The organism is Bacillus sp. 22446, assembly GCF_052044955.1.
Lineage (GTDB): Bacteria > Bacillota > Bacilli > Bacillales > Bacillaceae > Bacillus > Bacillus altitudinis.
On sequence record NZ_JBQEOD010000011.1, the window covers coordinates 1 to 41,481 of the forward strand.

At 41.4% G+C, this 41,481-nt stretch carries 48 protein-coding genes and 1 pseudogene; 17 read left to right on the forward strand and 32 right to left on the reverse strand.

The features are described 5' to 3' along the window. Nucleotides 1-207: 207 nt before the first annotated feature. A complete protein-coding gene (locus tag ACTJJD_RS16805; protein ID WP_017358856.1) occupies nt 208-1,086 on the reverse strand; it encodes a nucleotidyltransferase-like protein in 879 nt (292 codons plus the stop codon). Between the two features lie 189 nt (nt 1,087-1,275). On the opposite strand from ACTJJD_RS16805, the gene ACTJJD_RS16810 reads away from it, so the two are divergent. After that, nucleotides 1,276-1,623, forward strand: a complete 348-nt coding sequence (locus ACTJJD_RS16810; RefSeq protein WP_007496750.1) for a YgzB family protein — start codon at nt 1,276-1,278, stop codon at nt 1,621-1,623. Nucleotides 1,624-1,658: 35 nt separating this feature from the next. Here ACTJJD_RS16810 and perR read toward each other — a convergent pair whose 3' ends face one another. Further along, entirely contained in the window at nt 1,659-2,096 is a 438-nt protein-coding gene (gene perR, locus ACTJJD_RS16815; protein WP_003217782.1) for a peroxide-responsive transcriptional repressor PerR, read from the reverse strand. A 159-nt stretch (nt 2,097-2,255) separates the two neighbouring features. Next, nucleotides 2,256-2,723 (reverse strand): thioredoxin-dependent thiol peroxidase, encoded by a 468-nt coding sequence (bcp, locus tag ACTJJD_RS16820; protein ID WP_007496746.1) that lies wholly within the window; start codon nt 2,721-2,723, stop codon nt 2,256-2,258. 129 nt (nt 2,724-2,852) lie between these two features. On the opposite strand from bcp, the gene ACTJJD_RS16825 reads away from it, so the two are divergent. Together ACTJJD_RS16825 and ACTJJD_RS16830 are read left to right on the forward strand one after the other, a co-directional pair. Then, entirely contained in the window at nt 2,853-4,148 is a 1,296-nt protein-coding gene (locus ACTJJD_RS16825) for a glutamate-1-semialdehyde 2,1-aminomutase (RefSeq protein WP_008341922.1), read from the forward strand. Nucleotides 4,149-4,395: 247 nt separating this feature from the next. After that, complete coding sequence (locus tag ACTJJD_RS16830; RefSeq protein ID WP_025206980.1) at nt 4,396-5,469, forward strand: FUSC family protein; 1,074 nt, start codon at nt 4,396-4,398, stop codon at nt 5,467-5,469. A 227-nt stretch (nt 5,470-5,696) separates the two neighbouring features. Here ACTJJD_RS16830 and ACTJJD_RS16835 read toward each other — a convergent pair whose 3' ends face one another. The 10 genes and pseudogenes from ACTJJD_RS16835 to fabL form a co-directional block, all read right to left on the reverse strand. Then, nucleotides 5,697-6,593 carry an ABC transporter permease gene (locus tag ACTJJD_RS16835; RefSeq protein WP_008341942.1) on the reverse strand — a complete coding sequence of 299 codons (897 nt, stop codon included), beginning with the start codon at nt 6,591-6,593 and terminating at the stop codon, nt 5,697-5,699. An 18-nt stretch (nt 6,594-6,611) separates the two neighbouring features. Further along, nucleotides 6,612-7,613: an ABC transporter permease gene (locus ACTJJD_RS16840; RefSeq protein WP_007496737.1), complete on the reverse strand. Its 1,002-nt coding sequence runs from the start codon at nt 7,611-7,613 to the stop codon at nt 6,612-6,614. Nucleotides 7,614-7,674: 61 nt separating this feature from the next. Continuing rightward, on the reverse strand, nt 7,675-9,261 hold the full coding sequence (locus ACTJJD_RS16845) for an ABC transporter substrate-binding protein (RefSeq protein ID WP_440608673.1): 1,587 nt from the start codon (nt 9,259-9,261) through the stop codon (nt 7,675-7,677). Then, nucleotides 9,236-10,213 carry an ABC transporter ATP-binding protein gene (locus ACTJJD_RS16850; protein ID WP_099496399.1) on the reverse strand — a complete coding sequence of 326 codons (978 nt, stop codon included), beginning with the start codon at nt 10,211-10,213 and terminating at the stop codon, nt 9,236-9,238. Before ACTJJD_RS16850 ends, ACTJJD_RS16845 begins: the two co-directional genes overlap by 26 nt. Next, nucleotides 10,182-11,204, reverse strand: a complete 1,023-nt coding sequence (locus ACTJJD_RS16855; protein ID WP_041090775.1) for an ABC transporter ATP-binding protein — start codon at nt 11,202-11,204, stop codon at nt 10,182-10,184. Before ACTJJD_RS16855 ends, ACTJJD_RS16850 begins: the two co-directional genes overlap by 32 nt. A gap of 112 nt (nt 11,205-11,316) precedes the next feature. Next, nucleotides 11,317-13,059 carry an ABC transporter ATP-binding protein gene (locus tag ACTJJD_RS16860; RefSeq protein ID WP_007496730.1) on the reverse strand — a complete coding sequence of 581 codons (1,743 nt, stop codon included), beginning with the start codon at nt 13,057-13,059 and terminating at the stop codon, nt 11,317-11,319. Between the two features lie 95 nt (nt 13,060-13,154). Then, nucleotides 13,155-13,685 (reverse strand): nucleoside tri-diphosphate phosphatase, encoded by a 531-nt coding sequence (ntdP, locus tag ACTJJD_RS16865; RefSeq protein WP_008341956.1) that lies wholly within the window; start codon nt 13,683-13,685, stop codon nt 13,155-13,157. Nucleotides 13,686-13,832: 147 nt separating this feature from the next. After that, complete coding sequence (locus ACTJJD_RS16870; protein ID WP_096881156.1) at nt 13,833-14,093, reverse strand: YgaB family protein; 261 nt, start codon at nt 14,091-14,093, stop codon at nt 13,833-13,835. Between the two features lie 174 nt (nt 14,094-14,267). After that, nucleotides 14,268-14,417: pseudogene (locus ACTJJD_RS16875) on the reverse strand (gamma-type small acid-soluble spore protein); the annotation flags it as partial. Nucleotides 14,418-14,492: 75 nt separating this feature from the next. Further along, the gene (gene fabL, locus ACTJJD_RS16880) at nt 14,493-15,245 is read right to left on the reverse strand and encodes an enoyl-[acyl-carrier-protein] reductase FabL (RefSeq protein WP_007496726.1); all 753 of its coding nucleotides are present in this window, start codon (nt 15,243-15,245) and stop codon (nt 14,493-14,495) included. A gap of 81 nt (nt 15,246-15,326) precedes the next feature. Between fabL and ACTJJD_RS16885 the strand changes: the two genes are divergently transcribed. Next, complete coding sequence (locus ACTJJD_RS16885; RefSeq protein WP_008341962.1) at nt 15,327-15,551, forward strand: hypothetical protein; 225 nt, start codon at nt 15,327-15,329, stop codon at nt 15,549-15,551. Here ACTJJD_RS16885 and mutY read toward each other — a convergent pair. Next, on the reverse strand, nt 15,538-16,638 hold the full coding sequence (mutY, locus tag ACTJJD_RS16890; RefSeq protein ID WP_045034508.1) for an A/G-specific adenine glycosylase: 1,101 nt from the start codon (nt 16,636-16,638) through the stop codon (nt 15,538-15,540). The two genes, ACTJJD_RS16885 and mutY, sit on opposite strands and share 14 nt — an antisense overlap. A 192-nt stretch (nt 16,639-16,830) precedes the next feature. Between mutY and ACTJJD_RS16895 the strand changes: the two genes are divergently transcribed. Beyond that, entirely contained in the window at nt 16,831-17,811 is a 981-nt protein-coding gene (locus ACTJJD_RS16895) for a metal-dependent hydrolase (RefSeq protein ID WP_440608674.1), read from the forward strand. Nucleotides 17,812-17,829: 18 nt separating this feature from the next. Here the strand turns inward: ACTJJD_RS16895 and rsoA are convergent, their stop codons facing one another. After that, complete coding sequence (gene rsoA, locus ACTJJD_RS16900; protein ID WP_038475040.1) at nt 17,830-18,051, reverse strand: sigma-O factor regulator RsoA; 222 nt, start codon at nt 18,049-18,051, stop codon at nt 17,830-17,832. Beyond that, complete coding sequence (locus ACTJJD_RS16905; RefSeq protein ID WP_440608675.1) at nt 17,999-18,601, reverse strand: sigma-70 family RNA polymerase sigma factor; 603 nt, start codon at nt 18,599-18,601, stop codon at nt 17,999-18,001. The genes rsoA and ACTJJD_RS16905 overlap by 53 nt, the downstream gene beginning before the upstream one ends. A gap of 166 nt (nt 18,602-18,767) precedes the next feature. Between ACTJJD_RS16905 and ACTJJD_RS16910 the strand changes: the two genes are divergently transcribed. From ACTJJD_RS16910 to ACTJJD_RS16920, 3 genes are all read left to right on the forward strand, one after another. Beyond that, nucleotides 18,768-18,932, forward strand: coding sequence for a YvrJ family protein (locus ACTJJD_RS16910; RefSeq protein ID WP_073415715.1), 165 nt, complete (start codon nt 18,768-18,770; stop codon nt 18,930-18,932). A 94-nt stretch (nt 18,933-19,026) separates the two neighbouring features. Then, the gene (locus ACTJJD_RS16915) at nt 19,027-20,190 is read left to right on the forward strand and encodes an oxalate decarboxylase family bicupin (RefSeq protein WP_440608676.1); all 1,164 of its coding nucleotides are present in this window, start codon (nt 19,027-19,029) and stop codon (nt 20,188-20,190) included. Nucleotides 20,191-20,258: 68 nt separating this feature from the next. Further along, nucleotides 20,259-20,681 (forward strand): regulatory YrvL family protein, encoded by a 423-nt coding sequence (locus ACTJJD_RS16920; RefSeq protein WP_440608677.1) that lies wholly within the window; start codon nt 20,259-20,261, stop codon nt 20,679-20,681. 4 nt (nt 20,682-20,685) lie between these two features. On the opposite strand, the gene ACTJJD_RS16925 is transcribed toward ACTJJD_RS16920, so the two are convergent. Next, on the reverse strand, nt 20,686-21,153 hold the full coding sequence (locus ACTJJD_RS16925) for a DinB family protein (RefSeq protein WP_440608678.1): 468 nt from the start codon (nt 21,151-21,153) through the stop codon (nt 20,686-20,688). Between the two features lie 206 nt (nt 21,154-21,359). Here ACTJJD_RS16925 and ACTJJD_RS16930 point away from each other — a divergent pair, with 206 nt between their 5' ends. Continuing rightward, nucleotides 21,360-22,493 carry an FAD-dependent oxidoreductase gene (locus ACTJJD_RS16930; protein WP_046527462.1) on the forward strand — a complete coding sequence of 378 codons (1,134 nt, stop codon included), beginning with the start codon at nt 21,360-21,362 and terminating at the stop codon, nt 22,491-22,493. Nucleotides 22,494-22,516: 23 nt separating this feature from the next. Here the strand turns inward: ACTJJD_RS16930 and ACTJJD_RS16935 are convergent, their stop codons facing one another. The 3 genes from ACTJJD_RS16935 to ACTJJD_RS16945 form a co-directional block, all read right to left on the reverse strand. Next, on the reverse strand, nt 22,517-25,111 hold the full coding sequence (locus ACTJJD_RS16935) for a YfhO family protein (RefSeq protein WP_440608679.1): 2,595 nt from the start codon (nt 25,109-25,111) through the stop codon (nt 22,517-22,519). An 87-nt stretch (nt 25,112-25,198) separates the two neighbouring features. Continuing rightward, nucleotides 25,199-26,182, reverse strand: coding sequence for a glycosyltransferase family 2 protein (locus ACTJJD_RS16940; protein ID WP_008341983.1), 984 nt, complete (start codon nt 26,180-26,182; stop codon nt 25,199-25,201). 301 nt (nt 26,183-26,483) lie between these two features. Beyond that, a complete protein-coding gene (locus tag ACTJJD_RS16945) occupies nt 26,484-26,756 on the reverse strand; it encodes a YfhJ family protein (RefSeq protein ID WP_017366871.1) in 273 nt (90 codons plus the stop codon). A 116-nt stretch (nt 26,757-26,872) separates the two neighbouring features. Between ACTJJD_RS16945 and ACTJJD_RS16950 the strand changes: the two genes are divergently transcribed. Both ACTJJD_RS16950 and ACTJJD_RS16955 read left to right on the forward strand, forming a co-directional pair. Beyond that, nucleotides 26,873-27,022: a small, acid-soluble spore protein K gene (locus tag ACTJJD_RS16950; RefSeq protein WP_003217849.1), complete on the forward strand. Its 150-nt coding sequence runs from the start codon at nt 26,873-26,875 to the stop codon at nt 27,020-27,022. A gap of 25 nt (nt 27,023-27,047) precedes the next feature. After that, entirely contained in the window at nt 27,048-27,221 is a 174-nt protein-coding gene (locus tag ACTJJD_RS16955; RefSeq protein WP_003217811.1) for a YpzG family protein, read from the forward strand. A 226-nt stretch (nt 27,222-27,447) separates the two neighbouring features. On the opposite strand, the gene ACTJJD_RS16960 is transcribed toward ACTJJD_RS16955, so the two are convergent. Beyond that, nucleotides 27,448-27,762, reverse strand: a complete 315-nt coding sequence (locus tag ACTJJD_RS16960) for a YfhH family protein (protein ID WP_440608680.1) — start codon at nt 27,760-27,762, stop codon at nt 27,448-27,450. A 3-nt stretch (nt 27,763-27,765) separates the two neighbouring features. Beyond that, nucleotides 27,766-28,557 carry a recombination regulator RecX gene (recX, locus tag ACTJJD_RS16965; protein WP_017358838.1) on the reverse strand — a complete coding sequence of 264 codons (792 nt, stop codon included), beginning with the start codon at nt 28,555-28,557 and terminating at the stop codon, nt 27,766-27,768. A 95-nt stretch (nt 28,558-28,652) separates the two neighbouring features. On the opposite strand from recX, the gene ACTJJD_RS16970 reads away from it, so the two are divergent. From ACTJJD_RS16970 to ACTJJD_RS16980, 3 genes are all read left to right on the forward strand, one after another. After that, a complete protein-coding gene (locus ACTJJD_RS16970; RefSeq protein ID WP_281201536.1) occupies nt 28,653-29,549 on the forward strand; it encodes a TIGR01777 family oxidoreductase in 897 nt (298 codons plus the stop codon). A gap of 52 nt (nt 29,550-29,601) precedes the next feature. Next, complete coding sequence (locus tag ACTJJD_RS16975) at nt 29,602-29,712, forward strand: YfhE family protein (RefSeq protein WP_017358836.1); 111 nt, start codon at nt 29,602-29,604, stop codon at nt 29,710-29,712. A gap of 61 nt (nt 29,713-29,773) precedes the next feature. Continuing rightward, entirely contained in the window at nt 29,774-29,929 is a 156-nt protein-coding gene (locus ACTJJD_RS16980) for a YfhD family protein (protein ID WP_008341997.1), read from the forward strand. A gap of 34 nt (nt 29,930-29,963) precedes the next feature. Here the strand turns inward: ACTJJD_RS16980 and ACTJJD_RS16985 are convergent, their stop codons facing one another. Next, nucleotides 29,964-30,551: a nitroreductase family protein gene (locus ACTJJD_RS16985; RefSeq protein ID WP_024720283.1), complete on the reverse strand. Its 588-nt coding sequence runs from the start codon at nt 30,549-30,551 to the stop codon at nt 29,964-29,966. Between the two features lie 270 nt (nt 30,552-30,821). Between ACTJJD_RS16985 and ACTJJD_RS16990 the strand changes: the two genes are divergently transcribed. After that, nucleotides 30,822-32,078 carry a transcriptional regulator gene (locus ACTJJD_RS16990; RefSeq protein ID WP_282900892.1) on the forward strand — a complete coding sequence of 419 codons (1,257 nt, stop codon included), beginning with the start codon at nt 30,822-30,824 and terminating at the stop codon, nt 32,076-32,078. 35 nt (nt 32,079-32,113) lie between these two features. Here the strand turns inward: ACTJJD_RS16990 and ACTJJD_RS16995 are convergent, their stop codons facing one another. The 3 genes from ACTJJD_RS16995 to mprF form a co-directional block, all read right to left on the reverse strand. Beyond that, nucleotides 32,114-32,581, reverse strand: coding sequence for a thiol-disulfide oxidoreductase DCC family protein (locus ACTJJD_RS16995; protein WP_007496690.1), 468 nt, complete (start codon nt 32,579-32,581; stop codon nt 32,114-32,116). A 338-nt stretch (nt 32,582-32,919) separates the two neighbouring features. Next, entirely contained in the window at nt 32,920-33,468 is a 549-nt protein-coding gene (locus ACTJJD_RS17000; RefSeq protein ID WP_008341670.1) for a thioredoxin family protein, read from the reverse strand. Between the two features lie 93 nt (nt 33,469-33,561). Then, the gene (gene mprF, locus ACTJJD_RS17005) at nt 33,562-36,132 is read right to left on the reverse strand and encodes a bifunctional lysylphosphatidylglycerol flippase/synthetase MprF (protein ID WP_041090743.1); all 2,571 of its coding nucleotides are present in this window, start codon (nt 36,130-36,132) and stop codon (nt 33,562-33,564) included. Nucleotides 36,133-36,300: 168 nt separating this feature from the next. Between mprF and ACTJJD_RS17010 the strand changes: the two genes are divergently transcribed. Further along, nucleotides 36,301-36,780 (forward strand): MarR family transcriptional regulator, encoded by a 480-nt coding sequence (locus tag ACTJJD_RS17010; RefSeq protein WP_008341672.1) that lies wholly within the window; start codon nt 36,301-36,303, stop codon nt 36,778-36,780. A 17-nt stretch (nt 36,781-36,797) separates the two neighbouring features. On the opposite strand, the gene ACTJJD_RS17015 is transcribed toward ACTJJD_RS17010, so the two are convergent. The 6 genes from ACTJJD_RS17015 to ACTJJD_RS17040 all read right to left on the reverse strand — a co-directional run bounded on the left by ACTJJD_RS17015 (nt 36,798) and on the right by ACTJJD_RS17040 (nt 40,651). After that, complete coding sequence (locus tag ACTJJD_RS17015) at nt 36,798-37,082, reverse strand: hypothetical protein (protein WP_146271649.1); 285 nt, start codon at nt 37,080-37,082, stop codon at nt 36,798-36,800. A gap of 12 nt (nt 37,083-37,094) precedes the next feature. Further along, nucleotides 37,095-37,622, reverse strand: coding sequence for a YfiT family bacillithiol transferase (locus tag ACTJJD_RS17020; protein WP_046527467.1), 528 nt, complete (start codon nt 37,620-37,622; stop codon nt 37,095-37,097). A gap of 13 nt (nt 37,623-37,635) precedes the next feature. Then, entirely contained in the window at nt 37,636-38,643 is a 1,008-nt protein-coding gene (locus tag ACTJJD_RS17025; RefSeq protein WP_431793108.1) for a zinc-binding alcohol dehydrogenase family protein, read from the reverse strand. Nucleotides 38,644-38,732: 89 nt separating this feature from the next. Beyond that, nucleotides 38,733-39,230: a hypothetical protein gene (locus ACTJJD_RS17030; protein WP_440608681.1), complete on the reverse strand. Its 498-nt coding sequence runs from the start codon at nt 39,228-39,230 to the stop codon at nt 38,733-38,735. Between the two features lie 99 nt (nt 39,231-39,329). Next, on the reverse strand, nt 39,330-40,088 hold the full coding sequence (locus tag ACTJJD_RS17035; protein WP_440608682.1) for an anti-sigma factor: 759 nt from the start codon (nt 40,086-40,088) through the stop codon (nt 39,330-39,332). Next, nucleotides 40,085-40,651: an RNA polymerase sigma factor gene (locus tag ACTJJD_RS17040; protein WP_181891240.1), complete on the reverse strand. Its 567-nt coding sequence runs from the start codon at nt 40,649-40,651 to the stop codon at nt 40,085-40,087. Before ACTJJD_RS17040 ends, ACTJJD_RS17035 begins: the two co-directional genes overlap by 4 nt. 354 nt (nt 40,652-41,005) lie before the next feature. On the opposite strand from ACTJJD_RS17040, the gene ACTJJD_RS17045 reads away from it, so the two are divergent. Continuing rightward, nucleotides 41,006-41,332: a YnfA family protein gene (locus ACTJJD_RS17045; protein ID WP_017358827.1), complete on the forward strand. Its 327-nt coding sequence runs from the start codon at nt 41,006-41,008 to the stop codon at nt 41,330-41,332. Nucleotides 41,333-41,481 lie beyond the last annotated feature (149 nt).

Below are 41,481 nucleotides of genomic sequence, written 5' to 3' on the forward strand. Positions count from 1 at the left end.
TTTTTATAAAAACTCGAATTAACAGGTACGTTTTGTCTTGTTTAGTTTTCAAAGATCATCTTCGTTATCGCTCAGAAGCGACTTTCTTAATATAACATTTGAGCACCGTGTGCGTCAAGTGTTTTTTTGAATTTCTTTTTGTCCGCTTTTCTTTCAAAGTAACTCGGTTGCTCATTAGCGACGTTTAATAATATACCATCATAATATTCATGCGTCAATATCTTTTTTAACAAAATATCCTCGGTGATAGATTTTTTGTCCCTTCGTCTCAATTGGCTCTACTAGCACAATTCCTTTTTCCACAAAGAAATCAATCATCACACTAAGATCAGGCGTGAAATGTTTGAGATCAGGATGTGCAAGAAGCTCGCCAAACAGCCAAATATCCTGCTGTTCCATGACATGACGCAAATGAGCCGCACCAATTTCTGCTTTTGAATGAATCAAGAAATCATTCGCTAGGAATAAAAGTTCTAACCGCTTATGAAGACTTTCGTGGCTTTCAATCAACTCTGAATAAAGTTTATATACTTCCGGTTCCATATGTCGTACTTGGTTCCAAACGGTCACTTCTGGGTGGAAGCCTTTATCAATCACTTCAATACGCGCCAGATGATGCAGGGCATGCACAATGGAATTATATGCATCGAGGAATTGATTTGATTCAAAAAATGCTTTTCCTTCTATATATCTTCGAATGAGCTTGCCATATTCTAAACCAATTTTGAGCTTGCGGTTAGAAAACGGGAATGTACTAAGTTCATCAATCAAGTTGAAAATATATTCATTTCGATCAAACAGGACTTTTCCGTTTAAAATCCAATCAATAATCCGTCTGTTGGTACCTAAGGTAATCCATTCCTTCAACTGATCATCTGTGACAACATTTAAAGAAGCTGTTTGGTGACCGGATTCATAGTGCTTAATAAATAACGGTTCTTCCGCATCCTTTACGATGACTAGAAGCGCTGCATCAAAGTTATCCGTCTCAGAAGATACTTTATGTCTTCTTTCTACTATAATCACAGCTAATGTATCTGGATGACTTGCTCTCTCTTGATAAATAGGACGGAGAAGATTTTCCATAGTGATTCCTCCAATACTCGGGTGTAAGGTTCTTCTCTAATGCTATGTATTTCTCCTCATAGAATCAAAATTCCTTCAATACATGAAAAAAGATCGTTGAATCATTATAAGCAATTTATTCACAAAACTCTATAACTAATTCAAACAGAAAGGTAAAATGTGCTATATTGGAGATAAGGGGGACTAGGGATGGCGAAATACTCCAGTAAGATTAATAAAATCAGAACATTTGCACTTAGTTTGGTTTTTGTTGGTTTTTTGATCATGTATATCGGTGTGTTCTTCAAGGAATCGGTCTGGCTGTCGACCTTCTTTATGCTACTCGGCGTGTTATCGATTGGATTGAGTACAGCCGTTTACTTTTGGATCGGTATGCTTTCTACGAAGGCAGTCCGTGTCGTATGTCCAGGCTGTGAGAAGGAAACAAAAGTGCTTGGGCGGGTGGACATGTGCATGCATTGCAGAGAGCCACTTACACTCGATCCAGCATTAGAAGGCAAAGAGTTTGATGAATCCTACAATCGAAAAAAGTCATAAAAATAAGCTGACCATTCAACTGGTCAGCTTTTTCATCAATGATTTTCTTTTTTTGCACATTCTTGACAAGTGCCATAGATCTCCAAGCGATGATGACTTACTGTAAAACCTGTCACATGGGATGCAAGCTGTTCTACTTCATCAAGGCCAGGATAGTGAAAGTCAACGATCTTTCCGCAGTTTTCACAAATCGCATGGTAATGGTCAGATGTCGCAAAATCAAATCGGCTTGAGGAATCCCCATACGTTAATTCTTTTACTAATCCAGATTCCCGGAAGACTCGTAAATTGTTGTAAACCGTTGCTACACTCATATTAGGAAATTTCCCTTCAAGTGCCTTATATATATCGTCCGCGGTTGGGTGTGTCATAGAATTTACGAGAAACTCCAAGATGGCATGGCGCTGCGGAGTAATTCGAACACCGGTTTCTTTTAGAGCGTCTAAAGCATCTTTTAGTTCGTGAGCAGCCATTTCATCATGCACCTCTCTTTTCAAAAATATTCTTATATTATAATCTTTATAAATAGTGTACCCCCAGAGCCGAAACTTTGTCAATTACAATCCTCTTTTTTACCTATTCTTCTTTACAAAAAAGACCGGCACGACTGCCGATCTCATCTCGTCAACATATTAAGCGTGAGCTTTCAGTTCCTCAAGCGCTTCTTCCACATGATCTTTCACCTTTACTTTACGCCACTCTTTCACAAGCTTTCCTTCTTTATTAATAAGAAACGTTGAGCGTTCAATTCCCATGTATTCCTTACCAAAGTTCTTTTTCAGCTTCCACACACCGAAAGCTTCAGACAATTTTTGTTCGTCATCTACAAGAAGCAGGAAAGGTAAGTCATGTTTTTCTTTAAACTTTTGGTGCTTGTCTTGACCGTCTGGGCTTACGCCGATAATCACAGCATCTAATTCGGCAAAGCTTTGATGGCGGTCACGAAAATCACAGGCTTCCGTTGTGCAGCCCGGCGTCATATCTTTTGGATAAAAATAAAGGACAATGTGTTTCCCTTTAAAATCAGAGAGCTTTACTTTCTCTCCATTATCACCAAGTAATTCAATATCAGGTACTTGCTGCCCCACTTCGATTGTCATGATACAATCCCTCCAACCTATTTTTTCATTAGCCTATCCAATTTCGAGAAGATATTCAACTAAGGACGCTTGCATCGGCATGTTAAAATAATGATAGACGACGTGATACGTTGAGATAGGAGGCTATTTATGAAATTCACCGAATCAGAAAAATTACATCAAGAGGCGCTGGAGCATATTGTTGGAGGGGTTAACAGCCCATCTCGTTCATATAAAGCAGTGGGCGGCGGGTCACCTGTTGCAATGGAAAAAGGCGAAGGCGCTTATTTTTGGGATGTTGACGGAAACCGTTATATCGACTATTTAGCAGCATACGGCCCAATTATTACGGGACATGCTCATCCTCATATTACAAAAGCCATCACGAAAGCAGCCGAGACGGGTGTCCTTTACGGAACACCAACGAAGCATGAAGTCACTTTTGCTAAGATGCTGAAGGAAGCGATGCCTGCTTTGGACAAAGTTCGTTTTGTCAATTCAGGTACAGAAGCTGTGATGACGACAATCCGTGTCGCTCGCGCTTATACAGGCAGAACAAAGATCATTAAGTTTGCCGGATGTTACCACGGCCATTCTGATCTTGTGCTAGTTGCGGCCGGCTCTGGACCTTCCACTTTAGGAACACCAGATTCAGCGGGCGTGCCTAAAAGTATTGCCAATGAAGTCATTACCGTTCCATTCAACGATATAGACAGCTACAAAGAAGCATTAGACCGCTGGGGTGATGAAGTAGCAGCTGTTCTTGTTGAGCCAATTGTCGGGAACTTTGGCATCGTAGAGCCTAAAGACGGTTTCCTGCAGCAGGTTAATGACCTGACTCATGAAAAAGGGGCTCTAGTCATCTATGATGAAGTCATTACAGCTTTCCGCTTTATGTATGGTGGTGCACAGGACTTGCTTCAAGTAAAACCTGACCTCACTGCATTAGGTAAAATTATCGGCGGCGGTCTTCCAATCGGCGCTTACGGCGGCAAAAAAGAAATTATGGAGCAAGTCGCCCCGCTTGGACCAGCATACCAAGCTGGTACGATGGCAGGTAATCCCGCCTCCATCCTTTCTGGTATTGCATGCTTGGAAGTGTTAAAAGAAGACGGGGTCTACGAACGTCTTGATCAGCTTGGGGCCATGTTAGAAGAGGGAATTTTAGCCCACGCAAAAAAACATCAAGTAGATATTACAGTGAATCGCTTAAAAGGTGCTCTCACCATTTATTTTACAAAGGAAACGATTGTGAACTACGAGCAGGCTGAAAATACGGATGGTGAAATGTTCGCCCGTTTCTTTAAATTCATGCTCGCACAAGGTATTAACCTCGCTCCTTCTAAATATGAAGCTTGGTTCTTAACCATTGCACATACTGAAAATGATATTTCTGAAACGCTCAAAGCAGTAGATCATGCGTTTGAACAGCTGAAACAATCATAATGAAGAGAAAAACAGACGTAAATTCATGCGTCTGTTTTTTTATTTACCAGCTCTTGATTGTCAAAAGCGAGTGAATCTGTTACATTTTTTCTCAATACCTTCTTTTGATGTTTTCATGAACTTTCAAAAATCACTTGAATATTTCGGAAGACCGCTGTATATTACTTAGTTGTTTCATCAAAATATTTATGATATATGACAAGTGGTCATCTATTATCGAAAAGAAAGGAATGCAGGGACAAAACCAATGAAACTTGGAGCCCGTATTTTAAAAACTGGTATTGCCATTGTACTCGCGCTTTACCTGGCAACATGGCTTGGGTTGCCGACACCCGTCTTCGCGGGAATTGCAGCTGTATTTGCTATCCAGCCATCTATTTATCGATCATTTTTAACGATTGTTGATCAAGTGCAAGCCAATATTATTGGAGCAGCACTTGCCATTACGTTCGGTCTGCTTTTTGGCACAGGACCAGTCATCATCGGCTTAACTGCCGTCATGGTCATTGCGATTAATTTAAAGCTGAAGATAGAACACACGATTCCGATTGCACTCGTAACCGTCATCGCGATTTTAGAAAGTGCAGGGGATCATTTCCTTTCCTTTGCCTTAATTCGAACAGCAACTGTGGTGTTAGGCGTACTTTCTTCATTTTTAGTGAATTTGATTTTCCTGCCACCAAAGTATGAAACAAAGCTTGTTCATCACATTATGGAAAATACGGAGGAGATTTTAAAATGGATCCGTCTGAGCTCCAGACAGTCTACTGATCATTCCACTTTAAAGGATGACATCGATCAAATAAAAGAACGTATGATCAAATTAGATCACATTTACTTGTTATACAAAGAAGAACGAAGCTATTTAAAGAAAACAACTTATGTCAAATCTAGAAAGCTTGTTTTATTCAGACAGGCAATCATGACGTCTAATCGAGCGCTGTACTTGCTGAAAAAGCTTCATAAGTTAGAAAATGAAATTCATTTGATGCCAGAGCATTTCAGAGAGAGCTTAACAGATGAGATTGATTATTTGCTTTATTGGCATGAACGTACCTTGATGAAGTTTGTTGGAAAAATGAAACCGCAGGACGATGATTTTCAGAATGAATGCTCTCTTCGTCTTGAAGCATTAACGAAATCATTTATTCAGCACCAGCAAAATCAAGAAAACGACTTGCTGGATTACAATATGCTGAATGTGATGTCGAGCATTATTGAATACCGTGATGAATTGGAGCATCTAGATACTTTGATTACAAGCTTCCAAACGTATCACCCAAAAGATAGTGAGATTGAGACAGAAGAAAAAGAAGCTTAAATACAAAAGCCCGATTCTTAGAATCGGGCTTACATTTTTGACAAAGGGCTACAATGATCTTTATTTTAGCCCTTTGTCTTCTTTGCAGCGTAGTTGAAAACCCTTGAAATCAAGAAAGGACGAGTACTGGAGCGGAGCGAATGCCATATTCGTGAGCACCAGCACGCAGGACTAACAACGAATGCGAGGGTTTGCCTACACGCTGAGACCGATTCTAAGAATCGGTCTTATTTTATTTTCTTCATTTTAGGATCAAGGGTGTCCCTTAATCCATCTCCCATCAAGTTAAAACCAAGAACCGTCAGCATGATCGCAATCCCCGGGAAAAATAAAGTCCATGGCGCTTGTACGAGATAAGGTCTCGCATCTGCAAGCATTTTCCCCCACTCTGGACTTGGCGCTTGTGCACCTAATCCTAAAAATCCTAAAGCCGCCGCTTCAATAATGGCAGTACCAATCGCAAGCGTCGCTTGAACGATGACCGGCACCATACTATTTGGCAGAATGTGACGGAGAACGATGCGGCGATGTGACATCCCGACTGCCTTTGCTGCTAAAACATATTCTTCTTGCTTAATGCTCAGCACCTTTGAACGAACCAGCCGCCCAAAAGTCGGGACGTTAATAATCGCTATGGCAATAAGGGCATTTTGTAAGGAAGGTCCTAAGATGGAAACGATCGCAATCGCTAATAGAATGCTAGGAAAAGCGAGTAAAATATCAAATAGTCTTGAGATGACAGCATCCAGCAATCTGCCGCCGTAACCTGCCATCAATCCAAGCAATGTCCCTAAAATAACCGACCCGAGAACGGAGAAGAAACCCACCCATAATGAAATCCGAGCTCCATGCACGACTCTAGAAAATATGTCTCTCCCGAAATCATCCGTACCAAACCAATGCGCAGCTGAAGGGGCACTAAATCGTTCGCCTAGTGACTGCTCGTTGATTCCATAAGGAGCAATGAGCGGTGCAAAGATTGCTAGGATCAGAAATAAAAAGACAATCACAGTGCCAATGACCGCCAGCTTGTGCTGAAAGAACAGTTTCATCGATTCAAGAATCAGTGATTGAGAGCGTTCTTCCTTTTGTTCAGGTGCTTGAAGCTCTTTTTGCGCTTCCATGTCGTCACTCTCCCTTCTCTAGTATTTAATCCTCGGATCAATGACTGCATACAAGATATCCACAATGAAATTGATCAGCACAAATATGAGCGCAACAACAAGAATGCCAGTTTGAATAACAGGATAATCACGATAGCTAATTGCATCGTAAATATACCGCCCAATTCCCGGCCAAGCAAAGATCGTTTCTGTTAAAATGGCTCCGCCTAGCAAGAGACCTGTTTGAAGACCAATAATCGTTAAAATCGGAATGAGCGCATTTTTCAGCCCATGCTGATAAATGATGAAAAATGAACGTACCCCTTTTGCTTTTGCTGTTCGAATAAAATCTGAATGAAGAACTTCCAGCATACTTGCCCTCGTAATCCTTGCAATAATCGCAGCAGGAATCGTTGCGAGAGCGGTACTTGGTAAAATTAAATGCTTGATGCTGTCAAAGAATTGATCAAATCGTCCTTGCAAAAGCGTGTCCAGCGTATGAATATAGGTGATCGACTCTACCGGATTTCTGACGTTTTCTCGTCCTGTAGTCGGCAAAATACCTAATTCAATCGAGAATAGCCACTGTCCCATTAAGCCTAACCAGAAAATCGGCATGGACACCCCAATGAGCGCAATAAACATGGCCACATAATCAAAGAAAGAATGTTTAAACCACGCACTAATGATTCCGGCATTCACACCGACAATAATCGCCAGCAACATAGCGAAGAAAGTCAATTCTAATGTAGCGAATAAGTAAGGCTTCATTTCCTGGGCAATAGCCGCTCCTGTTCGTATGGAAGTCCCTAGATCGCCTTTTAAAAGCCCCAGCATGTAGTGACCATATTGAACGTACCACGGCTGGTCTAAACCAAGCTGAATCGTCAATTGCTCTACTGCTTCTTTCGTTGCCCGCTGTCCTAAGATGACCTGCGCCGGATTTCCAGGGATAAACCGAATAATAGAAAATACAACTAAGGTCATTCCGATCAGTACTGGAATGAGCATTCCTGCTCGCTTCATACAATAAGCAAACAAACAGCTTTCACCGCCTTTTCATTGTTTGGATAAGGGAGATCGAACGATCTCCCTTATTTGCTTATTCGAAATATACGTCAGTCAATGCTTCGGAACCAGTCGGATGCGGCTGGTAGCCTTTTAAATCTTTAGATGCGGCAAGCATTGGAATTGAATGGACTAATGGAATCCAAGGTGCTTCATCATGAATGATTTCTTGAGCTTCTTGATATAATTCATTTCGCTTCTTTTGATCCGTATCGGTCTGCGCTTCAATGAGGATGTCATGCATTTTATCGTTTTGGAAGAATGTATAGTTGTTACCGCCAATACTGTCTTTATCTAATAATGTATAGATGAAATTATCAGGATCGCCATTGTCCCCTGTCCATCCTAATAAGAACACATCTGCTTCGCCTTTACTTGCTTTATCTAAATAAGTCGCCCAATCATATGTGACGATTTCGGCTTTGACACCAACTTTTTCAAAGTTTGACTGAATGACTTCAGCTACCTTCATCCCGTCTGGCATATATGGACGCGGCACAGGCATTGCCCAAAGCTTGATGCGAAAACCGTCAGGGAAGCCTGCCTCTTTCAATAGTTCTTTTGCTTTTTCCGGATCATATGGATATGGCTCAATCTCGTCATTGTAGCCTTCTAATGACGGAGGAAGTGGATTTTTTGCTGGTTCAGCAAGCCCTCCATAAAACGACTCGATGATTGATTCTTTATCAACTGCATAATTGAGTGCCTGACGAACCAACTTGTTATCAAGCGGCTTTTTAGTGACTGTCAGCCCGATATAACCTACGTTCATGGATGGTCTTTCAATCAGCTGGAGCGCTTTGTCTGTTTTAATGCCATCTAAATCGGACGGATTGACGCCATCCATTAAGTCGATTTCGCCTGTTTTAAGCGCATTTAAACGAGCAGAGTTTTCAGGAATAGAGCGGAAGATGATTTGTTTCAGTTTTGGTTTATCTTTTTGCCAGTAATCTTCGTTCTTTTCTAAGACAATACGGTCGTTCTGTTTCCATTCTTTAAACTTAAATGGTCCTGTGCCCACTGGGTTTTCTCTAAATGAATCACCGCTTTTTTCAACTGCTGCAGGACTAGCGATACCAAATGGTGACATGGCGATGTTTTTCAGAAATGTTGCTTGCGGGCGTTTGAGTTGAAATTCAATTTCATGCTCTCCTTTGACGATGATGTCTTTAATGACATGCCCTTTATCTTTTTTATAGCCGCCAAACATGCCGTAGTAAGGAAATTTTTCGGCATCTCCATTCATCCAGCGGTCAAAGTTGAATTTCACTGCTTCTGCATTAAAATCTGTGCCATCGTGAAATTTCACACCTTCTCTTAAGTAGAACGTGTACGATTTTCCGTCCTTTGCAACATCCCATTCTGTTGCGAGGCCCGGATGGATGGTCGTGTCTTTTTCACCGTAATTCAAAAGCTTTTCAAACATATTCTCTGTGACCTTGAAGGTTTCGCCTTCTGTTGTTGTAATCGGATCAAGTGACGTAGAGTCCCCTCCTCTGCCGAATACGAGAGTGTCTTTTGTGGCTTTTTCTTCTGATGTTGATGAAGATGAACAGCCCCCTAAAAATAACGCAAGTGCTAGCACAAAAATGAAACTACTGAATAACCATGTCTTCTTCATTGTGTTCCTCCTTTTGATATAAATAGCACGCAGCTGCATGGCCTGTTTTCTCCTCATACAAAGGCGGAACAGCTTGCAAGCATTGCGCCCACCTTTTTGGACATCTTTTATAGAAAGGACAGCCATCTTCTGACACCAGGGTGGATTCTTCCGCTGACACATCCTGCGTTTCCAGCACGTGATCCATATGTGGAATGGATGTCAGAAGAAGCGATGTATAAGGATGAAGCGGCTTGTGAAATACGTCCTCCGCAGGACCCATTTCTACAATACGGCCAGCGTACATCACTGCAATTCGGTCGCTCATATACTTGACAACGCCTAGATCGTGAGAAATAAACAAGTACGTCAGAGAAAGCGTATTTTGCAATTCGAGCATTAAATTCAATATTTGCGCTTGAACCGATACATCTAAAGCGGAAACTGGCTCATCGGCAATCACAAGACTTGGATGAGTAATCAGCGCCCTAGCAATTCCAATACGCTGCCTCTGACCGCCGCTGAATTGGTGCGCATAACGGTCTCCATAGGATGGGTCAAACCCAACAATGTGCAACATCTCTTTTACCCGCTTTTGTCTTTCTGCTTTTGTTCCATGTTTATGAACAATGAGCGGTTCTTCTAAAATGTCTTTGATTTTCATTCGTGGATTTAAGGAAGCGTATGGATCTTGGAAAATCATTTGAATGTCTTTTCTGAAGGAACGCATGTCTCGTTCTTTCAGAAGCATCACTTCTTTTCCTTTCATTTGGATTGAGCCAGAAGTCGGTTCGATTAATCTCATTAAGCTTTTGCCAAGGGTTGATTTCCCGCAGCCAGATTCGCCCACAATGCCGAGCGTCTCTCCTTCTTTCACGTGAAAGGACACTTGATTTAAAGCCATAGTCGTCTGTTTGTGTTTAGAAAAAAATGCCGATGTGTCATAACGCTTCGTCAGTTGATTCACTTGCAATAGTGGGTGATTCAGTGTCTTCTCCTCCTTCCATTAGAAAACATGCGACGCGGTGATTGTGTGAAATGGATTGTAAAGATGGGTCTTTTTCAAGACATTGCGTCATTTGATATGGACAGCGTGGTGCAAATTGACAGCCGGACCGAATAGCTCCTGGCTTAGGTACATGACCCGCAATAGACATGAGTTTTTCTTTTTTCTCTTTAAATGATGGAACAGAGGCGAAAAGACCTTTCGTGTAGGGATGGAGAGGTTTTTGGAAAATACGGTCAACGGTTCCTTCTTCTACGATTCGACCGGCATACATAATCATGACACGCTGGCATATTTGCCGCACGACGCCTAAATCATGAGTAATAAATAAAATAGCGGTGTCCATCTCTTCATTTAACTTTTTGAGCAAACGAAGAATTTGTGCTTGGATGGTGACATCAAGTGCAGTCGTTGGTTCATCTGCAATCATGAGCTTTGGGTGACACAGCATCGCCATCGCAATCATCACACGCTGACGCATGCCGCCCGATAGTTCATGTGGATATTTTTTGAGTAATGACGCTGCTTGTTTCAGGCCTACCGTTTGAAGCAAATCTACCGCTTTCGCTTTTGCTTCTTTTTGGCTGATGGCCTGATGTGTGAAAAGGGCTTCTGTCATTTGCTTGCCGATGGTCATGAGTGGATTGAGAGAAGTCATGGGTTCCTGGAAAATCATTGAGATGTCATTCCCTCTGACCTCTCGCCATTGTTTCTCCGAAAGTGACAGCAGGTTTTGACCTTCAAATTGTATGTGACCTGTTGTTTCTGTTTGATGATTCAGCCCCATTAAAGACATCGATGTGATGCTTTTCCCGCAGCCAGATTCGCCCACAATACCTAAGGTTTCTCCTTTTTGAATAGAGAATGAGATGTCATGGACGATCGGCACTCTCTGTTTTTTTTGCTGAAAGGCAATGGACAGCTGTTTGACATCTAGCAATACTTCTTGTTCTTTCACATCTTCACCACCCCGTCATACTTTTTAAAATTGTATTGAGACAAGCTGGGAAATATGTCATGTTTTTGACAAGCATAAAAAAGCCTATCCGCTAGAATCGGATAGGCTTCTACTAATTTAATGTTTGAATGGTAAATAGATGGCGATAGTGGCTGTCTCGGTTCATTAATTCTTCATGTGTTCCTTTTTCCACAATCTCGCCTTGTTCCATGACCACAATGAGGTCCGCATGTGTAATCGTTGATAAACGGTGCGCAACTATAAAAGTTGTGCGATCTTTTGCCAGCTTTTGCATCGCTTCTTGAATGTAATGTTCACTTTCTAAATCAAGTGCAGACGTCGCTTCGTCTAAAATAAGCAGCGGTGGATTTTTAAGAAATACCCTTGCAATTGAAATTCGTTGTTTTTGACCGCCTGATAGCTTTACGCCACGTTCTCCTACTTTCGTGTCATATCCTTCAGGAAGAGACATGATAAAATCATGCGCATTAGCCGCTTTGGCAGCCGACACAATTTTCTCAAAGGATGCTTCCGGGTCTCCCACAGCGATATTTTCTTTAATGGTGTCACTGAATAAAAATGTATCTTGGAGCACCATCCCGACTTGATTACGCAGGCTTCTTGCCTTGTACTCTTTAATATCAATGCCGTCAATTTCGAGTGATCCGCTTGTGACATCATAAAATCTTGGAATTAGGCTGACGAGTGTCGACTTCCCTCCGCCGCTCATTCCTACAAGCGCAACGGTTTGGCCTTTTTCTACTTTCAAGGAGATATTGTGTAAAATCTCTTCCTGTGTATGTTCGTAACGGAACGACACATCTTTAAATTCTACCTCTCCTTTTAAGTGATTGGCTTCTTTTGCATTCGGCTTATCTGTTACTTCATACGGTTCATCAATAAACTCAAAAATACGATCCATTGAGGCTACTGACTGAGTTAAAGTCGTCGATGAGTTAATGAGACGACGAATCGGGTTGTACATCCGGTCAATGTAGCCGACAAAGGCAATCATTGTCCCAATTGAAAGCGACCCGTTAATGACGGTATAGCCAGCAAAAGCAATGATGAGCAGCGGCGCAATGTCTGTGATCGTATTGACGACGGCGAATGTTTTGGCATTCCAATTCGTATGATTGATCGCTTTGTTTAAGAAATTTTTATTTTCATCGTGAAAATTCTCTTGTTCGTATTCTTCAATCGCAAAGCTGCGAATGACAGGCATTCCTTGTACTCGCTCATGCAGGTGCCCTTGTACCTCAGCGAGTGCCTGCGACCGCTCTTTTGTCAGCTTGCGAAGCCGTCCGTAAAAATACTTCACTGCTAACGCATACAGTGGAAAAATAATGACAGACACAATGGTGAGTTTAAGATCCAGTGTACACATAATGGCGATCACAATCAGGACGGTCATCAAATCAAGCCAAATGTTCATAAGCCCTGTGATGACAAATTCCTTTGTTTGCTCCACATCGTTGATGACCCTTGAAATAATTTCCCCTGTTCTCGTGTTGGCGTAATAACGAAGGCTCAACTTTTGAATGTGCGAGAACAATTTTTCCCGAATATCAAATAATACCTTACTGCCTGTCCACTGCGCATAGTATTGTCTGTAGTACTCAACAGGCGGTCTCATCACTAAAAATAAGACAAGCATGATTCCCATAATAATAAAGAGAGTGGATGTTTTTTCTTCAGCCGATCCAGAGCCTTGAATCACATCATCAATGACATACTTTAAAAGCAGAGGCAATGTTAAGGGAATCGAGAACTTAATCATTCCGATCACCATTGTCAATGCAATCTGTTTTTTATACGGTGTTACAAAAGCCATGTAACGTTTTATGACCCCCATGTAAATCTCCTTCCCAATCTATCAGTGCCTCTTATCCGTACGCAATCAAAAACCTGTTGGCTTTGAAAAGCCAAACAGGTTTTAGCTGCTGTTACTTATTTTGTATAACGCAAAAAACGTTCATACCACATATCCACAAATTCTGGAGCAAACGGTCCCTTCCGCTGGTGAATCCAATGCAGTAATGTATTTAGATGCTCTCGTAAGATACTATCGATTTCTTTTGGATAATTCATCTGCCTCTTATGATCTGCATATTCATCCTCATCCAAAATATTATACGTCATGTCCGGAAAGACTTTGACATCTAAGTCGTAATCAATATACTTAATCGCCTCTTCATCTGTCGCAAAAGGAGAGCTGATGTTGCAGTAATAATACACCCCATCATCTCGAAGCATCCCAATGACATTAAACCATTGTTTTGCATGAAAATAGCAAATAGCCGGTTCTCTTGTCATCCATGTTCGGCCATCGGATTCAGTCACCATTGTTCGATCGTTTGCACCAATGATACACAATTCCGTTGCTTTCAGAATGGTGGTTTCATTCCAAATCCTGTGGATCAAGCCATTATGTTTATAGCTTTGAATTTGGATGGTTTCTCCTTCCTTGGGATAGCCCATATTTTCTCCCCTACTTTCTATAACAAACAAACCTAACAGTCCAAAGACCTAATTTCCCAACTAAACATGTCTCTATTATATTATACCGTTACATCATTAAAAAATGAAATGAAAAAGCCATTCAACCCAATTGAACGGCACACTCTTTTACATCACGGTTGAGCTCTTCTCCATTTGCTTATACGAATTGATGACTTGTTCAGTCTGTTTTGTAAATAGTGTTTGGACTTTTTGCAGTTCCTCTCGTTTCTGTTTGATTTGATCATGAAGCTTATGCCGCTCTTCCTTTTTTTCACCTTGCAGCAATCGTTTTTCTGACTCTAAGTACAGATCAAGTTCTCCTTGTACATCGAGCAGCTGATCCATAAGCTGCATTTGTTCTTTGACAAGCTGGTCGAAATCAGACATCTAACTCCTCCCTTTCATTCGTATCGACTTTTTGTATCTATACCATTTCTTGAAAGAAGGAAGAAGTCCTTTGACTGTTTATGTAGAGGTTTTACAGGTTTTGTCGGATGGTGGGGAGAGGCAAAAAGAAAAGCACTTCATTCGTAGATGAAGTGCTTCCCTTTGTTTCAGTGATTAGCTGTTTTGTTGTTTGTTTTGCTCAGCTTTTTGGTTGTATTTTTTTACGTGCTGTGCGTCAGTCTCGCTAGCAAATTCAGTGCCATATTGACCGCCTTGTGCAGCAGCTTGGTTTTGTTTTTTCACTTGTTGTGCGTTTGTTTTGTTTTGTTGTTTATCCATCATTATCACCTCCACGCACATTAATTTGTGCAGAAGGTGTACATCTTATTCATGATTTTTTTAAACAAGCAAAGAACGTCCGCCATCGACGATAATCGTCTGTCCTCTAATCATATCTGCTTTGCCTGATACAAGGAATTCTACACTGTCGACCATGTCTTTAATTTCCACCATACGGCCTGCTGGTGTATTTTTCTTAGCATCTTCTAATAGCTCTTCACGATTTGGGAAGTGCTTGAGTGCATCTGTATCGATGGCGCCGCCTGATACGGCATTTACGACGATATTTTTTTGTGACAGCTCAACGGATAGGTAGCGTGTCAACGCTTCTAGTGCTGCTTTAGATACACCGACCACCGTGTAGTTTTCAAGGTAGCGGATGGAGCCTAGTGAGCTAATGCTGACGATATGTCCGCCGCCGTTTTTCTCCATTAATTTGGCTGCTTCTTGTCCGCAGAATAACAAGGCCTTCGCATTGATATTCATGGTCCAGTCCCAATGATTTTCTTCAAGATCCATGATTGGGCGCTGAACGCCAGATGCCGCATTGTTCACAAATACGTCTAAACGGCCAAACGTTTCGTCAATTTGCTGGAACATGTCTTTGATTTTCTCTGGCTGACCAACGTTGGCTTTGACAACTAATGTTTTAACACCCATCGCTTCAATTTCTTCAGCTGTTTCAAGTGCTGCTTTTTTGCTTCTTGCATAGTTAATGACAATGTCATATCCTTTTTCAGCCAGGCGAAGGGCTACTTCTTTCCCGACACCTCTACTGCTGCCTGTAATTAGTGCACATTTACGCTTGTTCATTATGGTTCATCTCCTGATTTGAATAGTTTTCGTCCATTCGCTTCACACTAATAGGAAAGTTCCTATTAGGAGGTTACATTCATGTATGTCGGACGCGATTTAAGCCAGCTTGGCATGATGTCAAAGGATCAATGGAAAGATACTGAGCTTGCTTTTTTTCACCATGCTTTCCAACAAATTTTACCTTATTTAAACGAAGAAGGGCAATCTAAGTATCGAGAAATCATTTCTGAAATTGAAAACCGTGGGGGTCTGCACCGAAATGAAGCCGATTATACCCATGGTACAACGGTTAAATATGACTAGGCTGTTCAAGTGCCATCTTCCATATTTTTTGATGTGAGACTGGCAAAGCATATGCCTCAAATTCTTCTGTTGTGACTTTTTTTAGCATCGTGTCATCAGATACAGAAGTCACACGTCCAAAGAAAACAGAAATATTCCAGATGAGGTGGGTAAATACATGTTGAATGGTGCCTTCTAAATCACCAAGTTCTGCTTGTACACCCGCTTCCTCTTTTAAGAAATCAATCAGCTGCTCTTTTTCCGTTTTTCTTCCCTTCATTGTTTCCATGTTTGGGAACTCCCATAAATTCGCAAGCAGACCTGTACTTGGACGTTTATGAATATAAAGATGGCCTGCATCGTCAAATAACACCGCTGCTGCCATTGATTTCGCAGTCGGCTTTTTCTTTTTACTTTTCACCGGCAGCTCATGCTGAACGCCTTCCTCAAGTGCTGAGCAATGCATGTTTACAGGACAAATGAGGCATGCAGGAGAGGTTGGGGTACAAATAAGCGCACCTAGCTCCATTAGCCCTTGATTGAATTCTGACGGCTTTTCCCGGGAAATGAGCTGATCAACTGCAAATTCGAAAATGTTTCTCGTTTTTGGTTTTGCAATATCATCCCATATGGACAAGATACGGGAAATGACCCTCATCACGTTGCCGTCTACCGCAGGGTATGGCTTGTTATAGGCGATACTCAGCACTGCGCCGCTCGTATACGGGCCTACACCTTTCAGTTTTGAAAATTGTTCTTTCGTATCAGGGACAACGCCCCCGTAGGATTCATAGACTTCTTTCACAGCTGCCTGTAAATTACGCACTCGTGAGTAGTAGCCAAGACCTTCCCATGCTTTCATGACCTTTTCTTCATCAGCTAAAGCAAGATCCTTCACCGTCGGGAATTGCTCCATAAACCGATTGAAGTACGGAATGACCGTATCCACTCTTGTTTGCTGGAGCATCACTTCTGATACCCAGACGCGATATGGATCTTGATTTTCACGCCATGGAAGTGTTCGTTGTTCTTTTTCATACCAATCGATTAAATCATGCTGAAAGCCCGCAATATCTTTGCGGTCCAGCTTTTCTTGAATGTCTTTCATATCTATACTCCTTCTCACTTGAACCGAGGGCTAACGTTCTGAAAAGAACCTTATTTGTTGTATACTGTTTGTAGATACGTTAACATGTTACATTAAATCGAGATAAAGCAAAAGTGATTTTGCACATAGTCTTGATGAGAGACGTATACTTTGTATGATTGTTCCTAAGCATGACAACTAGGAGGTAATCAATTGGACACTGGTACTCATGTAGTAATGGGCATTTCTCTTGGGGGACTTGCGCTTTTAGATCCAGCCGTCAGCGCAGATCCACACATGGCACACGCCGTGATGATCGCGACCATCGCCGGCTCCCAAGCACCAGACATTGATACTGTGCTAAAACTAAAAAATAATGCAGTTTATATAAGAAATCACCGGGGATTTACTCATTCCATTCCGGCTGTACTGTTTTGGTCATTGCTAATTCCGGCTGTGATTTTCCCATTTGTGCCGGGGGCGAATATACTTCACCTTTGGCTATGGACCCTATTAGCCGTCGTGCTTCATGTGTTTGTCGATATTTTCAATGCATACGGTACGCAGGCCATTCGCCCATTTTCGAAGAAATGGGTAGCGCTTGGGATCATTAATACGTTTGATCCGTTTATCTTTTTTACACATCTTGTCGCCATTGGCGTATGGGCGATTGGCGGGCATCCCGGCTATACGTTCATCTCGCTATATGCCGTGATTTTTTGTTACTATATCGTCAGGGTCATCATGCAGCTTCAGATTAAACGCCAGCTGCGTGCACGATTCGATGAGATTGAAGACATTATTATTTCGCCTACAATGAAGTTCAGACAATGGCGCATTGCCGTGAAATGTAAATCCTCTTTCCATGTTGGACGCAGTATGAATGGTGAGATCATCATTTTAGACACCTTTAACCGTGTGCCGGTCCCTGATACTGAGATTATGAAAATTGCCAAACAGGATGAAAACATTTCAGCCTTTCTCTCCTTCTCCCCTGTCTACCGGTGGGAAGTGGATAAATACAAGGATCATTATGAGGTACGGTTCATTGATTTGCGCTACCGCAGCAAAGGTCACTATCCTTTTGTTGCAATCTGCCATATCGACATGGACCACCAAATCAAAAATTCCTATACCGGCTGGATTTTCAGTGAAGAAAAACTGCAAAAAAAATTAAGACTCGGCTCTGTGTGAGCGAGTCTTTTTTTGTGCTTACATCTTCGTCATATATTCCACAATAAACTCCCAAAAGCCAGGTCCCTCTTGGTAAATCAGCCAGTCTACTTTTTCGATGAGTTTGATATAGAGTTCTTGTTCGAGGTCTTCTCTTTCTTGATATGCCGTGTTTTGTAGTTTCTTTTTGATCATGGGTGTGAAGGTTTCAATGAGTTCTTCCATTTCTCCATTGGTCATTTTGTCTTCGTTCACGGACATCTCCCCCTGTTTCTTCTTTTAGTTTGTTGAGCGCTTTTTTGTGGATGTTTGAGATGTTTTGTCTTGATTCGCCCAGCCGGTCGGCTATTTCCTTCATCGTTTGGCCTTCGACATAAATATGGGTTAGAACCATTTTTTGTTTTTCTGTGAGCTGCTGATAGGCCTTGTACAATCTTGGGTCTTGCAGGTGCTCCCCTAAGTCTTGTTGGTTAAAGAGCACAGCTTCATACGTATCTGCTTGAACAGGGTCTTTCACTTCTTGCGTATCAGGATGATCGAGTATGAGCGGAAAACGATGCTGCTTTTTTTTCACTCGTTTGTCAAAGTCGACTGAAAAGATGCGGATCATTGTGGAAATATACTTGATGATGCGGATTTTTTGATAAAACTGCTTGAACTCGGAATCTAGTTTTTTCGCATTTTCCTCGTTTGGCTCTTCCATGACTTGCCGGAGCAGCTGCTGGTTTTTAGGATTGCTTAAAAATTGCTGAATGAGCGGGTGATCAATTATTTCCTTCCATTTTGCTTTCAATAACAGCCGATAATCCATGTGCATCCTCCCCTTTGTTCTCTCTACTTGCATTAAGTGGACAAAAGTTAAAAAAAGTAAACTTTGTGAAACGGGTCTAATGGTTCATTTTCTCCCCTTTTGATTTCCTATTTCTTCTTTCATACCACTTATAGAGAAGACGAGCATCCGCTGGGAGGTGAGACAAATGGAGACCTTTTTTTCGGAGGAATGGCTGAAGCAGCTCGGTCAGGCTGGATTTCCTGCTATTTTAACGATTTATTTGCTGACACGTTTTGAACGAAAGTTTGATGAATTAAGCAAACTCATCCAACGATTGGTCGCTGTTCAAAAAAATGATGAATCAGATTGACATCTTCTTGATTCGTTTCACCTTATGAAAACGAGGGCGAAATGAAAGGCCTTTTGTCACCTCACACAATACGATGTTGAAAGGGGATTTTATCATGAGTGAAAAGCAAAATGGTGTACCGCAGCCGATTCGAGGAGAAAAAGGAGCAACGGTCAAAATTCCACGTAATCTCGAGCGAGACAGACAAAACCCAGATATGCTCACGCCACCAGAAACCGATCATGGAACGGTTTCCAACATGAAATATTCTTTTTCTGATACGCACAACCGTTTAGAAAAAGGCGGTTACGCAAGAGAAGTCACGGTACGTGAACTGCCAATCTCTAAAAGTCTTGCCTCTGTGAACATGCGGCTAAAGCCTGGTGCGATTCGTGAGCTTCACTGGCATAAGGAAGCGGAGTGGGCGTACATGATTTATGGGGAAGCCCGAATTACATCGGTTGATGCAGAGGGGCGCAATTTTACAGAGGATGTGACCGAGGGTGATTTATGGTACTTCCCCTCAGGCTTGCCGCACTCTATTCAAGCACTTGAACCAGGAGCTGAGTTCTTGCTTGTGTTTGATGATGGTTCCTTCTCTGAAAATAGTACGTTCCAAGTGACTGATTGGCTTGCGCATACCCCAGAGGAAGTCGTTCTCCAAAACTTTGGAATGACAAAGGAGCAATTTAAGAAGCTGCCAGAGAAAGAGAAGTATATTTTCCAAAAAGGAATTCCTGGTTCCCTTGAATGTGACAAGGTGCAAACAGAGCAAGGAGAAGTCCCGAATTCCTTTAAATATGAGCTATTAAAACAAGAGCCAATTACGTCAAGCGGTGGACAAGTGTGGATTGCGGACTCTACCAATTTCAAAGCGTCTAAAACGATTGCATCCGCTCTTGTGAAAGTTGATCCAGGTGCCATTCGTGAGCTGCACTGGCATCCAAATACGGATGAATGGCAATATTTCATTTCTGGAAAGGCACGAATGACGGTATTTGCTTCTGATGGACATGCGAGAACCTTCAACTATCAGGCGGGAGACGTTGGCTATGTGCCATTTGCGATGGGGCATTATGTAGAAAATACAGGCGACGAACCGCTCTATTTCTTAGAAATCTTTAAGAGCGATCATTATGCAGACATTTCACTCAATCAGTGGCTTGCGGTGACACCGAAACAGCTTGTTTTGGATCATTTAGATCAAGGCGAAGAATTCTTAAAACTGCTTGATACAGAAAAACATCCTGTCATCGCTGCACCTAAAAAAGAGGATTAATTCCAACCTTCCTGCAAAAAGGCTGTCCTTTTTGCAGGTATCTTCATGTAAAGGAGTGTTGTTTACCCATGCAACAATCTGTTCACGCTTTATGGCAAGGGCTGAAATGGCTCATGGCGCTATCAGCTGTCTGTTACATATTTTTGTTGTTTTGTGTGCTGTTCTTTCATTTGACGGGTGCTTTTTATCAATCGATTTTATCGTTGATTCTGTTTATGGGCATCTATGTTGTACTTGGGATCTCTTTTGAACATCTGGAACACGTGCTCATGCGGTTTGTTCGTAAGTGTCGGTCCAAAAAACGATCTATCGTTTTCTATGCCGTTTTATTTCACCTTTTGTTTATTTGGGGTGCTGTCTATGTATCAGACGAATTGGTTGACGGCATTTTGCTGACTACTTCTGAAGAAATTCTCTTTGCGCTAAGTATTTGGCTATTTCATTTTTTGTTTGATTATGCGTCGTTTTCGTTTGATAAGGAAGCTTCGTGAGGCGCTATCGTCTTTCTGTAGAGAGCGCTTGTCTGACCTGCTCCATATGATGGAGATCATGTTTAATCAAACCTTGAAAAAAACTTGATAACGTCAGCTCGGTTTGACCGATCAAAAAGGATGTATTCCAGCGAGATGCTTCGATTTTCTTCATTTCTTGAAGCAATTTTGTTCTAATAGCAATAAATCGCCCGATCGTCTCGCTTCTCTCTTCCTTTCTTGCTCTTTCGGCTGACTGCCGGTTCATTTCATGCACATCAGGTGCCTGAGGTAACGCTTTATTGTTCCAAAATTCCTTTAGGCGATCGTGTAAAATAAATTCATCCCATGGAACGAAATGTGCGATGATCTCAGCAATGCTCCACTTTCCATCAGCGATGGCGCTACGCCATTCTTCTTCTGTTACTTCCGTTAGTGACTGTACCCATTCAAGGGTGTGTTCATAGTGTTTTATCACGGTGTCTTTGTTCATGTTTTGTTATCCCCTTCATGTTTTTAAAAGAAGTTGATCAGAAATTGGTTAGTTTCATTCTTGCTAAATCATTTCTAACATATTATCATATACTTTAATTACCAAATGAAAAGGGGGAATTGTGATACGCTGTCTTATATGAAAAAGCTTATTTTTTTGCACTAAAATAAACCGACCGGTCTGTTTATAAAAAGGGAGGAAAAATGATGAAATCTCAAAATGTGATCATTATCGGCAGTGGTGTAGCAGGATTGGCTACTGCTTTATTTTTAAAAAAGGCTGGAATGGAAAGTACGATTTATGAAAGCAGGTCAGATGAAGAATTAGAAACAGGAGCAGGTTTTTTACTGTCTCCGAATGGGGTAAAGATTTTGGATGGAATCGGGTGTAAAAATGAAGTGATCGCAAATGCAACCGTGATAAAGAAGATCCAGCAAATAAACAGTGAAAATGAAGTAGAAGCGATCTTTCACAATTATAGTGAAAAATATTATGATGCCCCTTTACTGAACGTCATGAGAGACCAAATCATCAAATCACTTTTAAAAGAAGTTCACCGCCAAGGAATAGAAGTGAAATACAACAAAAAGTTAATCTCAATCACACAGCAGCCTCATTCCGTTCAGGTTCTTTTTGAAGATGAAACTGTGATAACAGGTGATATCGTAATAGGAGCAGATGGAACTTTTTCTAAAACAAGAGAGGCTATTGCGTTTAATGCTAAATTAGACTATAGCGGTTTTTGGGGACTACAAGGAGTATCGTTTGTGAAGGATTTTGTATTGGATGAGGCAACAAGTTATTTTTACAATGACGGAAACTTTCAATTCATTTTTGGAAAAGCGCATCCAACAAATAAAATGAATATTTTATGGCAAGCTTTCTCTCAGTGTCCTGAGAAGTTACCTACAAAACATTTTGAGAAAGCCAATCAAGAAACCATCCGACAGTTATTATATAAACAAATGGAACATTGGAACATTCCTAAACACCTTTCTGACATCATCGATCATACAAACATGTTCTTTCCAAGAAGTATCTATGAAATAAAGGATTTTCCTGTGTGGTCAAAAGGACGTGTTGTTCTTGTAGGTGATGCGGTACATACGGCGAACCCTTTTGTTGGTCAAGGAGCATCGTATAGTCTAGAAGATGCCATGCTCATAGCAAAGATGCTAAGGGATCATGATTATCGAGATGCGTTCTATTATTATGAAAAGGATCGAAGAAAGAGGACAGAAGAATTGAATGCGCTATTTCAGCACATGAGTATTCAAAACGATATTGATAAAAAAATGAACGAATACACGATTGAATGGGATGAAGAAACTTACGTATGAGATGAAAGATAAAAAAACACCACTTATGCTGAAAAGTGGTGTTTCTTGTTTTTTCTCCGTGCATATAAAATCGCAACGATCAAACTGATCAATGAAATCAATGCGAGAATTCTGATATAAGGCGGATAGTAAGTTAGCACGATCTCGTTTTTGCCTTTTTCTATTGGAAAACCAATAAACGCATAATTGGCTTGTTCAATCTCGGTTTGATGGCCGTTCACCGTGAGCTCCCAGCCTTTTTCATATGGAACAGGCAGAATCATATAATCATCGCCGCGCTTGTTCTCATAAGAAATCGTAAAGCGGTTATTTTTAAGCTTCACCTGCTGGCTGCCATCATCCTGTTTTTCTTTTTCATATGCCCGCGCAAGGGTGCGGTAAGGCTCATGATACAGCTTTAATTGACTCAGCTCATACGTCCCTTTTGGAACTCGTATGGAAAGGATTTTTTCCGCAGGGACTCGGATCGTCACGTCATTAACGCCTGTTTTGTAGATAGACGTATTGCTTTTGCGTGATGTGACGTAGTCATCTACAGATAACTGAAACCCTTCGTTACGGTCGGTCCGCTTCACATAAAAGCTCACATACACATCCCCCACGCGAGCGATATCATCTGGAAGGGTGATATTCAGCCCGCCCGTTTTCCCGTATACATCAAGCACGCCATTTTCGTATACCGCTTGTTCAGTATGAATGTTTGTATCCTTTATTCGATCAGGCGATTGGTCGATTTCAGCATTTCCTTTTTTGTTTAAGATCACACCTTGCAACATCGCATGTTCTTTATCAAGTGCTGACGCATGCTCTAGTGACTTTTCTGAATAGACGGTACTCGTTGTTCTTGCAAATGGGAGCGGACGTGTATTTTCATACACTTCATAATGCTCGCTTTCCAATATTGGCTTAAAATAAACCGGTGGTGAGAAAGACATCGATTTGTCTCTCATATAATACTTCCCGTAGGTCAAACTGTATAAATTCGCTCTGTCCCCCATTGTTGCATACCGGCTGACACTTTCCCGTCCCATATCAATTTGCAGGTCATTCCAGTAGAAATGGAGCAGATGCTGATTTAATATACTTGAATACGCACTCATGCCTTGAAAGCCTTCAAATAACGGGGTGTTGTTGCGCACGCCGTTCATCCAATCAATCCGGGCAAGCGGATCTTCTTTTGAGCGGCTTTGAATCTGCTGAATGAGCTTCATTTGCTCATGTCCAGCATACGCCTCACTATTCAGATACGTATCTGATACGCTCTTAATATTGCTTCTTTCAAATAAGTAGCCCTGCTGATACACGCCTGCTGTCAGTAAGCTCACAACGATGAGCACAGCTGAAAAGAGACGAAGGTGCAGACGTTTCCCCGCATGTATCGAGAGGAAGAACAAGCTGATCACAAGCAGTCCTATTCCGGTAAATACAACAACATCCATATTTCCCTTTGCTCGTTCTGAAAGGGCGACTGCGAGAAGGAATACAATCCAAGCGCCTAAAACCGCACGTTTTTTCCACTTCCACTCCATTTGCGAGAAATGCTTGATGGTGATGGCTACGACTGCTCCGACTGTAAAAGCAAGAATGTATTCAAATCTGTACTGCGGTGCAGAAAAACCATTAAACACGCTCGCCATCTTTGGACTGTAGTGAAAAATGATCAGCAGAACACTGATCGATGTGAACATGAAAAACCATCTGTTCCGGTATAGCGGAACGAGAAACAGACAAATCAGAAAGATGACCGGCAATAAATACACCCTGCTTGTAAACAGCAGATGATCATGCAGCGCAAACCAAGGAATTGCCTGTTCATACGGCGGTCTTACATTATTGAGAAAGCCGTAAACAGACGGGATAAAAAAGGCAGCACTGATCCCAAACGATAACAACGTAGAGATCGCAAGTGTCCAGAACACCTTCCAGCCTCGCTCCTCGCTTTGAAGCTTAATCATATATCTGAAGACGAGATAAATGGCTAAAAAGATAAAGTGAATGTAAGCAAAGTAAAAATTATTGATCAGCATGAGACTGCAAGCCGCAATAAACCATGCCGGCTTACCTGTTTTAAAAATCCGTTCAACCCCGAGCACAAGCAGCGGAAGCCACATCATGCTGTCGGTGAAAAACTCCCAAAACGTTTGATGCCGAAAGTACACAATAGACAGTCCGTAAATACCGGCACCTGTCAGCGCCCCCAGCCTATGTTGCACAATCGAAAGAAGCACACGATATGCGATGAACAGAATGACTGTCAGCTTGATCACACTCAGCCAAATAACAGCATTTGCCCAAAAGTGAATGTCTGTTGACTGTACAAGGTGAAGCACATTTAACAGCCAGACAACAACGACTGTGACCATAAAGACCATCGACGTTGTAAAATAATAACCTAATTGCGTATATGTACCGCCGCCTAGACCAAATTGATAGGAATAAAAGAAGTTTCCTTTGACGTATTCGTCATACAGCAGCTTTTTAAACGGGAGCATTTGCGAAATGCCATCTCCATCTCCCGTCATATATCGGCCTTGCGTATATTCATATAAGAAAAAGGAGTGTCCTAATAAAGCAAGAATGAGGCACATTCCAATGAGTATCCATCTACGTTTCATCATCTAAATCCTTTCTCCAAAAGATCCACTTTTCATTGAAACAAAACAACCCAGCAAGCGATTCGTGCTTGCCGGTTATTTGACTCCACGTTATTTAAATAACTGCGTTAACACTCGGTCTTGTTCTTTTGAGCTTGTCTCTTGTTCCATGACATTTGATTCTTGAATTAAGTAATGCGGCCTCTTTTTCGTTTCATAGTAAATCCGGCCAATGTATTCTCCGATCACACCTAGACTCAAGAGCTGGACACCACCGAGGAAAAGCACAGCTGAGATTAAAGTGAAATAACCCGGTACCATGATGCCCGTTCTGACGATTTGAATAAAGGTCGCCACGATGTAAATCAAAGAGAGAAATAAGATCAAAATACCCGTATAAAAACAAATACGCAGCGGGCGGTTGTTAAAGGAAATGACACCATCAATCCCGTAGTTAAATAATTTCTTCAGTGACCATTTTGTATCACCGTGCTGTCTTTCCACATTTTCATAATAGATGACCTTTTCTTCAAAGCCAATCCAGCAAAAAAGGCCTTTTGAAAAACGATTTCCCTCTTTTAGCTGAAGCAATGCGTCGATCGCTTGACGGGAAATTAAGCGGAAATCTCCTACACCATCACGCAAGTCCACTTCGACCACCTTGTTCATCACTTTATAATACATCGATGATAGGTAAGAACGAAGCTTGCTGTCCCCTTTACGGTTTCGTTTAGCAATGACTTGATGATAACCTTCTTCGTAGCCTCTAACAAAATCCTGAATCAAATACGTTGGGTGCTGCAGGTCGGCGTCCATAATGATCGCAGCTTCCCCTTTTGCATGCTCAAGACCTGCTAAAATTGCAGCTTCTTTCCCAAAGTTACGAGAAAAGGAAATGTATTTGACTTTTGCACTTTTGTGAGAGAGCTCTCTCATGTATTGAAGCGTATTGTCTTTGCTTCCATCATTCACAAAGATGATTTCAAAGTCATAATGAAAATCGCGAAACTCTTCCTCGAGTGCCTCAAAGATTCGTCTGATGTTTTCACCTTCATTGTAAGAAGGAATTATAACAGAGAGCAGTTCCCGTTCCATATCGCACCTTCTCTTCACTTTTTTCACATAGTCTGTTATGTTCATTATTCCTTTTTTGTCAGAAAACGAAACCCTTTTTTATTATCCATAAATTTCATGTATCCTTAATCGTTACATTATATCAAAGTTTTATTTCCAGTGATTTTCACCAACATGAATTTAATGTAATTTTAAGTTTATCCATTGTAAAAAGCCTGTAATTTTGATCACAGACTGGGTATTGTTTCATAAAATTGTTTGGTCAATTATATATTTTCCTGTTTGTTGAAAAAGATGAGTGGAAGTGAAAAGGGCAACCCTTTTAATGCAGCAGCCCTTTGTCGTTTTGTTGCAGATGCTCGTTTGCCTTCGATTGTTTATTTTGAAATAAATGCAGCTGAGCGCCGTAGCTTTCGATCCATTCTCGGACAATCCGTTCAGTCGTTTCTTGTCCTTTATACTTGCGGCCAGCCTTTGCATAGGTTGTTTCAAAATCACTCCAAAGGAGCTCTACCCATGTACGTGCTTCTTCATATGTGAGCATATTGTTTTTTTCCATTAGTTGTTCGGTTAATCGCTCAAAATATTGTTCCATACTGGTTCCTCCTTCATCTAGCAGAAAGTGCCTTTTTAAAAAAATCTCTTTTTTCATATACTACCCTTACGTCTTCAAAAGACGCAAATGATTTGTATTGTTTGGAGGGAATCAGTATGCGTAATAAAGCAAAGGGCTTTCCAAATCAAGTGAATCACAAGTTTGAAGGCGAACCAGGGGCCACAGATGCTTATGCGTCTAAAAGGCCGAACGGTGAGACGAATACACGTCCACAGGAACGTATGAGGGCATCAGGGAAACGCTAATTTTTCCAAAGGGAGTGCTTGAGATATGAGTTCAAATGGGAAATCGTATATGGAAGACTTTGTTCAATTAAGAACAACCGCTTACCCTCAACCATGGGCGAATGCTAAACATTCTGCCTCTCAGGTCAACGGAGAAACGCAGCAAACGCAGCACGACATCGTACTTCAGAACAACGTCCGTAAACAACGTTCGAAGTAAAGAAAAGGACTGATCTCTAACGATCAGTCCTTCAAATTGTTGACAAAGGGCTAAAATGAACTTGATTTTAGCCCTTTGTCTTCTTTTCAGCGTGATAGAAAACCTTTGCAGTCTAGGAAGGACGAGTACTGGCGCGGAGCGAATGTGACATTCGTGAGCACCAGCACGCAGGACTGACACCGAATGCGAGGGTTTGTCTACACGCTGAAGGACTGATCTCTAGGGATCAGTCCTTTTGCTTAAGCATTGAAATCGGCAGGGCATCTTCTTTATTTGGCGCTGATACTCTGTAGCCCCAAGCAAAAACACCATTTAAATACTCCACATAAAACAGCTCGTCTGTATCTTTGATGTGATAAGTCGTTTTGGTTTGAATAGCAGCTGGATCTAATAAATAGGCTTTCGCCATGTCAATTTTCCGCTCCAACACGGCATATTCATTCACAATGCCTAGCTGCTCAGCCTTTCTTGCTTTTTCAGAAAGAGCGGCAATCTCCTGCTTTAATTCGTATTCTGTCATTTCACTATAGCGTTTTTCCATCTGTCATTCCCCTTTGTCTAAAACGTGATCAATTGTATCAAGATCAAATCCTTTTCGGTAAAGGAATTGCTTCACTTTCATTTTTTTCTCAAATGATCCGTCATAACCTACCTTGCGTTTTGCCTTCTCAAGCATATAGTGAAGGGCTTCTTCTTCCTTTTCCTCTTCTTGTCCATCATAGGCTTCTTGAAGGGCTTTATCAATGATATCAAATGAAAATCCTTTTCGCTGAAGCTGCAATTTGATACGCTGTTCAATTTCTTTTGCGGACCGGTTTTTCTCTTTCTTAACCAGCTTTAGCACTTGTTTCACTGCTTCCTCTAGCTGCAAATCATTCGGATATTGCGATAGTGCTTGTTCGATGGTGTCATCGTCTATGCCTTTCAGCTTTAATTCTTTTTTTAGCACTGACGGGCCTTTGCTATTCGTTTTTCGGTGGGTGCTTACATACGCTTCTGCAAATTCAAGATCATTTACATACTTATAATGTTTTAATTTGTGTATAATTTCACTAATAGCAGGTGCTGGTATGTCTTTTTTCGTCAAATAATCGGTGACTTCTTTCACTGATCTCATCCGATACGATAAATAATCGACGGCCTGCTGAAATCCTTTTTTTACTGCATCACCGAATTGAATCTCTATGATATCGGCTTCGTCCAGCTCTTTTCCCTTTTTCAAATCATGCTGGACGAGCACATCTAGATCAACGCTAAAAGCGTACTTTTCATCAAGAAAGATGTTCACGCGTTCTGTATTGTTTTTCTGAGCAGAGATTTTCGTAATATAGGGCATCCTGTGATCACTCCTTTTTTCAAACAGTCAGGATGTTTCTTCTGATTCAAAATCGTGAAAGATATAGGTATGTATATGAGAGGAGAAGATGTCAATTGAATATCGCCATTACCGGAGGAACCGGGTTTATCGGCCAGCATGTCACAAAGGTGCTCGCAGCTGAAGGACATCATCTATATATTTTAACAAGAAATCCAAAGGAATCCGAACAAAATCATTTACATTACGTGCAGTGGCTGACAGATGGTGCTAAGCCTGAACATGAATTGCCTGCGATTGATGTATGGATTAACCTTGCTGGAAAATCAATTTTCACACGCTGGACGGACAAAGCAAAAAAAGGCATTCTCTCCAGCCGTCTTCAATCCACACAAGAAGTGAGACGCATTATAGAAGCGCAGGAATCGAAACCATCTGTGCTCATTCAAGCAAGTGCTGTCGGTATCTACGGCACTTCCAAGACAGAAGACTTTACGGAGGAGGCCCCTCCAGCCGATACAGACTTTTTAAGTCATACATCTAAACTTTGGGAAGCTGAAGGGCAAAAAATTGAGGCGCTCGGTATTCGCACGGTTTATACACGCTTTGGGGTAGTGCTAGGAGAAAAAGGCACACTTCCTCTTATGACCTTGCCATACAAGCTGTTTGCCGGTGGAACGATTGGCTCAGGCTCGCAATGGGTATCTTGGGTTCACGTGGAGGATGTAGCACATCTCATTGCGTATGCCATTCAACATGAACACATATCAGGTCCACTCAATGTCACGTCTCCAAATCCTGTTCAAATGAAGCAGCTGGGGCAAACTATTGCATCTACCCTTCATCGCCCTCACTGGCTGAAGGTGCCGTCCTTTGTCATCAAAACCGCACTTGGCGACATGTCATTGCTTGTATTAGAAGGTCAACGTGCTCTGCCGAAAAAGGCACTGCTGTCTTCTTATGAATTTTTACACCCTGAGCTAAAAGAAGCGATTTTGCATTTAGAGGAATAAATTTTGTCAAAAACACCCATCCTATTAAAAATGAGATGAGGGGGCGATTTTGATGAAGAAAAAAGAACACCAGCCGACTTCAAAACTGAAGAAAACCCAGGAAGTTCTGTATCAGCAGGAATTCAAAAAAGCGGAAAGAGCAGCAGAAAAAAGAAACAAATAAAACGGATATTCCTCTTTTACAAGCACATAACTAAAGTGATCTTGTAAAGGAGGGAAAAGCTTTGAAAAAAGACCAACACAAAAAATCCAACCACCAGCTTGCGGCACAAGAGACGGATGGCGAATATGTTGAATTTTCCAAAGAACTTGCAGATCCGAATGACGTAAAAGCGATGGCACGTATGAAAGCAGCCGATCAGCGTGCCAAAAAACAATAAGTAAAAAAAACAGACCTTTTGATAAGGTCTGTTTTTATTTGATTTCAGTTAGCAGGCTTGATGCCTTCTGACGTGACTTTTCCTCAGGTACCTCTTCTGGATAACCGATGTGAAGAATCGCGGCAAAGCGTTCGTTTTCCTTTAATCCCATATCCTGTTGAAACCCTTTGTCGTATAAAATACGGCCGCTCTTCCATACCATACCGATTCCTTGATCCCAAGCCAGCAGCTGGAAGTTTTGAATGAGCGCACTCACAGCGGCAAAATCATCATTTCTCACAACTGGATTTTCGTCTTCTTTTAGAACAACAAGTAAAAGTGCTGGTACTTTAGAAAAATAATCTCTGTACTGATTGATCTTTTCTTCTTTTGCGTCTGGATTGTTGCGTTTAAAGAAAGCAATAAACCGCTCAACAAATACCTCTTTTGCTTCATCCGTCACTGCATATAAAAAACGCCAAGGTTCCGTGATTTTATGATTGGGTGCATAGACTGCGTCCTCTAATAATGGCTGAAGCTGTTCAATGCTCACCGGCGTTTCTTTGAATTTTCGAATCGATCGTCTATATCTGACAGCGTCTCGAACCGTTAACGCTTCTGTTTGTTGTTTTGTTTCTGGCATATATGTCATCCTTTCAATCAACCTTAATTGAAATTGATTCTCATTCACATTATAAACATGATCATGTGCTGTTTGCAAATAGGACCTCACCTCTCTGCTAAAAAGTTGTTTGCCTTTTTCAAGTAATGTTACAATCATATTACGTTTTAATCAAATTTTGAGAAAAAAGCCAAGATGATGAAATGGTTTCAGGTATTTCCACTTTGTTAAATGCGGCTATTTTTTCAAAAAGCTTTCAACCCATGATTGGAAGGGAGGCTTCTGGATGGAATGAAAATCAATATTGGGCAAATCATCAAACTCTATCGTTATAAACAAAATATGACCCAATCGGAGTTGGCAGAAGGAATTTGTTCTGTCTCTCATTTAAGTAAAATTGAAAATGGCTCAAAAGAGGCCAATCAAGATACGATCAATCTTTTGCTTGAACGGCTTGGAATTAGTCAAGAAACGCTGTCGCAAAAGGCGCGTCATCTGTTGTCATTGCTCGATGAGTTTCAGATGAACATGTATTTCTATGCGCTCGATCAAGCAGAGCAAAATGCAGAAATGATCATTCATCACGAGGAACAGTTCTTTTCGCTAGATTTAGGGATTCAGTATCATTTGTCCTTATTTCAATTTTATTTATTAACAGAAAAACAGCAGCTTGCCTTAAAAACGCACCGCGTGCTTAAGAAGTTTGAAAAAACCTTTATTGACACAGAAAAAGAAACGTTTGAATATCTAGATGGCATCCACCAGATTAAAATCGGTCAACTCGAAGAAGGATTGAAAAGACTTGAAAGCTGCTTTTCTTACGCTTCTGTTGAACAGAGCGACCTGTATTATCACTATGCAAAAGCACTTGGAGCCATGGGGCATCTCGGTGATGCGCTTGAGGCCACACATCAAGCAATGGATTTGTATAGACAAAAAAATAATTTCAAGCGGGTCATTCATTGTACACTCATTCATGGGGTCATCTCACTGGAATTAAAGGCCTTTCAAACAGCTAAAAGATATTTAAAAGAAGTGATTTTACACACATCGCTTCACCCTGATGCTTATATTAAGATGACAGCTTATTTTTATTACGGGGTTCTCTTAAAACGCCAAGGCGATTTCTCATCCGCTGTGCCTTATTTACTAGATTCACTCAATTATTTTAATCAAGAACAGATAGAAGATCGTTACTGTGAAACGCTTTATGAAATCGCGACATTGTATGCGGAATATGATCGCAAAAAGGCGCTTCCATATATACACGAGCTGCTCAAACAGCCTCGTATTCAACCAAACTGTTTATATATGATTAAAATCTATAAATTGATGATTGAAGAGAATCCTCATGATTTGAAAACTTATTTAGTAGAAGCAGCGATTCCTTACTTTAAACACAATCAGCTCCACAATGAGTACTTGTTTGCTCTTAGAACCTTGCTTTCCTATGCGGCTTCTGAGCTTGATAAGCGTGCATATATGTCTTACACAACGAAGCTGCTTGATCACTTAGCATCATATATCCCGTATTATAAAAAAGCATGACCTTCTGCCGATCGAAGGTCATGCTTTTTCTATGATTAGATGGTCTTTTGTTGATCTGTATCGGGACGGGTGACTTGTTCGACAGAATGAATGTACCGTTTTCTCGCAAAATAATCGTAAGCATGCTGCCCAAAGCCAAGCCAAATGCTGAGTACAATGAATGGGACCGTTCCCCATAATGCAGGGATATGACAAGCCATTCTCAGCCACGTATAAATCCCTGAGTTTTTTTGATTTTTCGCTAAGGAAATAGACACGATTCGTTTCTCTGCCTTCTCTTCACTAATTTTATTCAGTCTCAGCAGCTGTGAGTGTCTAAATGATTCAAAGTGAATTCGGTTTTTCCAATCGAGTGATTTCAACAGGTCAATCGCTTTTGCACATGAAGGACTTTGTCCGTCATAAAACACAAGCAGTCTGAGTGATTTGATGGAACGCTGTTCTCTTTTCTTTGATTCAGCGAGCTTCTTTTTTTCTTGATCGAGATAGATGATTTTTTTCATAAATTGATCGCCAGCCCTTTTCCTTCATTTATTTTTTTTAGTTCGTTCAAAGGAGATTACAACTAGATTACTATAGTTGCTGGGCCTCTTGTATTGGGAAAAAGCCATCCGACGTGCGTTATATGAGCCTTTAGATAAGGGCAAAATAGCTGATTTCATGGCATATATGAGGTTTTTCAACTAAAAGTGGTTGGGAAAATCGTGATGCTTTGCGGTTTTCTGCGGTATTTGATAGAATTCTGCGGTTTTTCTACATCTTTATGCGGTGTTTTGTAGGTAAAACGCAAAAACAAGATAAAAAAAGACTACTTCCCATTGCGGCGAAGTAGTCTTTTGGTTTATATTTTTGCCAAAACTTCTACTATTTCTTTCTCAATATCTTTCCATAAGTAACGATCTGTCGTATAGTGATGTGCGGCTTCTTTCGCAAACACTTTAAATGCTTCCTCAAAATCGGGTGCATCTTTATCCGGCTTTTTCTCGTCGACAAAGCGCTGAGCTTCTGCTGAGCGAGGTCCCCATTTCCCCACTTCTTTCCCGTCCTGATCAATGATGACGATAATCGGAATCGATCTTGCGGTCCCGTTCGTTAAATACTGATCCATCAGGTCTAGGTGCTCGTCCCGAATGAAATAGCGCGCATCAATCAGTGCTTCATTTGCAATACGCATGAAAATAGGTACATTGACCATCGCATCACCGCACCAATCTGCCGTGATCACAAGCGCTCTCAGTTTTTTCTTTTGAAGTTTTTGAAGCAGCTCTTTTTCCTTTTGATGAATTGCGTACTGGTTATACACCGTGAGTAAGTTTTCACGGTTTTTCTCCATGTTGTGTACATATGTACGTTCAGCTAATCCCTTTGTAAACCATTCATTTAGTGTCATGTGAACATCCCCCTTACCCTTCAACTTTACCACTTTTGCTATTCTTTTGTCTAAAAAAACCTTCACCTAGTGAAAGGTAAAGGTTCTTTGGACTTATGGACGCCGTTTTCGATTTGGGTCCATTCCTATCAGCTTAGTGACGAGCACCATTGTAACAGGAAGTGATGTATTCTTTTTATACGCTAAATATTTTCCGCGCCATTCTGGTTTATATTTCTGTTTAAACGACCGTAAGCCGCTAAAACTATACATATATCTGACGTTATTGAAGATGACACTCGCCAAACGTTCTGTCAGAAAAGACTGGTGGAACGTGCCTACATTCGATAATGGTGCCATTCCCATGTTAAAGGATGTGTAGCCTTTTTCTTTCGCCCATTGAAAAAGGTGGATAAAGAGTGCATCCATCATCCCATTCGGTGCATCATGCATATGACGCATGAGGTCGATGGATATCTCTCCTTTTTGATACATCGGCATTAAGGACACAAAAGATATGATCTGCCCTTGTTCATCCTTTAAAATCGCAATCGGTGCTTTTTGAAGGTAGTCTTCATGGAAATAGCCTAATGAAAATCCTTTTTCTTTTTTCTTGCCCAGCCAGCTGTCAGAGATTTGTTTTAAGGTTGAGATCAATTCCTCTGAAAAGGGCGGCTCCAGCATTTCAAACGTATAGCCTTCTCGTTCAAATTTATTTGCGACAGCCCGTAAGTTTGATTTTTTCTTTCCTGACAAAGAGAACGTTTCTAAATCGACCATGGCTTCTTCCCCAAGCTTAAAGAAGTGAAAACCTAGGTCATGATAAAGCGCCATTCCTTCACGTTCTACTTGATAAAAAGCGACACGATAGCCTGCTTTTTCTGTCTGCTCCAAAAATTCTTCCAGTACAAGCGGATAAGAGGCTTTACGCCCAGAAGGATCTCCAAGCACAATAACGCAACGGCCAATCCGGCCAAACTGAAGCATCGCCTCTCCATCACTTGAGAAAAACAATTTTTTGTCTCCCAAAAAACCTAGATGACTAAGAGCATTTCCTCCCTTTTCTTCGAGAAAAGTTTTTAATTTTTCTTCATCGGCTTCTTCGCCGATTGGAACTGCTTTTTTATTAAAAATCAATTTGCTAATGAAAAAGAAAAGAGGGACGCCAATTAAAGCAATCATACTGGTCATCGTGATATGCCGTTCATTATGAACCAAATAGTCCTTGCTTAGGAAATGTCCAATTTTCATCCAAATGAAGTTCCCAATGACATTATAGTTAAACAACACGAGTAAATATCCGGCGGCGGCGGCCACAAACTGATTCAAAGAATAAGGCGCCTGCTGCTTCACAAATTGATTTCGAAGCGAGAAAAATACCACCATGATGACCGGCAATATAAAGATCAAACTCAGGTTAAACCCTTTTAGTAAAGTAAACACAAAGCCGCCTGCTAGGGCAATCATTGTCAATAGATAAGACCGTTTCGTTCTTTTATACACTTCAATGGACAAAATCATTAAAATGATCCCGAACATTAAAGAAAGACCATTAAATCCTGATAACAAAAAGCGTGGAATGGTTGTAATCACACCTAAACGATCAACAGGAAGCACAACGGAAGCCATAATGAGCAAACCGCTTCCAAACGTTAAAATGGACAAAGATCCGTACAATAAACGGATGAGCAGAGCTCGGTGCAAAACAATTAAGACGTTTGTTGTTTCAATAGCAGGCGCCATTCTCGGATTGCCTTCAAGACGCCTGAGTGTTGTTCCAGTTAAATCGTATGCCGCTAGACAAAGTCCAAGAATAAACGGGAAAATGGAGTAAACGAAGCGGTACAATACAAGCGCTGTCAGTACCATCTCTTTATCAAACCCAATGTATTGCATACTGAGTAAAAAGATCAGATCAAACGAACCAAATCCGCCCGGAACCATACTGATTAAACCGCCGATTGACGCAATCGCAAAGACACCTAATACAATACGGACATCAACGTTCATCCCCATAGAGACAACAGCCATGTACATGACAAGACCAGCTGCCAGCCACTCTAAAAACGATGCACCAATATAAGCATAGATCGGGTGCTTCAGTCCGTTTTCACCGCTCTCAATCGAGCTTTTTCGAATGGACGCCATGATGATGTAAATGGGCACAATACAAGCAAAAATAATGACAAATGCCCATAACCACGGCTCCTGACTAATAATACTTTCAACTGGCAAGACCCTAACTAAAATCAAATCACTGAAAATTGATAAGCCTAGCAGAACAGAGGATGTTAAAAGGGCAATGCCTTTCAGCAGTTTTTTCGTATCGGTTATGTATTCCTTGTATAGAAGCGTTCTAAGCCCTGCTCCTGATAAACCACCGAATCCAAGTACACTGTTAAAGGAGTTGGCGATCCAAGAAATTCGGATCGTTTTCCAGCCGCTGATGGGCATATCAAGGCTTTTTCTTAAAATAAAATCATATAAGGACATGGATAAAACAGCGACAAGTCCAAGAAAGACAAGAATAAACAAGTCCATTCGATTCAAGCTGTCAATAATATAAAACGTCTTTTTAATGGAAAGGCCGCTCAGCTCCTGCTTGGCGACAAAAATTAAGACAAGGATGATCACGATCGGAAAGAGCATTTTTAAGATCGTCATACCCGTTTTTTTGTTCCACATGTTTTTCCCAACTTTCTAAGTTGCTTCATTAATTTCAACTGACCATTATTATACAACAAATACCACTTAATTCATGCAGTTTAACATTCAAAAGCTTCATGATACTTTCAATTAGAAGTAAAAATCAGTAATATAAAGAAAAGAGCCGCTTAAAGGAAGTGAACAAGCGTGGAATATAATATTCATGACACCACCGTACTAAAAGAGGAAATCCTATCTCCTGAAGAAAAAAAGACATGGGTGCTGTATATGAAAGTGCTCACTGCTGCAGGACTTGGAGATGTTTCTGAATGGATGAAGCTTGATATGAGTATGCCTCAAATGAAGGTGCTCATGCTGCTCAATAACCATGGCTCTCTTAAGGTGTCCGAAATTGCTGAAAAAATGGGGGCTTCTTTGTCCAATATGACAGGGCTGCTTGATCGGTTAGAACAATCGAATTTTGTGGAACGAAAGCATTCTGAGCGTGACCGTCGAATCATTGTCGTAGAATTGACAGAGGAAGCGAAAAATATTTTCAGAAGTATTTATCAAAAAGGGCATGAAAAAATTAAAAATTCCCTGCAACGGCTCAATGATGAAGAAAAAGAAAAAGTCAATGAAGGTCTAGCTATTTTAGAAAAAGCACTTCGTCCCGAACGTGGCTAAAAAAGGAAAAAAGACGGTCACTTGAGGTCCGTCTTTTTTATTTCTTCTTTTTCTTGTTTATCTGGGGTGAAAAGATATTGACGAATGACTTCCCGGTCATCCCATAGGAGATAACCTAAACCGATAATGAGAAAAATGATGCTGATCCACGTACCGCCTGGGAGTATATCTTCCAGTTCCTCGATCGTTCTTACTGTGCTTACATTTCCACCATAACGAATCTCAAACAAAACGAATTTTGCTATATAAAACAATGCCGCCATGCAGATAAACATAGCGCCGACAATTCTTCTACTAGACATGTGTTGACTCCTTTACTTCCACTGATTTCTTTTGATTAATTCCGTGATATGGGCGAGATGATGCTGTGAATGCCAGACGTACATTCCTGTTGCATCATATAAGGACACCGTTTGTTGATCGGCCGGATGGTAATATGCAGCGTTGAAATCTTCCTCTGTCATCTCGCGAAGTAATGTGACCCACCGGCGATGCAGACTGCTGATTAACGGCAGTGATAGATTGATAGGCGCCTTGCTGTCAGGAAGTGAAGCAAATGCCTCCTGATCATATGGACGTATGTGCGGTGTTTCTTCTGTCAGCGCAAGCTTAAATCGCAAGTAAGCGTTCAGATGGCTGTCCGCTACGTGGTGAATGAGCTGACGAACAGTCCATCCACCTGGCCGGTATGGGGTATCCAGCTGATCATTTGTCAATGGGACAACTGCCTCTTCATACTTTTGAGGAATGAGTGCCAGCTCATCAATCCATGCCTCCAGCTGCTTTTTCGTTTGTTGGTCCACCGGTTCATATAAGCCAATCGGATATTGTAATGATGTCATCTACTGCCCCTCCTTAAAATCCTTCTAGAACAAATTTACCTATCATCTTCCCTTGCTCAAGTGTTTGATGTGCTTGCTTCAAATTGGTGGCATTGATGGGGCTGAGCACCTTTGTTAATGTATGTTTTAACTTCTTCTCTTCAAATAATGTACTCGCTTCTTTTAAAAGCTCGTGCTGCTTCAGCATATCCGATGTTTTGTACATCGGCCGTGTGAACATGAATTCCCATACAAATGCAGCACTTTTATTTTTGAGTAATTGAATGTCTAAATGGTGCTGATTTTCAACAATGGTACAGATCGTCCCTTGAGGTTTAATCGCTTCTGCCAACCCTTTGAAATGGCCATCTGTATCATTTAAGCATAAAATGTAATCCACTTCGCCAATCCCTTTTTCCTGAAGCTGCGCTAAGAGCGGCTGGTGATGGTCAATGATATGATCAGCCCCTAATGAGAGACACCATTCATTTGTTTCAGGTCTTGAAGCAGTGGCGATCACAGTTGCTTTCGCTAATTTGGCGAGTTGAATGGCAATGGAGCCCACTCCGCCTGCTCCACCGATGATCAGCAAGGTCGAGCCTTCTGCATCCCGCTTCATATGCATTCGGTCGAATAGCGCTTCATATGCCGTAATTGTTGTAAGAGGCATGGCAGCTGCTTCGGCAAAAGAGAGATTTGCAGGCTTTTTCGCCACAATTCTCTCATCCACAAGCTGGTATTCACTATTTGAGCCTTGTCGCGTGATATCTCCTGCGTAATAGACGTGGTCACCAGGCTGAAACAACGTACACGCTTCGCCCACTTCCACCACCGTACCGCTTGCATCGTAGCCAAGAATTTTCAGTTCTTCTTCTTTCTGATTCTTCGGTGACCTCACTTTTGTATCCACTGGATTCACCGACACGGCCTCTACTTTCACCAAAATATCCCTGCCAGCTGCTTTGGGCTTTGACACCTCCTGATCGATCAAGCTTTGTTCATGCTCAATTGGCAAATACTCAAATAATCCAACTGCTTTCACTCGCTCGCACTCCCTTTCTCCATGCTTCTTTTCCACATTTTATCATACATTTCTGATGCTGATGGATCAGTCAGCAAGCGATTGCACATTTAGGATTTCTTCAAAGCCCTTCGTTCCCTCACGATGTAAGAAGGACGAGCCTTTTGTAAAGAGAGGACATAGGTGAACCAGCCGCTCGATTTAAAAAAGTACTGAACATAATAAAACTGAATGTGCTGCAAGAAAACGACGATGAACAGAAAAATGGTGAATAATAACGTCACAATGTCTCCCTGTATCCATCCACTGATCAATACCATCACAAAACCGAGCATCATGAACTGTTCGAGCCTCTGCATGATCAGGATAACGAGATGTCCCCGTTTGGTTAGGTCACCTGATTGACGCTTTCGAATGTTTCTTGATTTATAAAACCATACGATACTTGTCACTAGATGATGAATGATAAAAAGAGCGATCATGACCATAAATAAAGGAGTTGATTTAAAAAGGCCTTTTATAATGAATGGGATCACCAAAAAATAAAATGCGGTAAATGCATGTCTAGCTGATAAGAGAAATAGTTGTTTTTCTATGTATCGCTGCATGTGTCTCACCTCTATATGTAGTACGTCTCATTTGTCATAAGGTTCCTTCTGCCTATCAAAAAAGGATGCCCTGAAAAAGGCATCCTTCATGAATCAAGCTTAAAATGCAGCACTCAGTACAACAGGACCTTGCGGAAGCTTGTTATCCTTTTTTGGTTCAAGGGTGACAGCCACCGTATCCCATGATTCGTTTGCTTCTTTTTCAGATAATGCATAGGTGACGGTGCCCTCCCCTTTGCTATCTGTTTTAAAGGCACCGGCCGGAACGGGCTGATCTCCTTTAATGAGCCATACTTGATAAACAGCTGATGAATCAAGCTGGCCTTTTAATCCGCCCGCACTCACGACAAGCTCTTTTTTGCCGTGATGCTCAATCACTGAAAAAGCACCCGTTGTTTTTGCCGATTCGGCAGATGCCAGTGATTTTGTCGCAACAACTTTGACAGGTTGTTCTGCTTGATCTGTTCCATTTGTTAAGAAATACACGTTCCCAGCTGCAGAAATGAGAAGTAGTGCGGCAACGAGAGGCAAAAGCCATTGATTTTTCTTCTTCATTGGCGGTTTCATCTCATTTGCATCACGAACCATTTTGAGATCTTGAGGCGGGTTCGATGTTGCAGCGATTGTTGTCTCTCGTATCTCTTCTGCAAATACTCTTGATAAAATGCGGTCTTTCATCCCTGCCGGAGGCGTTTCGTCCTCTGCTAGAAACGGAATATCAGACATGAGCGATGTCAGTTCTTCAAGCTCTTCTTTGCAATCCGAGCAATGTTTGATGTGTTCTTCAAACTGCGTCTTTTCTTCTCCTTGTAAATGCCCGTTAAAGTAATCAATGACTTGATGTTTACACTGAGTCATGCCTCTTCCTCCTTTCCTCCGCGAGACAGTTTCGTTCGTAAATGCTTCAATGACAATCGAACTCTTCCCTTCACCGTTCCAATAGGGATGCCTAGCTTTTCCGCAATGCTCTTTTGTGTCATTCCTTTAAAATAAACATCTTCGATGATGGTTTGCTGTTCTTTCGACAATGTTGATACTGCTTCACGTATGATTTGTTTTTCTACGTTCCATTCTACTTCTTTTGACACATCTTCTTGATGATCTGCCAAGTATTCAATATGCTCATCTTCAAGAGCTGTTTCATTTCGGTGTTTCCTTAATAGATCGATTGCCGTGTTTCGTGACATCATAAATAACCATGAGGAAAATTTCCCTTTATCTGTATTGTATTCTCCTATGCCGCGCCAGAGCTTGATAAAGACTTCTTGAAGCACTTCCTCCGCCAGCTCACGGTTTCCAGTCATTTTATAAATAAACGAATATAACACACGTTCATAGCGATCGTACAATAATTCAAGCGAGGGCTTATGTCGATCATGTTTGATCTTGTGATACAGCTCAAAATCCTTCAGTGTGTCCATGGTCATCTCCTTCCTTTTTCATGAGAAAGAGCATTATGCATTCATCATGAAATCTTCACGTATGGCTCATCACTCAAATTGCTGAGATCAGCCTCCTTTGTACTTTACTCTTTTTTCAAGGAGAAAAAAAGAGCGCTGAAAAAGGAAATGTGTTCCTCATGAGAATGTACTTACTCAACGGATGGATTGACCATTTGGATCACCCACCTCATTGAAAGTCAAGAATCCATGTGTTTCATTCACTGTTCAGTTGATTTTAGCAAACTCTCATTCGTCTCTCAATTTACATCAGGTAGAACGCACCCTTTCAACATGTCATAATAGAACGAAACAGGAGAACTGGAGTGTCCGTCAATGATTGTAACGATTGTTCTTTTTTTATTAGCTGGTCTGGCTGAAATAGGTGGCGGTTATCTTGTCTGGCTGTGGCTGCGTGAAGCAAAACCCGTCAGCTACGGAATCGCAGGTAGCCTCATCTTGGTCGCTTACGGCGTCATCCCTACATTCCAGCAGTTCCCGACCTTTGGGCGGGTTTATGCGGCCTATGGCGGTGTTTTTGTCGTTCTCGCTGTGTTTTGGGGCTGGTGGGTCGATCGCAAAACCCCTGATTTCTATGACTGGATGGGTGCTTTGATCTGTTTAGCTGGTGTCAGTGTGATGTTATTTGCCCCCCGCAGTTAAAGGTCGGATGATGATCACACGCTAAAAAGCCGGCAATATGCCGGCTTCAGATTGTTGACAAAGGGCTAAAATAAACTTTATTTTAGCCCTTTGTCTTCTTTTCAGCGTGATAGAAAACCTTTGCAGCCCTAGGAAGGACGAGCATCGGC

Bases quoted from the DNA above. Each gene is read 5' to 3' on its own strand.
- ACTJJD_RS16805 (WP_017358856.1), bottom strand. From the start codon at position 1,086: ATGGAAAATCTTCTCCGTCCTATTTATCAAGAGAGAGCAAGTCATCCA.
- ACTJJD_RS16810 (WP_007496750.1), top strand. From the start codon at position 1,276: ATGGCGAAATACTCCAGTAAGATTAATAAAATCAGAACATTTGCACTT.
- perR (WP_003217782.1), bottom strand. From the start codon at position 2,096: ATGGCTGCTCACGAACTAAAAGATGCTTTAGACGCTCTAAAAGAAACC.
- bcp (WP_007496746.1), bottom strand. From the start codon at position 2,723: ATGACAATCGAAGTGGGGCAGCAAGTACCTGATATTGAATTACTTGGT.
- ACTJJD_RS16825 (WP_008341922.1), top strand. From the start codon at position 2,853: ATGAAATTCACCGAATCAGAAAAATTACATCAAGAGGCGCTGGAGCAT.
- ACTJJD_RS16830 (WP_025206980.1), top strand. From the start codon at position 4,396: ATGAAACTTGGAGCCCGTATTTTAAAAACTGGTATTGCCATTGTACTC.
- ACTJJD_RS16835 (WP_008341942.1), bottom strand. From the start codon at position 6,593: ATGGAAGCGCAAAAAGAGCTTCAAGCACCTGAACAAAAGGAAGAACGC.
- ACTJJD_RS16845 (WP_440608673.1), bottom strand. From the start codon at position 9,261: ATGAAGAAGACATGGTTATTCAGTAGTTTCATTTTTGTGCTAGCACTT.
- ACTJJD_RS16860 (WP_007496730.1), bottom strand. From the start codon at position 13,059: ATGGGGGTCATAAAACGTTACATGGCTTTTGTAACACCGTATAAAAAA.
- ntdP (WP_008341956.1), bottom strand. From the start codon at position 13,685: ATGGGCTATCCCAAGGAAGGAGAAACCATCCAAATTCAAAGCTATAAA.
- ACTJJD_RS16870 (WP_096881156.1), bottom strand. From the start codon at position 14,093: ATGTCTGATTTCGACCAGCTTGTCAAAGAACAAATGCAGCTTATGGAT.
- fabL (WP_007496726.1), bottom strand. From the start codon at position 15,245: ATGAACAAGCGTAAATGTGCACTAATTACAGGCAGCAGTAGAGGTGTC.
- ACTJJD_RS16885 (WP_008341962.1), top strand. From the start codon at position 15,327: ATGTATGTCGGACGCGATTTAAGCCAGCTTGGCATGATGTCAAAGGAT.
- mutY (WP_045034508.1), bottom strand. From the start codon at position 16,638: ATGAAAGACATTCAAGAAAAGCTGGACCGCAAAGATATTGCGGGCTTT.
- rsoA (WP_038475040.1), bottom strand. From the start codon at position 18,051: ATGTCCGTGAACGAAGACAAAATGACCAATGGAGAAATGGAAGAACTC.
- ACTJJD_RS16905 (WP_440608675.1), bottom strand. From the start codon at position 18,601: ATGGATTATCGGCTGTTATTGAAAGCAAAATGGAAGGAAATAATTGAT.
- ACTJJD_RS16910 (WP_073415715.1), top strand. From the start codon at position 18,768: ATGGAGACCTTTTTTTCGGAGGAATGGCTGAAGCAGCTCGGTCAGGCT.
- ACTJJD_RS16915 (WP_440608676.1), top strand. From the start codon at position 19,027: ATGAGTGAAAAGCAAAATGGTGTACCGCAGCCGATTCGAGGAGAAAAA.
- ACTJJD_RS16920 (WP_440608677.1), top strand. From the start codon at position 20,259: ATGCAACAATCTGTTCACGCTTTATGGCAAGGGCTGAAATGGCTCATG.
- ACTJJD_RS16925 (WP_440608678.1), bottom strand. From the start codon at position 21,153: ATGAACAAAGACACCGTGATAAAACACTATGAACACACCCTTGAATGG.
- ACTJJD_RS16930 (WP_046527462.1), top strand. From the start codon at position 21,360: ATGAAATCTCAAAATGTGATCATTATCGGCAGTGGTGTAGCAGGATTG.
- ACTJJD_RS16935 (WP_440608679.1), bottom strand. From the start codon at position 25,111: ATGATGAAACGTAGATGGATACTCATTGGAATGTGCCTCATTCTTGCT.
- ACTJJD_RS16940 (WP_008341983.1), bottom strand. From the start codon at position 26,182: ATGGAACGGGAACTGCTCTCTGTTATAATTCCTTCTTACAATGAAGGT.
- ACTJJD_RS16945 (WP_017366871.1), bottom strand. From the start codon at position 26,756: ATGGAACAATATTTTGAGCGATTAACCGAACAACTAATGGAAAAAAAC.
- ACTJJD_RS16950 (WP_003217849.1), top strand. From the start codon at position 26,873: ATGCGTAATAAAGCAAAGGGCTTTCCAAATCAAGTGAATCACAAGTTT.
- ACTJJD_RS16955 (WP_003217811.1), top strand. From the start codon at position 27,048: ATGAGTTCAAATGGGAAATCGTATATGGAAGACTTTGTTCAATTAAGA.
- ACTJJD_RS16960 (WP_440608680.1), bottom strand. From the start codon at position 27,762: ATGGAAAAACGCTATAGTGAAATGACAGAATACGAATTAAAGCAGGAG.
- recX (WP_017358838.1), bottom strand. From the start codon at position 28,557: ATGCCCTATATTACGAAAATCTCTGCTCAGAAAAACAATACAGAACGC.
- ACTJJD_RS16975 (WP_017358836.1), top strand. From the start codon at position 29,602: ATGAAGAAAAAAGAACACCAGCCGACTTCAAAACTGAAGAAAACCCAG.
- ACTJJD_RS16985 (WP_024720283.1), bottom strand. From the start codon at position 30,551: ATGCCAGAAACAAAACAACAAACAGAAGCGTTAACGGTTCGAGACGCT.
- ACTJJD_RS16990 (WP_282900892.1), top strand. From the start codon at position 30,822: ATGAAAATCAATATTGGGCAAATCATCAAACTCTATCGTTATAAACAA.
- ACTJJD_RS16995 (WP_007496690.1), bottom strand. From the start codon at position 32,581: ATGAAAAAAATCATCTATCTCGATCAAGAAAAAAAGAAGCTCGCTGAA.
- ACTJJD_RS17000 (WP_008341670.1), bottom strand. From the start codon at position 33,468: ATGACACTAAATGAATGGTTTACAAAGGGATTAGCTGAACGTACATAT.
- mprF (WP_041090743.1), bottom strand. From the start codon at position 36,132: ATGTGGAACAAAAAAACGGGTATGACGATCTTAAAAATGCTCTTTCCG.
- ACTJJD_RS17015 (WP_146271649.1), bottom strand. From the start codon at position 37,082: ATGTCTAGTAGAAGAATTGTCGGCGCTATGTTTATCTGCATGGCGGCA.
- ACTJJD_RS17020 (WP_046527467.1), bottom strand. From the start codon at position 37,622: ATGACATCATTACAATATCCGATTGGCTTATATGAACCGGTGGACCAA.
- ACTJJD_RS17030 (WP_440608681.1), bottom strand. From the start codon at position 39,230: ATGCAGCGATACATAGAAAAACAACTATTTCTCTTATCAGCTAGACAT.
- ACTJJD_RS17035 (WP_440608682.1), bottom strand. From the start codon at position 40,088: ATGACTCAGTGTAAACATCAAGTCATTGATTACTTTAACGGGCATTTA.
- ACTJJD_RS17040 (WP_181891240.1), bottom strand. From the start codon at position 40,651: ATGGACACACTGAAGGATTTTGAGCTGTATCACAAGATCAAACATGAT.
- ACTJJD_RS17045 (WP_017358827.1), top strand. From the start codon at position 41,006: ATGATTGTAACGATTGTTCTTTTTTTATTAGCTGGTCTGGCTGAAATA.